The 57,671-nt window shown below is 37.4% G+C and carries 56 protein-coding genes, 6 tRNA genes, 2 pseudogenes and 1 other annotated feature (1 of these 65 running past the window's edge); of the genes and pseudogenes, 57 read left to right on the top strand and 7 right to left on the bottom strand.

Translation table 11 applies throughout. The annotated features are described in order from the left end of the window. The 4 genes from BUB45_RS16760 to BUB45_RS16745 all read right to left on the bottom strand — a co-directional run. A protein-coding gene (locus BUB45_RS16760) for a hypothetical protein (RefSeq protein WP_073012472.1) crosses the window boundary here: on the bottom strand, positions 1–764 show its 5' end (the start). It extends 862 nt beyond the left edge of the window; the window shows 764 of its 1,626 coding nt (coding positions 1–764); its start codon is at positions 762–764; its stop codon lies off the left edge, out of view. Further along, complete coding sequence (locus tag BUB45_RS16755; protein ID WP_073012469.1) at positions 757–1,551, bottom strand: ABC transporter ATP-binding protein; 795 nt, start codon at positions 1,549–1,551, stop codon at positions 757–759. Before BUB45_RS16755 ends, BUB45_RS16760 begins: the two co-directional genes overlap by 8 nt. Before the next feature lie 387 nt (positions 1,552–1,938). After that, positions 1,939–2,397 carry an ImmA/IrrE family metallo-endopeptidase gene (locus BUB45_RS16750; protein WP_073012467.1) on the bottom strand — a complete coding sequence of 153 codons (459 nt, stop codon included), beginning with the start codon at positions 2,395–2,397 and terminating at the stop codon, positions 1,939–1,941. 82 nt (positions 2,398–2,479) lie between these two features. Continuing rightward, positions 2,480–2,875: a helix-turn-helix domain-containing protein gene (locus BUB45_RS16745; RefSeq protein WP_244527758.1), complete on the bottom strand. Its 396-nt coding sequence runs from the start codon at positions 2,873–2,875 to the stop codon at positions 2,480–2,482. Between the two features lie 258 nt (positions 2,876–3,133). On the opposite strand from BUB45_RS16745, the gene BUB45_RS16740 reads away from it, so the two are divergent. The 15 genes from BUB45_RS16740 to BUB45_RS16675 all read left to right on the top strand — a co-directional run bounded on the left by BUB45_RS16740 (position 3,134) and on the right by BUB45_RS16675 (position 15,238). Then, entirely contained in the window at positions 3,134–3,322 is a 189-nt protein-coding gene (locus BUB45_RS16740; protein WP_073012464.1) for a hypothetical protein, read from the top strand. Then, a complete protein-coding gene (locus BUB45_RS16735; RefSeq protein ID WP_073012460.1) occupies positions 3,282–3,698 on the top strand; it encodes a helix-turn-helix domain-containing protein in 417 nt (138 codons plus the stop codon). Before BUB45_RS16740 ends, BUB45_RS16735 begins: the two co-directional genes overlap by 41 nt. Positions 3,699–4,034: 336 nt before the next feature. Next, positions 4,035–4,556, top strand: coding sequence for a phage major tail protein, TP901-1 family (locus BUB45_RS16730; protein ID WP_073012457.1), 522 nt, complete (start codon positions 4,035–4,037; stop codon positions 4,554–4,556). Between the two features lie 426 nt (positions 4,557–4,982). After that, positions 4,983–5,348 carry a tail assembly chaperone gene (locus BUB45_RS16725; protein WP_073012454.1) on the top strand — a complete coding sequence of 122 codons (366 nt, stop codon included), beginning with the start codon at positions 4,983–4,985 and terminating at the stop codon, positions 5,346–5,348. A gap of 77 nt (positions 5,349–5,425) precedes the next feature. Beyond that, the gene (locus tag BUB45_RS16720) at positions 5,426–5,722 is read left to right on the top strand and encodes a hypothetical protein (RefSeq protein ID WP_212590788.1); all 297 of its coding nucleotides are present in this window, start codon (positions 5,426–5,428) and stop codon (positions 5,720–5,722) included. Next, positions 5,703–7,292, top strand: coding sequence for a phage tail protein (locus BUB45_RS16715; protein ID WP_073012448.1), 1,590 nt, complete (start codon positions 5,703–5,705; stop codon positions 7,290–7,292). The genes BUB45_RS16720 and BUB45_RS16715 overlap by 20 nt, the downstream gene beginning before the upstream one ends. 10 nt (positions 7,293–7,302) lie before the next feature. Continuing rightward, positions 7,303–7,848 carry a distal tail protein Dit gene (locus BUB45_RS16710; RefSeq protein ID WP_073012445.1) on the top strand — a complete coding sequence of 182 codons (546 nt, stop codon included), beginning with the start codon at positions 7,303–7,305 and terminating at the stop codon, positions 7,846–7,848. Further along, on the top strand, positions 7,838–8,311 hold the full coding sequence (locus tag BUB45_RS16705; RefSeq protein ID WP_073012442.1) for a coiled-coil domain-containing protein: 474 nt from the start codon (positions 7,838–7,840) through the stop codon (positions 8,309–8,311). Before BUB45_RS16710 ends, BUB45_RS16705 begins: the two co-directional genes overlap by 11 nt. After that, positions 8,311–8,643, top strand: a complete 333-nt coding sequence (locus BUB45_RS16700) for a phage distal tail protein (RefSeq protein ID WP_073012439.1) — start codon at positions 8,311–8,313, stop codon at positions 8,641–8,643. The genes BUB45_RS16705 and BUB45_RS16700 overlap by 1 nt, the downstream gene beginning before the upstream one ends. Before the next feature lie 2 nt (positions 8,644–8,645). Next, on the top strand, positions 8,646–13,073 hold the full coding sequence (locus BUB45_RS16695) for a phage tail spike protein (RefSeq protein ID WP_073012436.1): 4,428 nt from the start codon (positions 8,646–8,648) through the stop codon (positions 13,071–13,073). A gap of 1 nt (position 13,074) precedes the next feature. Further along, a complete protein-coding gene (locus BUB45_RS19985) occupies positions 13,075–13,239 on the top strand; it encodes a hypothetical protein (RefSeq protein ID WP_164085351.1) in 165 nt (54 codons plus the stop codon). Positions 13,240–13,326: 87 nt separating this feature from the next. Beyond that, positions 13,327–13,656: a hypothetical protein gene (locus tag BUB45_RS16690; protein ID WP_073012433.1), complete on the top strand. Its 330-nt coding sequence runs from the start codon at positions 13,327–13,329 to the stop codon at positions 13,654–13,656. Positions 13,657–13,734: 78 nt separating this feature from the next. Continuing rightward, positions 13,735–14,007 (top strand): hypothetical protein, encoded by a 273-nt coding sequence (locus BUB45_RS16685; protein ID WP_073012430.1) that lies wholly within the window; start codon positions 13,735–13,737, stop codon positions 14,005–14,007. Between the two features lie 19 nt (positions 14,008–14,026). Further along, entirely contained in the window at positions 14,027–14,251 is a 225-nt protein-coding gene (locus BUB45_RS16680; RefSeq protein WP_073012427.1) for a phage holin, read from the top strand. Between the two features lie 66 nt (positions 14,252–14,317). Then, positions 14,318–15,238: an N-acetylmuramoyl-L-alanine amidase family protein gene (locus BUB45_RS16675; RefSeq protein ID WP_073012424.1), complete on the top strand. Its 921-nt coding sequence runs from the start codon at positions 14,318–14,320 to the stop codon at positions 15,236–15,238. Positions 15,239–15,312: 74 nt separating this feature from the next. Here the strand turns inward: BUB45_RS16675 and fabI are convergent, their stop codons facing one another. Further along, complete coding sequence (gene fabI, locus BUB45_RS16670) at positions 15,313–16,089, bottom strand: enoyl-ACP reductase FabI (RefSeq protein ID WP_073012421.1); 777 nt, start codon at positions 16,087–16,089, stop codon at positions 15,313–15,315. A 318-nt stretch (positions 16,090–16,407) separates the two neighbouring features. Here fabI and BUB45_RS16665 point away from each other — a divergent pair. The 14 genes from BUB45_RS16665 (at position 16,408) to rocF (ending at position 26,469) form a co-directional block, all read left to right on the top strand. Next, a tRNA-Glu gene (locus BUB45_RS16665) sits at positions 16,408–16,482 on the top strand. A 1-nt stretch (position 16,483) separates the two neighbouring features. Next, a tRNA-Val gene (locus tag BUB45_RS16660) sits at positions 16,484–16,559 on the top strand. Between the two features lie 2 nt (positions 16,560–16,561). Then, a tRNA-Thr gene (locus BUB45_RS16655) sits at positions 16,562–16,637 on the top strand. A 45-nt stretch (positions 16,638–16,682) separates the two neighbouring features. Further along, positions 16,683–16,767 (top strand) — tRNA-Tyr (locus tag BUB45_RS16650). 11 nt (positions 16,768–16,778) lie between these two features. After that, positions 16,779–16,853 (top strand) — tRNA-Gln (locus tag BUB45_RS16645). Positions 16,854–16,938: 85 nt separating this feature from the next. Further along, positions 16,939–17,014: transfer RNA gene (locus tag BUB45_RS16640), tRNA-Lys, on the top strand. 382 nt (positions 17,015–17,396) lie between these two features. Then, positions 17,397–17,987 (top strand): DUF2785 domain-containing protein, encoded by a 591-nt coding sequence (locus BUB45_RS16635; RefSeq protein ID WP_073012418.1) that lies wholly within the window; start codon positions 17,397–17,399, stop codon positions 17,985–17,987. A gap of 1,005 nt (positions 17,988–18,992) precedes the next feature. Beyond that, positions 18,993–20,282 carry a hydroxymethylglutaryl-CoA reductase, degradative gene (locus BUB45_RS16630; RefSeq protein ID WP_073012415.1) on the top strand — a complete coding sequence of 430 codons (1,290 nt, stop codon included), beginning with the start codon at positions 18,993–18,995 and terminating at the stop codon, positions 20,280–20,282. Beyond that, positions 20,279–21,247: a mevalonate kinase gene (gene mvk / locus BUB45_RS16625; protein WP_073012412.1), complete on the top strand. Its 969-nt coding sequence runs from the start codon at positions 20,279–20,281 to the stop codon at positions 21,245–21,247. The genes BUB45_RS16630 and mvk overlap by 4 nt, the downstream gene beginning before the upstream one ends. Before the next feature lie 105 nt (positions 21,248–21,352). After that, the gene (gene mvaD / locus BUB45_RS16620; protein WP_073012409.1) at positions 21,353–22,327 is read left to right on the top strand and encodes a diphosphomevalonate decarboxylase; all 975 of its coding nucleotides are present in this window, start codon (positions 21,353–21,355) and stop codon (positions 22,325–22,327) included. Positions 22,328–22,354: 27 nt separating this feature from the next. Then, positions 22,355–23,464, top strand: coding sequence for a phosphomevalonate kinase (locus tag BUB45_RS16615; RefSeq protein ID WP_073012492.1), 1,110 nt, complete (start codon positions 22,355–22,357; stop codon positions 23,462–23,464). 527 nt (positions 23,465–23,991) lie between these two features. Further along, positions 23,992–24,150 (top strand): PHP domain-containing protein, encoded by a 159-nt coding sequence (locus tag BUB45_RS19980; RefSeq protein ID WP_170861780.1) that lies wholly within the window; start codon positions 23,992–23,994, stop codon positions 24,148–24,150. 230 nt (positions 24,151–24,380) lie between these two features. Next, the gene (gene surE / locus BUB45_RS16610; RefSeq protein WP_073012406.1) at positions 24,381–25,151 is read left to right on the top strand and encodes a 5'/3'-nucleotidase SurE; all 771 of its coding nucleotides are present in this window, start codon (positions 24,381–24,383) and stop codon (positions 25,149–25,151) included. Positions 25,152–25,566: 415 nt separating this feature from the next. Continuing rightward, positions 25,567–26,469, top strand: coding sequence for an arginase (gene rocF, locus BUB45_RS16600; RefSeq protein ID WP_073012400.1), 903 nt, complete (start codon positions 25,567–25,569; stop codon positions 26,467–26,469). A gap of 122 nt (positions 26,470–26,591) precedes the next feature. On the opposite strand, the gene BUB45_RS19415 is transcribed toward rocF, so the two are convergent. Continuing rightward, positions 26,592–26,759: an aspartyl-phosphate phosphatase Spo0E family protein gene (locus BUB45_RS19415; protein ID WP_077706576.1), complete on the bottom strand. Its 168-nt coding sequence runs from the start codon at positions 26,757–26,759 to the stop codon at positions 26,592–26,594. A gap of 146 nt (positions 26,760–26,905) precedes the next feature. Here BUB45_RS19415 and sigW point away from each other — a divergent pair, with 146 nt between their 5' ends. The 27 genes and pseudogenes from sigW (at position 26,906) to BUB45_RS16480 (ending at position 56,124) form a co-directional block, all read left to right on the top strand. Further along, positions 26,906–27,469: an RNA polymerase sigma factor SigW gene (sigW, locus tag BUB45_RS16590; protein ID WP_073012397.1), complete on the top strand. Its 564-nt coding sequence runs from the start codon at positions 26,906–26,908 to the stop codon at positions 27,467–27,469. Between the two features lie 15 nt (positions 27,470–27,484). After that, positions 27,485–28,117 (top strand): anti-sigma-W factor RsiW, encoded by a 633-nt coding sequence (gene rsiW / locus BUB45_RS16585; protein WP_073012394.1) that lies wholly within the window; start codon positions 27,485–27,487, stop codon positions 28,115–28,117. A 437-nt stretch (positions 28,118–28,554) separates the two neighbouring features. Beyond that, a complete protein-coding gene (cdaA, locus tag BUB45_RS16580) occupies positions 28,555–29,376 on the top strand; it encodes a diadenylate cyclase CdaA (RefSeq protein WP_073012391.1) in 822 nt (273 codons plus the stop codon). Further along, positions 29,369–30,610, top strand: a complete 1,242-nt coding sequence (locus tag BUB45_RS16575; protein ID WP_073012388.1) for a CdaR family protein — start codon at positions 29,369–29,371, stop codon at positions 30,608–30,610. The genes cdaA and BUB45_RS16575 overlap by 8 nt, the downstream gene beginning before the upstream one ends. Positions 30,611–30,661: 51 nt before the next feature. Then, positions 30,662–32,008 carry a phosphoglucosamine mutase gene (gene glmM / locus BUB45_RS16570; RefSeq protein ID WP_073012385.1) on the top strand — a complete coding sequence of 449 codons (1,347 nt, stop codon included), beginning with the start codon at positions 30,662–30,664 and terminating at the stop codon, positions 32,006–32,008. 356 nt (positions 32,009–32,364) lie between these two features. Next, on the top strand, positions 32,365–33,054 hold the full coding sequence (locus BUB45_RS16565) for a response regulator transcription factor (RefSeq protein WP_170861779.1): 690 nt from the start codon (positions 32,365–32,367) through the stop codon (positions 33,052–33,054). After that, positions 33,054–34,433, top strand: coding sequence for a sensor histidine kinase (locus BUB45_RS16560; RefSeq protein WP_073012382.1), 1,380 nt, complete (start codon positions 33,054–33,056; stop codon positions 34,431–34,433). Before BUB45_RS16565 ends, BUB45_RS16560 begins: the two co-directional genes overlap by 1 nt. 63 nt (positions 34,434–34,496) lie before the next feature. Further along, positions 34,497–35,534, top strand: a complete 1,038-nt coding sequence (locus tag BUB45_RS16555) for an ABC transporter permease (protein WP_073012379.1) — start codon at positions 34,497–34,499, stop codon at positions 35,532–35,534. Continuing rightward, positions 35,531–36,190, top strand: coding sequence for an ABC transporter ATP-binding protein (locus BUB45_RS16550; protein ID WP_073012376.1), 660 nt, complete (start codon positions 35,531–35,533; stop codon positions 36,188–36,190). The genes BUB45_RS16555 and BUB45_RS16550 overlap by 4 nt, the downstream gene beginning before the upstream one ends. 863 nt (positions 36,191–37,053) lie before the next feature. Next, positions 37,054–38,850, top strand: a complete 1,797-nt coding sequence (locus tag BUB45_RS16545; protein WP_073012374.1) for a S9 family peptidase — start codon at positions 37,054–37,056, stop codon at positions 38,848–38,850. Positions 38,851–39,217: 367 nt separating this feature from the next. Continuing rightward, positions 39,218–39,547 (top strand): PadR family transcriptional regulator, encoded by a 330-nt coding sequence (locus BUB45_RS16540; RefSeq protein WP_170861778.1) that lies wholly within the window; start codon positions 39,218–39,220, stop codon positions 39,545–39,547. After that, positions 39,544–40,677 (top strand): DUF2812 domain-containing protein, encoded by a 1,134-nt coding sequence (locus BUB45_RS16535; RefSeq protein WP_073012369.1) that lies wholly within the window; start codon positions 39,544–39,546, stop codon positions 40,675–40,677. Before BUB45_RS16540 ends, BUB45_RS16535 begins: the two co-directional genes overlap by 4 nt. Positions 40,678–40,983: 306 nt before the next feature. Continuing rightward, positions 40,984–41,529, top strand: a complete 546-nt coding sequence (locus BUB45_RS16530; RefSeq protein WP_073012366.1) for a DUF2812 domain-containing protein — start codon at positions 40,984–40,986, stop codon at positions 41,527–41,529. Between the two features lie 601 nt (positions 41,530–42,130). Then, positions 42,131–43,933 carry a glutamine--fructose-6-phosphate transaminase (isomerizing) gene (gene glmS, locus BUB45_RS16525; RefSeq protein WP_073012363.1) on the top strand — a complete coding sequence of 601 codons (1,803 nt, stop codon included), beginning with the start codon at positions 42,131–42,133 and terminating at the stop codon, positions 43,931–43,933. 1,053 nt (positions 43,934–44,986) lie between these two features. Further along, entirely contained in the window at positions 44,987–45,553 is a 567-nt protein-coding gene (locus BUB45_RS16520) for a PhzF family phenazine biosynthesis protein (protein WP_280157543.1), read from the top strand. After that, positions 45,538–45,762, top strand: a pseudogene (locus tag BUB45_RS20730) (PhzF family phenazine biosynthesis protein); the annotation flags it as partial. The gene BUB45_RS16520 and the pseudogene BUB45_RS20730, both read left to right, overlap by 16 nt. Positions 45,763–46,030: 268 nt before the next feature. Continuing rightward, a pseudogene (locus BUB45_RS20860) lies at positions 46,031–46,153 on the top strand (IS3-like element IS655 family transposase); the annotation flags it as partial. A gap of 219 nt (positions 46,154–46,372) precedes the next feature. Then, positions 46,373–46,696, top strand: a complete 324-nt coding sequence (locus tag BUB45_RS20810) for an IS3 family transposase (RefSeq protein WP_073012361.1) — start codon at positions 46,373–46,375, stop codon at positions 46,694–46,696. A 503-nt stretch (positions 46,697–47,199) separates the two neighbouring features. Then, complete coding sequence (locus BUB45_RS16510; RefSeq protein ID WP_073012358.1) at positions 47,200–47,595, top strand: hypothetical protein; 396 nt, start codon at positions 47,200–47,202, stop codon at positions 47,593–47,595. 235 nt (positions 47,596–47,830) lie between these two features. Then, positions 47,831–49,846 (top strand): S9 family peptidase, encoded by a 2,016-nt coding sequence (locus BUB45_RS16505; protein ID WP_073012355.1) that lies wholly within the window; start codon positions 47,831–47,833, stop codon positions 49,844–49,846. A gap of 44 nt (positions 49,847–49,890) precedes the next feature. Continuing rightward, on the top strand, positions 49,891–50,721 hold the full coding sequence (locus BUB45_RS16500; protein WP_073012352.1) for a GNAT family N-acetyltransferase: 831 nt from the start codon (positions 49,891–49,893) through the stop codon (positions 50,719–50,721). 78 nt (positions 50,722–50,799) lie between these two features. Then, positions 50,800–51,381, top strand: coding sequence for a hypothetical protein (locus tag BUB45_RS16495; RefSeq protein ID WP_084723767.1), 582 nt, complete (start codon positions 50,800–50,802; stop codon positions 51,379–51,381). A gap of 246 nt (positions 51,382–51,627) precedes the next feature. Next, positions 51,628–51,802, top strand: a sequence feature (16S ribosomal RNA rRNA prediction is too short). 81 nt (positions 51,803–51,883) lie between these two features. Next, a complete protein-coding gene (locus tag BUB45_RS16490) occupies positions 51,884–52,201 on the top strand; it encodes an RNHCP domain-containing protein (RefSeq protein WP_073012350.1) in 318 nt (105 codons plus the stop codon). A gap of 413 nt (positions 52,202–52,614) precedes the next feature. Continuing rightward, positions 52,615–53,469: an efflux RND transporter permease subunit gene (locus tag BUB45_RS19660; RefSeq protein WP_139300197.1), complete on the top strand. Its 855-nt coding sequence runs from the start codon at positions 52,615–52,617 to the stop codon at positions 53,467–53,469. Beyond that, positions 53,396–54,775 (top strand): efflux RND transporter permease subunit, encoded by a 1,380-nt coding sequence (locus BUB45_RS19655; RefSeq protein ID WP_212590787.1) that lies wholly within the window; start codon positions 53,396–53,398, stop codon positions 54,773–54,775. Before BUB45_RS19660 ends, BUB45_RS19655 begins: the two co-directional genes overlap by 74 nt. A gap of 138 nt (positions 54,776–54,913) precedes the next feature. Continuing rightward, positions 54,914–55,600, top strand: a complete 687-nt coding sequence (locus BUB45_RS19650; RefSeq protein ID WP_139300195.1) for an efflux RND transporter permease subunit — start codon at positions 54,914–54,916, stop codon at positions 55,598–55,600. A gap of 44 nt (positions 55,601–55,644) precedes the next feature. Further along, on the top strand, positions 55,645–56,124 hold the full coding sequence (locus BUB45_RS16480) for a DUF7878 domain-containing protein (protein ID WP_073012347.1): 480 nt from the start codon (positions 55,645–55,647) through the stop codon (positions 56,122–56,124). A gap of 459 nt (positions 56,125–56,583) precedes the next feature. Here the strand turns inward: BUB45_RS16480 and BUB45_RS16470 are convergent, their stop codons facing one another. After that, positions 56,584–56,862: a DUF1433 domain-containing protein gene (locus BUB45_RS16470; RefSeq protein WP_073012342.1), complete on the bottom strand. Its 279-nt coding sequence runs from the start codon at positions 56,860–56,862 to the stop codon at positions 56,584–56,586. An 87-nt stretch (positions 56,863–56,949) separates the two neighbouring features. Between BUB45_RS16470 and BUB45_RS16465 the strand changes: the two genes are divergently transcribed. Further along, positions 56,950–57,671: YqiA/YcfP family alpha/beta fold hydrolase (locus BUB45_RS16465; RefSeq protein ID WP_280157542.1), on the top strand; the 722-nt coding region annotated here is incomplete at its 3' end.

Here is a 57,671-nt window from a genome sequence, read left to right as displayed (position 1 = left end):
ATAAGTTCAAAAGGTGCACCGAACCACATAGGAGGAATAAAAACATTCCACCAACTGAAATTATAGATATAATTAAAATCAACTATTTCAAAAGCTCGCGCGACAATTTGATAACCGATAACAATACCTACAGACAATAGGATTTGCACATAGTTAATAATATCCTTTAATTTCTCCCCACTAAAATAACGTAAAATAAAAATGTATAGGAGTGCTGTGATAGTCATAATGAACAGGATTAACAATATAATTGCTACTAAAAAAAGCATGAAGTAGGCAATTCCATGAATGCGTAACATAACGACGGCTGGAATGCTAATAAACGCACCTGTTAACATACTCATGTAAATGGCAACATGAGTAATTTTTGCAGCACTAATGGTTCTTGAATCAATTGGTTTCGTATGGAGAATGGTTTTGTCGCGAACATCTAAAAGTACTGCTGAGAAATCTGATACCATGGATGTCATTAAGATGAACATGGAAATGCCGAAGATAAGACTTATTTGGAAAATATAATTATTTCCAAAAAATAGAAAAGGTACGAGTATTAAACCATATAACACATAAATAAGTAGCGATTTTACAAACTGATTGCTATCCTTTTTTTTATTAGATGCATCTGAAGCGAATATTGTTGGTGTTCTGCGCTCATCCATTGTAAGCTTTGTCTCAAGAATTTTACGCATCATAGCATAATCAATTCGCAGTATACGAAAAAATGGTTGGAGCAGATCAAGGGTTTTTAAAGCGAATTTACTCATCATAATCACCGTCTGTTACGATTTGAACAAACTTCTCTGCGGTTTGTTTATGTTCATCAAATCCTGTTATTTGATTGAAAATGCTTTCTAAAGAGCCTTGCTTATTTTGTTTGCGCAATTGTTCAAATGTACCATCTGCGGCAATTTCTCCATCCTTCAGTAGAACAATGCGATTGCTAATCTTTTCTACAACCTCCATAATATGCGAAGAGTAAAAAATGGTTTTTCCTTCTGCAACAAGCTGTTCCAAGATGTCTTTAATGATGATGACACTATTAGCATCAAGCCCATTTAGTGGTTCGTCTAGAAAGATTAGATCAGGGTTATGCAATAGGCTTGAAATAAGTAATACTTTTTGCCGCATTCCTTTAGAAAAAGAAGAAATACGCGTATGTAAAACATCTTCCATGTCAAATTGTTGCATAAGGTTTTTAGCTTTAGCGGCTGCTTTACTTTTATCCATGCCATAAAGCTCACCGATAAATGTCAAATATTCATTAGCTGTTAAATTATCATAGAGCTCTGCATTTTCTGGGACATAACCAATTTTACGTTTGTAGGAGTAACCACTTGTAGCAATATCTACTCCAAAAAGTTCTACCGTCCCGCTATATTCTTCTATTAACCCGAGCATGATTTTAAGTGTAGTACTCTTTCCCGCACCGTTAGGCCCAATGTAGCCAATGATTTGTCCAGCATATACATCGAGATTAATGTTATTTAATACGCTTTTACTTCCATAACTCATGGATAAATTTTGTAATGATAAAACCTTTTCTTGACACATTAATATCTTCACCTACCCTTATAAAAATTTTTTACACCTACATTTTTCTGTAATTTAAAGTTGTGAACAGCTTGATAAATAGCTGAAAGGGGTCTTGTGCCAATTATACGATAATACAATCTATTTATCATCTAATAATTTGAAATTATGGGAAGGATAATCAAAATGAAACGTTTACTAAAAAAGGTAAGGATGAAATATATTAATCCTAAATAGGAGAAGCCCGTTTTACTTAGATACTTCATTTTCATAAAAGGTGTTTCGCATTCGAAAGTGCGGTAGCAACATATACAATCGTATGAGACAATAGCAGCAATTTTCATAGGTTATAAAAATCGAGAATTTCTAAAAGAACTTAGTAGGGAGAGCCACCATTTAATTCCGACGTTAAATAGAAGCAAGCTGTTTGCTTTGATACATCTCTAAGCGTTTACAAGCAAAATGGTATTCTACTTGAAAAGTATTTACGATCATGTTAGGTGTTATTTTTGGTTTTAAGCGTTGTAACATAAATGTAGGAACACATAAATGGTAACTAAAATAATTGGCTTGCCATTCTTGTAATTCTGTAAAAAGTGTGGGTAGAAATTCTTGTCGACCAGCATGCCAAAGATAATGAGCAATTTCATGCCCAAATTCCTGCCATTGCTCCTGTGGAGTGCGGTTATAATTTATAAAAATCAGGCATTTCTCATTTACATACACACATTCACTGCTATATTCCCAATAATAGACAGATACATCGAGCGAAGAGGCAATATTTTCGATTGTTAAATCTTTTGGTTTACGAATATGACGTTCCAGAAGAAGCTGCTGAATATAATCTTCTGTTCGAGAAAGATACATCAAATACCCCCTTAACAAAACGAACCTTTGTTCTAAAACGAATAAAAATAAATAGTGTATAGACGTATACACTAATAAACGTTTATTCTTCTTCTTTAAAAGCTTCCCAAATCCGCTTCAAACGTTTAAGATCTTCTTCTTTATTGTTTGGTAATTCTTTATACCATCTTTCTAGGGAAGGGTCATTACGAAAAGCTACAAACGCTTCCTCTTCTGTTAAATTCGGATTATTAGATCTTCCTAGTAAGTAATCAGAAGTAACTTGCAAAGCAGTAGCAAGCTTATCTAACTCGTGGTCTTTTATGGGTCTTTCTCCCGATTCAATCCGATTCATCACACTAACGTTTATGTCTAATTGTTTCGCAAGCTCACGCTGACTCCAACCTTGTCTCTCTCTTAATTGCACAATTCTCTTGCCTACATTCAATGCCAACACCACTTTCATTTTTACACGATAGGAAACAATCATCACTCGCATCGGACGAATTATCTACCATGAAAATAAAATTCTAATTTATGGAAAGTTTTTTTATTTCTAAGGTTTATCGTATAAGAAAGACTAGGTTTTTTCGATAAGCCAATTTTTTCTAATCAATTTCATCATATCATTATTTAAACGAGTTCACAAACAATGATTTCTTAAATAGCAAGATCACAATTTGACATTTCTTTTTTAGAAATGTATGATAGGAACAAATGTTCTTTAGTTAAATTATGGAATGCAAGGAGGGAAGGAATGAAACAGAAAAACATGTCATTTGATGAACAAAATTGTATTCGATGGGTGATAAGTGAATATCGAAAAGACCAAAGGGCAGGTGTTTTAGCTCCAATAATAAGAAGTAGATACGTAGAGGAATTATTTAGCAAGGGGGCTGGTTTTCATGAACAAGGAACAGTTAGAGAGAGCAATAAAAGATTATAGCTGGATGATTAGAGAAATAAAGCGTCAACGAATGATGTTGGAAGAAGATATCGGCTCGAAACTTGTTGCAGCATCAGGAGTGGAAGCTACGTTACCGAGAGCAAAGGGAGCCATAAATGACCCTGTTGGTAAAGAAGTTATACGACGAGATAAAAAGAGCAGTTGGTTAGCTAAATTAGAGAAAAAGGTATTGTTTATTCAAGGAAGATTATCTGCAATAGAGGAACCGAGAGAAATTGCTGTTTTAGAATGTATGCTGGATGGTATGACAATAAGTGCAATTAGTAAACATATGGGTCTTTCCAGAAAACATATCTACAAGATAAAAGAGACGATTGTAGATAGGATGTTACAGTTTACACAGTCTTCCCAGTAGATGACAACATAAAACAATCCATTGTATACTAGGTTTACCGAACATACGATCTAAAAATAATTTATGTGCAATTGATTCGGATGTTTGAATTTAAGGAATTTGTCCGAAATGACGTTAAACTAAATAAAATAGAAGCACGTTTTTCCGCCATTAAGATTTGGCGGGAAGCCACGTTTATCTAAGAAGTCTTCTTCCCCACATGATGAAGGGTATGTAAGGCTTTTTTAGTTTGCTTTAAGGAGGTGTTCGCAAATGGTATAGGAGATAAATAAGTTGTTTCGTTGCAGTCGGTCCATAGCATAAGCAATCAAAAATTATCATTAGGAGGTCATGAAAATGACAGATACACAAAAGAAAATGCAAGCAGGTAAAAACAAGATTTTATTATTCCGTTTATTGGAGAATCAAGGAGAAGAAGCAGCTAAATTAGTATTTCAAACCGAGCATACGTTTAGTTATTCTCGTGAATTAGAAAGAATTATTACGAAAGACGGTTCTCTCATTAATGTCGGAGGATTGGAATCAGAAGTAGCTATTGAAGCTATTCAAGCAATGGATGATCCAGTTGCTAACATGCTTCGACAGTCAGTCATTCATGGACAAAAGCTGGAGTTATGGGAAGTAACTGTAGATGAAGAACTAAAAACAGCTGACAATAAATTTCCAGCTATTTATGCTCAAGGCTATTTAGATTCATGGGAAGATCCAGCTAGTGCAGAAGAAAATGCTGCCATTTCAGCTAACTTCACCGTAGAACTGGAGCCACAATTTGGTGAAGCAACACTCACAGAGGAGCAGCAAGCAGCAGTTCAATATGCATTCCAAGATACAAAAGCGGAAGCTCCTGTTGAGGGTTAATAAATCTTGCTGATCCTATTTATGTCAATGTAATCGATCTTGTATAAAATTTGCATAATGAATTGGTGTAAAAATTATATGATAAATACGTATGTAATGATCGTGGGTAAGAATAAGCTGACGATTTTTTGTACTATATAAATGTTTAGCGTTTTAAGGGTTTATAGTAAGTAAAACTACGGCTTCCACCGTAAGAAATTGGTGACAAGCCACGTCCGGCTCCAGCGCCCAGCAACTAGGCGACTTCACGAAATCGCCTTACGATAAGTCATCATCGGTTCGTTCCTCACCGTGATTCCTTTATCTTAGTTGATTTGTTCCACTCGCTACGTTGCTAAACGGGCGCCCCGAGCCTTTGTTCAAGTAACCAATGAATGCAGCTATATTCATTGGTTACTATATTTAAATTTTGGAGGTTGAAGAGACATGGAATTTACTATTAATGAAAAAGTGTATGAATTGAAATTTGGTATAAAATTTATTCGTGAACTGGACAAAGTGTATGAAGTGGATTATCAAGGGATGAAATTTGGAATGGGTGTGAACATGGCGTTTATGAATTTGCAGCAATGGAATCCAGTTGCTATCCATGCCGTTATTAAAGCAGCTATTTCTTATTTGGATACAACCCCAAGTAACAGTCAAATCGAAAAAGCTATTGAACAGTATGCTTTAGAAAATGACGGGCTTGAGGAATTATTTACAGCGTTAAAGGATGCATTGGGGAAGTCACCAGTCATGAAGGACACGATCAAACAAATGCAAGCAACAACCAATCACAAGAAAGCATAACCTCAAAAGAAGCATATGAGGATATCATTATTAACTGTTTCCGCTTTTTAGCGTTTACAAAACTTAAAGATATTGAAGTGCTCACGTTAGGGGAGTATGCTTTACGAATACGTGCATTTCGATTGCAGCAAGTAGATAAGGAATACAAGATGTATAAGCAAGCATGGATTAATCATCAAGTCACACTAACAAAAGAACAAGGTAAAAAGCAAGTACCTATTTACAAGCGATTTAAAGATTTCTTTGATTATGAAAAACATTTGAAGGAAGTAACCAAGCCTAAGCGGGTGAGTAATAAAATGAAACGTTTAGCAGCGATTGCTAAACAGGTGAATATGGAAAAGGAGGTGCCTTATGGCGGAAGGATCGAATGAGCCGGGTCGGTTTATGCAAAGCTTTATAACACAAGCAGAAGGATTAAATGAAGCCGGAGATGCGTTTAAAACATTGCAAGGGAATGTGGACCCTGTCGTTACGAAGCTGGGAGAAATGCAGGAATCATTAGGGTTTATTCCTGGAATGACAGAAGGAATCGCTCAAGTGCAGGCTGTTCTGAATCCGTTTATGGGGATATTAAGCGGTATGCCTGTCTTGTTTGAGACAATTAATTCCGTGATGACGAACTTTTTACCAACCATGTTGGCATTGAAGGAAGGGGTAATGAGCTTATTTTCTATTTTAGCTGCCAATCCCCTCGCCTTAATTATAACGTTAGTGACTTTACTGGCAGTAGGGTTTGCTTATTTATGGACGAATAGTCAAACGTTTCGAGATATTGTCATGAGTGTGTGGGAATCGATCCGTGCATTTATGATGCCGGTGGTTCAGGAAATTGTCACGTTTGTTATGACACTATGGGGGTCATTGACCACGTGGTGGACGGAAAACCAGGCATTACTTTTACAAATCTTTCAATCTGTCTGGGGAGCAATTAAGACGGTTATTATGACAGTGATGAATATCATAAAGCCATTTTTAATCGCGGCTTGGACACTCATTTCAACACAAATTAAATTAGTCTGGAACATCATAAAAACAACGATAAAAATAGCTATGGAATTAGTGATGGGTATTATTCGAACAGTGATGCAACTAATTACTGGAGATTGGTCTGGGGCGTGGGAAACGATTAAGTCCACGTTTATGAACATCTGGAATATAATGAAGGAATTTGTTTCCACCATGACTAGTACCATTTGGCAAACGATAAAAACAAAATTTACGCAAGTGAAGGAAACCATTGCTTCCTTAATTGGTAGTGCGAAAGATGCTGTTGTACAAGGATTTTTAACGATGGTATCGAGCGCTGTAGAAAAAGCACAGGCGATTGTAACTGCAGTGCGACAAAAATTCCAGGAAGTGTTTCAAGCGATACGATCAAAGCTTACCGAAGCTGTAACAGAAGTAGGGACGCAAATTGGTAAAATGCCTGGAAAGGTAATGGAGTTTGCTAGCAACATGGTGTCAGCAGGAAAAGATTTAATTATGGGCTTGATACAAGGTATTGCAGATAATGCTTCTAAGGTAGGCGATGCTGTGTTAAATGCTGCCAAAGATGCTGTCGGTGGTGTGTTGAAATTTTTAGGCATTAAATCACCATCCCGTTTATTTCGAGATATTGGCGATGATACGATGGCGGGATTTGCTATGGGGATTCAGCAAATGGCAAAAAATGTTGTTACTGCAGCAAGTGCGGTATCGGATCAAGTACAGGATTCCTTTAACCCGCAGTTTACATTACCGCGTATAGCGGGGGAAGTTCGTAGCCTTCATCAAGCAGTGAACGTTCAACCATCGCAACCGTTTTTAAATGAATGGGGTGCACAAAAGCAGCCTGCAGTAGTCCATGTTTCTATTGGCAAGCAGCAATTTAGTGCGTTTGTAGAAGATATTACGAATGCACAATTAAGAAAATCCAATCTAACAAGACAGCAGAGTTGGTAGGAGGTGTAGGATGTATACGTTTGTAGATATAGTAACGAAGGAAGCGGATGATAGTAGCGAACGAGCCTCGCGATTGCAGACGATATTTAATGGAGTTAATTTAGATCATGATTTATCTGATTCATCAGGGAGTTTTACCACATTGGTCATATCTGGGAGAAGCAATCTAGAACAACGAATTTCCACAGTGGACGTACCAGGAATGCACGGGGTGTTAGAAGCAAATGAACCGACATGGAATGCGAAAGAAATTACGGTGAAATATAAGCTAACCGATCAAACAAAAGAAGGGTTTAGAAGGCGGTACAACCAACTAAATAATTTATTGCAAGAATCACAAAAGAAGTTAGCTTTTACCGATGAAGCGGCTTTTTTTTATGCGACTTTATCGGCAAATGATGTTCCAGAAGAAACGGCGAATAGCATAGTAGCTGAGCTCGTGTTTTTATGTTCCGATCCTTTTAAATACGGGGAAACATACAAATCGATTGCGTTGAAAAAATATACGTGGGAAGCATACAAAAATAACAAGTGGGGTGATTTCATTGGCAACTAGTACACCAAATTTGCAATTGGTAAAGCCAGAAATAACAGATAAAATAGATGTTTCTATTGCTAACTTTGCGCAAAATGCAGATAAAATTGATGCAGAAGTAGAACGGCTACAAAATAAGGATGAAGCTTTACAAACGAGTTTAAATGATGTGCATGAACATGTGACAACATTACAAAACAATGTAACAGCGATGGATGCAAAAGTAACAAACCATCAAAAATTGTTAGAGAAACACGGAGAAAGCATTGAACTGAACACGGGAAGTATAACGGAAAATAAAGCAGATATCACAGCGTTAAGCGAAGATATTTTATCGATTCACGAAAGTATTGGCAATAATGCAACGGTTGGACAAGAAAATCAAGCGAATATTTCAGCAATTTTAGATGAAATAGAAGTGATTAAAGAGAGGATCACAGCGCTAGAAGCTCAGCAAGGAACACCGCCTGAGGGTGAAGCATAATGCGCTGGATCGAGATGGCACAAAAAAATGAAGTATATGTGAATGGAACCGTTCCCGCGTCGCCTATGATTACATCTGTTTTAAAAGAAGGAATACCGTATGTAGAATACAGCTTAGCTGATGAAAAATTACGCCTGCACCATCCATTTAAAGTGAATGATGTGGTGACGGTAGATTTTTCAAAAAGAAAGGTATGGATTAATGGGCGGTTACAAATGGAGGCTATTGATCTTGTATATGCAGATTTCTTTCAATTAAGACCAGGGAAAAATGAAATAAAAACAATTCCCGCCATGCAATTAGAAGTAACGTATACGGAAAGGTGGTTGTAGAGATGAAAGAAAGGATTTTCATTTTTAATAAGCATGATGAGCTATTAGCCATCACTAACCACTATGTAGAGGCCATTTTTGAAGAGACGGTTGAAAAGCCCGTCTCTTTTTCGATTACTTTTCCTATGTCCGATAAGGATGCTTCCTATTTCGTAGGTGGAAACCAAGTTGCGTTTAAGGATTTAAGAGGAAACCTTCGTTTATTTACCATTCGTGAAGTGGATGATATCGACGGAGAAGCTCCGGAAAAGGTCATCCAATGTATGCCAGCGATGCAAGAATTAACAGATGTTATTGTGACGGATGGTGAAACGGTAAATGAAACCGCTGAAGCTGTGCTAGGTATTATTTTACAGTATTCCCGCTGGAAAGCCGGTCATGTAGCTGATTTAGGGTTATATGACATCAGCTTTTCCTATCAAAATGCCTACGATTGTTTAGGAAAGCTAACATCACGTTGGGGCGGTGAAATTGTAGATCGCATCGAGGTAGCGGGAAACAAAATAACCGGTCGCTATATTGATATTGTTCAGCGTAAAGGCTCAGATACCGGAAAACGTTTTGAAATGGATAAGGATATAAAGAATTTGACGAGGACGGTTCTATATTATCCGAAAACAGCTTTATATGGTCAAGGGAAATCCTTACAATCCGGTGAGGAAGGCGCTGGGAAAGTGACTTTTCGTGACGTAGAGTGGGTAAAAGAAAAGGGCGATCCCACGGATAAACCAAAGGGGCAAGCGTGGATTGGTGATTCGGTAGCACTGGAAACCCATGGGGTGTTCCATCATGAAACAGGTGAGCTCATGCATCGATTTGGCTTATTTGAAGATAATGACGAGGAAGACCCCGAAAAGCTACTCGTAAAGACATGGGAGGCAGTTCAAACTGAAAAAGCTCCAAAGGTTCAATACGAAATGGATATCATTACATTTTATGGTATAGCAGATTACGAACATGAACACGTATTCTTAGGTGATACAGGCATTGCTAGGGACAAAAATATGAAGCCGATGGTGTTAGTGGAAGCAAGAATTATGTCTTGGAAATATGATATTGGCAACCCGAGAGACGGGAGCCTTGTCTTAGGAAATATATTAGACTTAAATCCGGATGAGCGTGATATGGATTGGGTCATTGATAAAGTAAAAGAGGATAGCGCAAGTTGGGATGCTGGTGGTGGACCAATTACGGATGGAAGATTTCCTGATATTGTTCCTGATACGCCACAAGATGTTTCCGCAACAGGGTTATTTAAAAAGATTATGCTGTCATGGACATTTGAATCCACCTATGCGATAGCAGCTTACGAGATTTATGCAAGTCAAATAAACGGGTTTGTCCCAGATTCTACAAATCTTGTTTTCCGTGGCAAAGTAGGCGCATATAACTTTGATGCTGATACAGACGAAAAATGGTATTTTCGAGTAAGAGCCGTGAACACACATGGAACAGCAAGTGAGTACTCCGAACAGGTTAGTGCTTCAACGGTACAATTACATTTGTCAGATTTAGAGGAAATTGTCCCAGACTTTATCGAATACGGGATTTATAAAGGGGAAGCGTCTCCTAGTCCAAGTGAGTATAAATACTGGTTAAACACAAGTGAAAACCCTAATATTCTCTATCATTGGGATGAAGAAAGCGAATCATGGAAGCCATTAGCACCTAAAAATGCAGCAGATGTAGGCGCCATTTCTATAGCAGATTATCAAGAACAAGTCGGTCAATTGGTTACGGATTTGGCGAATAAAGTAGATGCCGAATGGGTGAATGGTCGGCTAGTTGCCAAAGCGAATAAAGCGGATGTTTATACGGTAGAGCAATTAGATAACAAGTTTGATAATGTGGTATCCAAAACGGTTTACGAATCTGATCAGCAAGGGATTATTACCGACTTGCAAGATCAAGAATCTCGCATTAGTCAAACGGAAACAGATATTACTGCTAAAGTTGGTAATACGCAATATCAACAAGACAAAGACACACTTGAAACGACAATAAATAAAAATAGTGCTGCCATACAGATTAACGCTGAGGGCATAGCGAGCAAGGTCGATAACACTACTTACAACAACGATAAGCATGGTATGATTACCGACATCAAAAGTAATAAATCTAGTATCGAACAACAGGCAGATATGATTAGAAGTAAAGTCGATGCGACGTATGTTAAAGGCGAGCTGGGTAAGATTAAGATTGGTGGAAGGAATTTAATTATAACAAGTAAGTTATATAGTTATAACTCTTATAATACACCATGGGCATACAAAGACGATTCAACGACTATTAGCAGTGAAATAGTTAGAGAAGATGCGTGGACTTTAATGGTAAGTGGCTTTTCCCCAGTTGAAGGTGGCACGTATACACTGAGTGGGTATTTATTCATAGACAACAAACCGGCGTCAAAAAGTTCATTTATTGACGATGAGTATTTTAACACATATGTAACTACCACCGATTTTCATATAAATGATAACACCGGTCAATTTACAGCTGTTATGAAATGGACAAAAACAAATTGGATTATCCACGCATATGAAACAATGAAATTGCCTATTGGAACAAAAATTCAACTTAAAGAACTTAAATTCGAAAAAGGCAACAAAGCCACAGACTGGACACCTGCGCCTGAGGATTTTGAAGCTAAAATCAATAATATTCAGGTTGGTGGTAGGAATTTAGTTAGGAGAAGAGATTACTCAGAAGATGTAAGCTATCAAAAAGTAATCAAAACTGAAGATAATATGTATAGCGAACCTATTTATAAAGGTGTTAAAAAGCTATCTGGCACTCCTCCTATTAGCTTTAAAAATTTCAGTCCAAAAAAGGGAGAGACATATACAGCATCTGTTTACGTAAAACTGGATCGTGAAATTAGTAGCTCAGGCACTCAAGCCCGATTAATTTTCTATGATGTTGTTGATGGCAGAACAATAAATTCTGTTTATGCAATGAGCGATGTGACTGATTGGCAAAGAATAAGCGTAACAGAGACTTTTCATAAAGATTATAAAGATGTTCGTGCGTATTTCTATCTCACTAAACATGAGGGGTATGTAACTTATTTTGCAGCTCCGCAGCTAGAAAAAGGTAACAAGGCAACTGATTGGACGCCGGCGCCGGAAGACACCGATAAAAAAATCGAATCCGTTGAACACTACGCATCGGAAATTGAGCAAACAGCAAAAGGTGTTGAGCAAAATTTTTCGGCAATAAAAACCGACTACGAAAAGTTTAAAAGTACGGCTAACTCCACGTTTAAACAGCAAGCGGACTTGATCGAGGGAAAGGTAACGGAAACTACTTATAACAAAGACATGGATAACATGACCATGCGTGTTAGTACGGCTGAATCAACTATTAAACAACACGCTGACCGTATTGAGTCAAAAGTAAGCAAGAATGGTGTAGTGTCCAGTATTAATCAATCACCTGAGCAAATAAAAATTAATGCGCAACGCGTTTCTATCGATGGTGATTTAGTCGTTAAAAACGGGAAAGTTTATATTAAGGATGGCGTAATTACCAATGACCTTATTGCAAGTAATGCCAAAATAGATTTTGCTAAGATAGCCAACGTAAAAGTAACCAATGCAATGATCTCTAGCTTAAGTGCTGACAAAATAAGTTCAGGTATTATAGATGCAAATAAGGTACTAATACGTGTTAAAAATGGGACACAGGCCATACAGCTTGATGATGCAGGATTCGAGTCAATTGATAATAAAGGAAATGTGCGTATTCATATCGGAGTCCGTGATATAGGAGGAAAAGGGCAATCAGATCCTAGTACAATTCGCTTCTTTGGAGGCAGTGGGAGCAAGTCAGCAGGAATAGGAATGAACGTAAATGATACGTTTGTCATCGGAAGTGCCGCAGACGGCGTAGGAATGGAATTGCGGACGCATTATAAAATGAATACGATTTATTATGCGCGAGAGCACAGGTTCGTGATGAAAAATGAACGAAGTAATGGTTTTCAAAAACATTATTTTAAAATGCGAGGACGTACTACTATAGATGGACATGAGAACCCTTGTCTTGAACCTGATACTAACGCTTGGGGCTATGTAGGAACAGCACATTATCACTTGTGGAAAATCAATGCAGTTCATATTAATGAAACATCGACGCGCAGTCAAAAAAGAAATATTCAAGATTTACCTATTGGTGAATCATATCGTATTCTAGATGCATTAAGAATGCGTAAATATAACTATATTAGAAAGGACCAAGATGGTAAGGTCTGTCATATAGACACCTTCAAAAGCTATGGAGTCGTATCAGATGAAGCACCTGACGAAATTTTAAGTGAAGAGGGAACCGCTGTAAGGCTATATGCAATGATATCCCACAATCTTAACGTTACAAAGGATTTAGTTAGACGAGTTAATGAATTGGAGAAAAATTTAAAAGGGGGAGTGTAAAATGGAACAAGAAGTTAATTTACAATATGTAGTGAATGCATTAAGTAATCAAGTAGCACAGTTGTCACAAGAAAAAGCCTATCACGAGGCGATAATTACTGCACAGCAAGAAGAAATCAATGAGTTAAAGGCAAATACACAGCAGGAAAAGGAAAACGCTGAATAGGCGTTGTTTTTTCGCTTTTAAGGTAAAGTGTTCCTTTTTTGAATTGAGTAAGTGAGAAAATAAATAATTTAAAAGGAGTGTACTACAATGCAACCAATTGAGAGAAGATATAGAAACATTGAAGATTTAACATTTAATGATGCAAAAGAGATTTTAGAGAGTGCAGATTATAAAACTTATAATAATGTATACGATATGGGAGATGAGTTGGAGATTGATGATAAAACATCATATGGTGTTTTGATTCCTGAAACCGCCCCAGAAGAACTATTGGAAGTGATAAAAGAAGAGGAAAGTGAATTTTACTATTTTGATACAGGGTCTATGAATGCAATTGTAGCTAAAGTTACCCAGGTATTATTAAATAGAGTTGAAACATTAGAAAAAGAAGTTACAGAACTTAAAGCCAATAAATAAAAAGAATGGAAAGAAGGTTTTAAAGCATCTCAAACGAGGTGTTTCTTTATATTTACTGCATCATGAAAGGAGGTAATTATGTCTCAATGGTACACAAATAAAGAATTATTTGAGCAAATTGCGGCTATTCAAGGTGAGTTTAAAGATTTGCGACATGAGATGCAAGAGACGCGAAATATGATTAAAAAATATAATGGTCTACGCGAAGAGTTAGGGGTTGTGAAAGAAAAGGTAGAGAGAATGGAAGCAAAAACAGAAGGAAAATTTACGGTGTTGGAAGCTATCCGCCTTTGGGGTGGGTGGCTTTTTGCTTTTATTACACTGCTAATTTTGATTGGACAATATATTTAAACGAAAGGGAGGTAAACATATGGATAAAGGTACGGTGGTTAGAACAATAGCGTTAGCGATAGTTTGGATCAATGCCGTCTTAGTGAATTACAACTTACAGCCTATACCGCTGTTGGAAGAGGAAGTTATTGCATATGGAGTTACATTTATAGTCTCTGTGTGGACATGGTTTAAAAATAATTATATTACGCTTAGGGGAAGGCAACAAAAAGAAGTGCTACAAAGGTCAAACCTTACCAAATAGACAGACGGCTAGTCCAATCGGGCAAGCTGTCTTTTTAATACATTATATTAAAAGGAGGAATTTACAATGGCAAAAATCGCTATTGGTGCTGGGCATGGAATGCATACGCCGGGTAAACGAAGCCCTGCTGGAGAAAGGGAGTGGACATTTAATAATAAAGTTGTGTCTGCGGCTATCAAGTATTTAAATAGGTATGCGAATACCACTGTTATACGGATGGATGATCCTACAGGAGATACAGATGTGCCGTTAACGACAAGAACGAATGTAGCAAATAATGCTAATGCGGATATTTTAATATCCTATCATCACAATGCGAATACCGGGCAATGGGGTTCTTGGACAGGAACAGAGACGTATTACTATCCGGGGTCATCTAGTGGATTAGCTTTAGCAAGAGCTATTCATCCAAGTATTGTCGGGGCGATGGGATTACGTGATCGAGGTATTAAATCAGCGAATTTTCATATGCTTCGGGAGTCTAGCATGCCTGCTATTCTCATTGAAGGTGGATTTATGGATTCTACCATTGATATTGTTAAAATGCGCAATAATACGACGATGGACCTTACTGGAAAAGCTTTAGCAGATGCTATTGCTGCGTATTTGGGATTACAGCCAGAGGGAGGCGGGACTACGTATACGGTTAAAGTTGGAGACACATTATGGGGGATTGCACAGGCACATAGTATGACTGTTAGCGAATTAAAGGCGTTAAACAACCTTACCGATGACAACATTTATCCTGGACAAGTACTAGTCATTAGTGGATCTCCTTCAGGAAGTGCAAGTTTTGTAGAAGTAATTACTGCTAGTTTATGGGTATATAATGCTCCTGACTGGGACGCAAAATACGAAATAGTGCACCAAGGAGAGGTGTTTACGGTAAATGATGAATTATATGTAAATGGATCTAAAATGTATAAGTTAAAGTCTGGGTTATATATTACCGGAAATTCAAACTATGTACGTTATTTTTCTAAGTAGATGGAATAGAGTGGATAGGATATGAAAAGAAGCGGAGAAGAAAACTCCGCTCTTTTCATATTTTTCATTTCCTATTAGCCACCAATAATATGATATCCAGAATCCACATGGAGGACTTCTCCAGTTACGCCGCGTGATAGCTCGCTCATAAAAAATAATGTTGCGTCTCCCACTTGATCTTGGTCTACATTTCTTCGTAGAGGTGCTTTTTCTTCAATAAGCCCTTGTTTTTCATTAAATCCGGAAACCCCTTTGGCGGATAATGTGCGGATAGGACCAGCAGAAACTGCGTTGACACGAATATCATATTTGCCCATGTCTTCAGCAAGATAACGGACGCTTGCTTCAAGGGAAGCTTTGGCGACGCCCATGATATTGTAATTTTGAATGACTCTTTCTGCACCGAGATAGGTTTGTGTGACGATGCTGCCACCTTCTGTCATGAGCTCTTTAGCAGCTTTTGTAACAGCAACTAATGAAAAAGCGCTAATTTCATGTGCTAATAGAAATCCTTCTCTGGACGTATTTGCGTATTCTCCCTTTAACTCATCACGATTGGCAAAAGCTACAGAGTGCACAACACCGTGAATGACTCCTACCTTGTCTTTAATAGTAGCAAATGCATTTGTAATACTTTCATCACTTGCAACATCACATTCGACAATCCATTTAGCTTCAATGTTATGCTTTTCGAGCAATTTTGTTAGCTTACCGTAAGATCTATCTTGACGGTATGTGAAAATTAAATTTGCACCGGCTTTATGTAATGAAGTCGTTACACCCCAAGCGATGCTTCGTTCGCTGGCAACGCCCATGATGACAATATTTTTACCTTCTACTAAGTTACTCATTAACGTACCTCCAATATCCTTTTTAATCGAGCATGAAAGTGCCTCAAGTTTATCATAAGGAATTATTTTCACAAAGAAAATAGTACATGGCACTTAAATGCTTCATTACATGTATTTTAATGCTTTTATTATAACCTAATCCTCGTTTTGAAAGAAACCGTTAGCCATGCGCGTTATTTTGACAAGATAAAAGCTGATTTGACAAGGTTTAAAAAAGAAATTAAAAAAAATTACATTTTCCCTTTACAAATGATATAGAACTAGGTATAATAAAATTCGTCAGTTTCGAAAAGGGAACTGCTAAGATGAAAACATCCTGGCCCGTTGGTCAAGCGGTTAAGACACCGCCCTTTCACGGCGGTAACACGGGTTCGAATCCCGTACGGGTCACCATGGAGGATTAGCTCAGCTGGGAGAGCACTTGCCTTACAAGCAAGGGGTCGCAGGTTCGAGCCCTGCATCCTCCACCATTGCCGGCCTAGCTCAATTGGTAGAGCAACTGACTTGTAATCAGTAGGTTGGGGGTTCAAGTCCTCTGGCCGGCACCACTTTTAAAAAAATGAATAAAGATTATTGTATGTGTTCATACTACTGGAGGGGTAGCGAAGTGGCTAAACGCGGCGGACTGTAAATCCGCTCCCTCAGGGTTCGGGAGTTCGAATCTCTCCCCCTCCACCATTTAAAATTGTTGGGCCATAGCCAAGCGGTAAGGCATCGGGTTTTGATCCCGTGTACCCCAGGTTCGAATCCTGGTGGCCCAGCCATTTTTTATTTTAAGGGACTTTTCCAACCTATATATAATAGAGCAATTGGCTAGAATGGACATTATAATTGGAATGCATTGAATACGAGCCATTAGCTCAGTTGGTAGAGCATCTGACTTTTAATCAGAGGGTCGGAGGTTCGAATCCTCCATGGCTCACCAATATTTTAAATCAACATATTTCTACATAATTACAAACAAGGTTGCGACATGTTAGTGACCTTGTTTTTTTAATATAAAAAACCCCTCTATTATTATCTGCTACATATAGCTATGTCAACAATTTAAATTAGGGATGGGAAAAATAACAGCAAATATTGTATATGCGTGGTGATAGAGTGGGTACATACCTTCATAGAATGCAGGATTTTTTGAATATAGATACGTATCATTTCTCAGATGATCAATTAGATTCTTTACTAGAAGAAATGCTTGAGACATACTGATCCTGAAATACGAGACGATCTTATTTACAATAGTTTCGTTAAATTGATATTGAAAGATTACGTAACGAAAGAGCAAATAATATATTTTACAAAAGTGCATGAGTGAACAGTATCTGTTTTTTAATATAGAAGATAAAACGATAGGAGATAGCGTGTTTACGCGCTCATTCTCAGCGCTTGTAATAGCTACAATTTTATATAAGGATGCAACAACTAGAAACTTATCTAGTGAGCTCGTATTGTACGCCATTCATGTAGGTATAGAATACTTGTTATTAGAACAGGACTATCGTGGTTATGTTGAAGAAAAGGGGTGGGCACATAGCATTGCGCATGGTAGTGATCTGCTGGCTACTTGTGTATTACATCCTGAATTTGATGCGAGCCAAACGAAAGCATGTCTTCACGCAATAAGGAAATTTGTTTTGGTTGAGTATCCTTATATTGATGAAGAAGACGAACGTCTTATTCAAGTTATGGAAGCTTTAATTAAAAAAGGTATGAAAGATATAAAATTACGCAATTGGATTGCAGATTTAGAAGTAGAACTCCATCTCCCTCATGAAAGATACCGTATTGAATGGAATGTAAAACGTTTTTGTTATTCCTTATACATAACTCTGTTACAACATAGAGAATTTTCAGCATCTAGGCAAGCCATTTTAGATAAATACCAGCAAAATAATTAAAAATACATAGAATCGATGGGCAAAAGCATAGCTAGTAATAAGGCGTTGTTATATTTAAAGGTAAGAAAGTATAAAATTTGATGCTATGGCGTAACCAAATAACCGAATGAGCCCCGCTCAGCTCCATCGCCCAGCAACTAGGCGACTTCACGAATCGCCTTACGATAAGTCATCATCGTTTTGTACTAAATAGGAAGGCCGACTAAAGATGTGCTTGCTGGAGGGCGCCGGCATACTCCTGTTGCAGGAGCATGATTCCTAAAACGTTCGTTGATTCGTTCCAGTCGCTACGTTGCCACGGGCGCCCCGAGCCTTTGTTCTTTATATGCTGTTGTTCATAGTTGCTATTATACAACGGTTAGTTTTACTTTAAATTCATAACAATACTGTGGTATTATGTGTTTGTTTACACTACAACCAATCAAATTTATAATATAATGTACAAAATCATGATATACTTTTTATAGAAATGCATATCTATAAAAACGTGTTCATATGTTTTAGGCTCTACGTACGTTATTCTTCATAACAATGAGCTGTTAAAAGCATATATAAATGTTGGTCGTCCTAGAAAATAGAGACGCTCTGGACAAGGGTATATACATGCTTCATTGCCCATCCTTTTTTAGCGGATAATTGCATATGGATTTTATATAATAGAAATACTATTTATTAAGCGTAGAGCATGATTGGCGAGAGGGCATAAAGATGGTAAAATATTTGAGGGCATGCTAATAGCTTATTTAGCGGCTGACGTAATACCCAATTCTAATTAAAAGGATTGGAGAAATGAAAATTGTAATTTCTTCAAACGTTTGTTTGAATTTATGTACAAGATGGTTGTTAAAAACTTAAGCATATAGTTCCTTTTTTCTTCTGTTACATTATTAGGAGAATAAAGTATTTACGTTAATCATTGCTTAGTAGTAAGCAAGTTTTCCTAACCTGACCACATTAAAATTAAGATATGATGTTGTGTATATTATTATAAAAGGATGATCGGCGATGCAGACTTCCAGAATTCCTGGTTTCTATAAGCAAACAGTTACAAAGCGAAGAGAATTGCTAAAAAACGTGGAGGCGTTTACGGAAGAAGCTTTTCATGTCCTTTCTTCACCAGAACCGCTTCCGCTTGATACAGCTGATAACATGATCGAAAATGTTATTGGAACTTTTCCCCTTCCTTTAGGAACAGGATTGAACTTTCTTATAAATGGGAAAGAATATATAGTGCCGATGGTTATTGAGGAACCATCTGTTGTAGCATCTGCTAGTCATATTGCTAAGATTGTACGTGAAGCAGGAGGCTTTACTACGGAAGCTACGGAAAGAGTAATGATTGGACAAATTCAAGTAATTGGGTGTACAGATTTTCATAAAGCAAAAGCTGCTCTCCTTCACGCGGAAGACGCATTAATTGAACAGGCTAATGCGTCTTATCCAAGCATTGTGAAACGTGGTGGTGGCGCAAAAGAAATCGGTGTACGGATACTTAATAAAGACAGTATGTCAAATTACCAGCAAATGCTCGTTCTTCACTTGTACATTAATACATGTGATGCTATGGGAGCGAATATTATTAATACAATGGTTGAATCGCTTGCTCCGACTGTAGAAGAATTGACTGGTGGGAAGGTGTATTTGCGTATATTGTCGAATTTAGCCGATCGATGCTTAGCTTGTGCTACCTGTACAATCCCGCCTCATTTGTTGAAAACAGGAGACTTCTCTGGCGAAGAAGTAAGAGACGGCGTCATTCACGCATACGAATTTGCTGCGTCTGATCCGTATCGTGCAGTGACACATAACAAAGGAATTATGAACGGAATTGATCCGGTTGTTATTGCAACAGGAAATGACTGGCGTGCGGTTGAAGCAGGTGCGCATGCATATGCAGCTCGTGATGGACAGTATACGTCAATGACAACGTGGTCTGTTGATGCAGAGGGAAATCTTGTAGGTGAATTGGAGCTGCCGATGTCTGTTGGGATCGTTGGGGGTTCTATCAATGTTCACCCAATGGCACAGGCTGCGTTAGATATATTACATGTATCGTCTGCCCAAGAGCTATCACAGGTAATTGTTGCAGTCGGTCTCGCACAGAATTTAGGCGCATTAAAAGCGTTAGCTACCGATGGTATACAAAAAGGCCACATGGCTTTACATTCTCGTTCTGTTGCCATAGCAGCAGGAGCTACTGGGGAGTTGATTGATATCGTGTCGAAAAAATTAGTAGAAATAAACGAAATCCGTGTTGGCAAAGCTAAAGAACTGGTGGAAGAGTATATAAAATGAGTGCAGAAAAAGTAACAACCACAGAAAAAACAGCTATCGGTGTAGCTTATAGTAAACTAATTTTAATTGGAGAGCATGCAGTTGTACACGGACAACCGGCTATTGCTATTCCATTTCCATTGGTAGGTGTAGAGACTGCCGTTGAACATTTCCCAGGACCGGTCAAGATTGATACAACTTTCTATCATGGCTCTATTGCTGATGCTCCAGAATCATTAGAGGGTATTGTAAAATGCATTGAAGGTACGATGGAGTATTTAAATATAGCTTGTGAGGATATGATTATACGCATTACATCAACGATCCCACCTGGTAAGGGGTTAGGTTCCAGTGCTTCTGTGGCGATATCCGTAGTCCGCTCCTTATTTGCTTATTTTGATGAGGATTATACAGATGAAGAATTACTGCAACTGGCGAATATAGCGGAGACGTTTGCACATGGAGCTCCGTCAGGGATTGATACATTGACGATCACATCTCAGTCCCCTGTCTGGTATGAAAAGGAACACCCGATTGATTTTATTCACTTAAGTGAGGACTTTCATTTTGTTGTAGCGGATTCTGGTCGTGTAGGAGATACGCGTCTAGCAGTGGAGTCCGTAGCAAATTTATTAAAAACCGCGCCAAGACGAATTCAGCGTAAACTAGAACGAATCGGAAAACTGACGCATGATGCAAAACAGGCTTTGGAGAAAAAAGGAAAGCATATTTTAGGGCATATGCTAAATGAAGCGCAAAAAGAATTGGAAGCTTTAGGTGTTAGCGACACTGGGTTGAATCGTTTAATCGATTTTGCCAGACAAGAAGGCGCGCTCGGAGCTAAGTTAACCGGCGGAGGTAATGGCGGCTGCATCATTGCCCTTGCCCAAAATGAAGTTCATTCCAGACAATTAGCGGAGAAATTGAGAAAATTCGGCGCACATGCAGTATGGCCATTTGTGTTGAAAGAGAGCCAAGATCATTAAGCTCCACTGTAGGAAAATATTTATCGTATCGGCGTTTTATCACCATAAAAACTTTGGCGATAGTCAAGTTTTTCTAAGAAGAGCTTAAACAGAAGGGGAATGACCATGAAAGCAACTGCAAAGGCGCATACAAATATTGCCCTTATTAAATATTGGGGAAAGCGAAATGAAGCGATTATCTTACCTACGAATAATAGCTTGTCACTTACTTTAGATGGCTATTATACTACAACGACAGTGGAATTTGATGAATCGCTTTCCCAAGATCAATTCATGTTAGATGAGCAAATCGCATCTGGAGAGCAGTACAGTCGGGTAACGGCATTTCTTGATATTATAAGACAAATGGCAGGTAAACAGCTATTTGCTAATGTAACATCGGTGAATGAAGTGCCAACTGCTGCCGGTTTTGCCTCCTCTGCTTCTGGGTTTGCTGCGTTAGCAGCCGCTGGATCGAAAGCCATAGGTTTACATTTATCCGAGAAAGAGCTCTCTAGATTAACTCGTCGAGGCTCCGGGTCAGCTTGTAGATCTATTTATGGTGGTTTTGCAGAGTGGGAAATGGGGATGCGTGAAGACGGAGAAGATTCTTACGCTATACCTATTGCTCCAGCAAATTATTGGGATATTCGTGTAGCGGCTGTGGTGTTATCTGCGACGAAAAAAAGTGTTTCTAGTCGTGCAGGAATGCGTAGAACAGTTGAGACATCGCCATTTTTTCAAGGCTGGCTGGATAGTATTTCCTATGATTTAGCGGAAATAAAACAAGGAATTAAAGCTCGTGATTTTCAAAAAGTCGGTGAAATTGCTGAGGCAAACTGTATGAAGATGCATGCGACGACGTTAGGTGCAAAACCCCCATTTACATATTGGCATGACACGACGCTAGTAGTGATGCAAAAAGTTTGGGAAATGCGCTCACAAGGTATACCTGTTTATTTTACGATTGATGCTGGTCCTAATGTAAAGGTGCTTTATTTACCTGAGCATGAAGCATATATTGAACAAACATTGCGAGAATTACAAGGTGTCACTGATATTCGTTTGAGTAAATCAGGTCAAGGGATTACGTATATATAGGGGCTGAATCTATTGCCACAATCATCTATGATAATTAAAACCCCTGGAAAGTTAATGGTTGCGGGGGAGTTTGCTGTACTACAGCCGTATCAACAATTAGTTGTAATGGCTGTAGATCGTTTTGTTTATGCAACGATAAAAGATAGTGCAACAAACAGTTTACATTTAATGGATTTCCAATTACAACATATAGGTTGGGAATATAACGGGGATAAAGTTGAACTTGACTCTAAAGATAAAAGAACGACATTTGTTCAAGCATCTATGACAACAGCATGTAACTATTTAAATGAACAGCATATTGCGATACCCCCTTTTGAATTAACGATCAAAAGCGAACTTGATGATGAATCAGGGGTGAAATATGGCTTAGGATCAAGCGCTGCTGTATCTACATCTGTTATTTCCGCTATTTTAAATAAGTTTATGCCTAAGAAACCAGAAGCAAAGCTCATTTATCAATTAGCAGCGATTGCTCATGTTGTAACGCAAGGTAACGGTTCGGGAGCCGATGTCGCTGCTTCTTCTTATGGTGGTTTCCTAAACTATTCCTCATTTCAGGCGGAATGGCTTCGTCAAGCGTACGAGGAATCACAAACATTAACGGAGCTCATTCATCGAGATTGGAAGTATGCTTCTTTGGAGCCTATTTCATTGCCGGACTCTGTTCATGTTTGTATCGGTTGGACAGGAAAACCAGCTTCTACCAAAAAGCTGGTGGAGCAAATTTTAAAGTTAAAGACAACCAATTCTAAACAATTTACTAGCTTTATTAGGCATAGTGAGCAGGCGATTGCGAATGTATTGGCAGGAATGAAGCAAAACAACCCGCAGTTATTGCTTCAAGGGATAAAAGAAAATCGTCACGCGCTAGCGACTGTTGGAAGGGATGCAAATGTAGCTATTGAAACGCCGTTATTAACGACACTCTGTGATATAGCGGAACAATTTGGAGGTTCAGGGAAGCCTTCTGGAGCTGGTGGAGGCGATTGTGGCATTGCTTTTATGCCTTCTAAACAAGCTGCGGAGGATGTTTTCGTAGCTTGGGAAAAAGCAGGGATAAAGCCACTCGCGTTACATCCCTATCCGCATGGAGCAATGGTCAGTGACATCGAACATATAAATGAAATGAAATGATAAAAGCGCATGGATGTTGCACGTGGACAACACCATGCGCTTTTTGTGTTCGTATTTTATTCCTATATAGGAATAAAACCCACTTAGAATCAGTGAGGTTCGCATGAGTTACATGTGTTTTCTTCATGCATCGTCCTTCTTTACTTTCCTACAATAGGGCATACTTTGTCATGTTTACAACCTCATTTTAAAATTTACATTCAAAGCGTAAAAAAATAGCGTGATATTAATTTTTTGTAAAAGATTTACATTCATTTAATAGTAAAAATCTCCAATATAGAATAAAGGTAAAAAATCTAGCAGGCATGCCTTTGTGGAGGAATCCCATTATTTAGGAGGTATCATGGGATGTTAACGTTTGTTTACACAAATGTAGTTGTTATTTAATTTTGTCTTTAATCTTCCTTCATAATTGTTAACTATACTTAAAGTAGGCATTAAACGAGGTAGGAAGTTAGATAAAGACAGAGCTACATATACATTCCACCTTTTCAGATGGTGCTTTAACTCCAAAAGGGGTGCGGATTTTGTCGATAACAGATCATGACGCCATCGGTGCGTATCGTACTGCTTTTACTGAAGAAAAGCATGTAGGAATATCGTTGTTGATCCCAGGAATAGAGCTTAATACGGATGGTATCGACAGTGAATTGCATATTTTAGGTTATTGCTTCGATCACATCTAAAATGACCGAGCACATCTATTGAAGGACAAAACTGCGTATTAAATGGGCTGCGAAAATCGTTTCTCAATTAAACGATGTAGGATATGCGATCCCCTTAGCAGATGTTATTTTAGTAAGCTTGATAATCCGATTGTGTTAGAAGGTATGGGTAGAACAATGGAATTAGCATTTTGAAAACAACATATAGCGTATTTGAATCATTATCACTGGCTTGAAAGGAAGATAGATGTTTGAACATATTAATTACAAATGATGATGGCATTTTTGCACCAGGTGTGAAGGCGTTAGCTGAGTTGCTTTCCCATTTCGGTAAGGTAATCGTAATTTGTCCAGAAACGGAAAAGAGTGCCTATAGTCATAAAATCACATTACGTCAACCATTAAATTTAAAAAAAGTAGACTTGTCCTCTACGGCAGAAACCTATGCCGTCAATGGATCGCCCGCAGATTGTGTAAAAATTGGGATGGATGTGTTAGAAGGTGAGCCAGATATCGTATTTTATGGTATTAATATTGGTCCTAACGTCGGTAGGGATTTATATTATTCAGGAACAATTGCCGCTGCACAAGAAGCGATGTTATATCAAGCGCCTTTAATATCTGTATCGTTAGAGACATTTGATAGCAGAAAAATAAAATTCGACATCGTTAAACAATTATCTTATCAAGTCCTAGAAGTGATTATTCAAAATAAGCTTCCAAAAAATTTGATGTTAAATGTTAATCTTCCTTATACAACGAAAGAGTTGTGTAAAGGAGTGCGCGTTGTGCCCATGGATTTAACCGTCTCTCGATATAACTTTACGGGGTTAAATGACCCACATGGTCAAATATATTACTGGTTAAAAGACAATTACCATGAATTAGAGCTTAATGAAGGTACCGATTATGATCTGTTGCGGCAAGGGTTTATTACCATTTCCCCTATAGAGTTAGTACACACAAAGAAAAGAAGAATTGATCAACTTACTCGGTGGTTTCAGTATTTTAAGGAAAGGTAACTTGGAAAGATTGGGGAATAGCAAAGGCGATAAAAAGGGAACAAATGTATATTTTAAGGCCAGAGTAAAGGAGTTATCGCCGGGTACAATTAAAACAAAGCAATTTCAAGGAAAAGAATATCATTATTCCATTGAAGTAAGTGGGCAGTCATTATTCTCATGCTCGAATAAGAGAACAATATCATGTAGGTGAGGAAGTGGTACTTGTAGCAATTGTTTCAGAGGGGAGTTGACATTAATAAAGGTAACGTAAGTGAAAAAAGAGTTTTATACGCTATAATAGCAACGGGCAGCCATGTACAATGTGGTTGCTCGTTGTTTTTTATAAGAATTTTGCATATATATGCAATTTTTTGTTGAGTTGAGTCATAACCTTTCGTTTGTCTACAATAAAGGAGAAGGGAGGCATTTTTTCATGAAATCAACGATATCAATTATTGGGGTTCCGATGGATTTGGGGCAGAGCAGACGTGGGGTAGATATGGGGCCGAGTGCAATGCGTTATGCTGGAGCGGTGCAAAGGTTAGAAGCATTGGGGTATACGTTACATGATTATGGTGACATTGGTATTACTCGACCTGACAAACAAGCAGCCAGACAAAGTTATCAACTAAAGAATTTACCTCAAGTAGTTGAAGCAAATGAAAAATTAGCAACGATGGTTGATCAAACAATAGAAAAAGGGCATTTTCCGTTAGTTTTTGGGGGTGACCATAGCATTGCTATTGGAAGTTTAGCTGGGATTGCTAAACATTATGAACAGCTTGGAGTTATTTGGTATGATGCGCATGGGGATTTGAATACGACGGAGACATCTCCATCAGGTAACATTCATGGAATGCCACTTGCTGTAAGCTTAGGCTTCGGTCATGAAGAATTAACGTCGATTGCAGGGTACTCACCTAAGGTAAAGCCGGAAAACATTGTTATTATTGGAGCTCGTTCCCTTGATCCTGGCGAGAGAGAGTTAATACGCGAGAAGGGAATACATGTTTATACTATGCATGAAGTAGATCGAATAGGCATGTCGAACGTCATCGAGAAAGCGGTTGCTTATTTAAGCCCTCGTACTGATGGGGTGCATGTAAGTGTAGACTTAGATGGTCTTGATCCGTCTGAGGCGCCAGGAGTAGGTACACCAGTTATTGGTGGTATGACTTATCGCGAAAGCCATTTAGCTATGGAAATGTTAGCAGAGGCAGGAATCATTACGTCCGCCGAATTTGTGGAAGTCAACCCAATCTTAGATGAGAAAAATAAAACGGCAGCACTTGCTGTCGGTTTAATGGGATCATTATTTGGTGAAAAATTAAAGTGAAGTTTGTAAAAATATGTTAAAATAAAAAGACATGATTTTTCATGTCTTTTTTACCCTATAGTCTCTCTTTTTAAATTTCATAATCGTACGAAGAAGTGTTATTTTTTTGTAGTCGTGTTTTGTTAATTTTTCCTGTTGTAGTTCGTTGTTGTTACATATTCCAAGATTAATGCATCTAATTCAATACTTGAGTTAATTACTGCTTCAGAGGTCAATGCATGCGAGTTACTGAGAGAGAGCATTTTTTCTCTTTTCATTTCAATTCTTTCCAATAATTTAGAATTACTCACAAATCTATCCTCCTATCTAGTATAATGGTAGGATAGTAGTCGGAAATTTGCAATCATAAATATTTACATTTTATTATTTTTTTTTGAAACCTATTGATCGGTTAAATCGTAACAATATTACCGCATAGTAAAGCGGAGGTACCAATATGGATGAAATGATTAAAGATAGAATTAAACAAGTGAAAAAAGGAGATCAATCCGCTTTTGAAGATGTGGTCTCATTCTTTCAAAATAGGATCTACCAGCACTGTTTTCGCATGCTTGGTAATGCACACGAGGCGGAAGATATAGCGCAAGAGGCTTTTATTCGTGCATATGTCAATATCCATTCTTTTGATGATCAAAGGAAATTTTCGACGTGGTTATATCGAATTGCAACGAATTTAACGATAGACCGTATTCGTAAACGAAAACCAGATCATTATCTAGATGCAGAGGTAAAAGGAACGGAAGGATTGAATATGTATTCCCAGATAGCTGATAAGGGGAGACTACCAGAAGAAGAAGTCGAAGGAATTGAGCTTAAACGCTATATTCATTACGAAATTTCACAGCTTCCTCCGAAGTATCGCAGTATCATAATGTTGCGGTATATTGAAGAATTTTCCCTTCAGGAAATTAGTGAAATTCTGGATATTCCACTTGGGACTGTAAAAACCCGTATTCATCGTGGAAGGGAAACCTTAAGGAAAAAGCTTCGTCACGTGTAAAGGAGTGTGACTCACTTGAATTGTAATAAAGAAGCAGTAGAATTGATGCATTGTTATTTAGATGGAGATATTACAAAAGAGCAGGAGCAGGCGCTCAGTGCGCATTTGGAGAATTGCGAGGCGTGTCAAAAACATTTTCACGAATTGAAACGTACGATTACACTTTTGCAAAGCACAGAACAAATAAAAGCCCCTGCTAATTTCACTGCAAATGTGATGAATAACCTTCCGACAGAGCGGAAGCGATTTAAATATAGAAGATGGTTTAAATCCCATCCAATTTTAACTGCGGCAGCGATATTTTTTATTTTTATGATTAGCGGTATGTTTTCAGTATGGAATCAAGATAATCAGTTAAGTGTCTCTAAACAGGATAATTTAGTTATTCAAGGGGATACGGTAATTGTACCTGCTGATGTGACGGTTGAAGGGGACTTAGTCGTAAAAAATGGCGACCTCATTATTAACGGGACGATTGATGGAAATGTTACGTTAATTAATGGTGAGCTCATTGAAGAACCGATAGAAGGTGATGGCTTGATGGCTTCTGTTGGTGAAATCAATGGAGAGATAGAACATGTAGATCAAATGTTTGAGTGGGTGTGGTATTCCATTAAGGAATTGTTCGAAAATATCTTCTCATTTTAATAGGATGATGAACCTGAAAACGGAAAACCGAATTCAGGTTTTTTATTGTACGATAAGTATAGTAAATGATGGCTTTTTCCGCCATATAGACTCGGGTTATCCATAGACATGTTTTTCTAAAAGTGTCCTGATAAAATCTTACATCTTATTGGATCTTTTATGTTACAATAGGAATGCTATATAGTCTTATTTTTCACTATAAGAAAAGTGTAAAATGTAACGTGTATAGCAGAAGGAAATTACACCTTTTTTATATTAAAACTTCGCTAATAGAATCGAGTTTTACACTATAGGAAAGCATAAAGGTGTCTAGGGTTTATATTATAAGACTTGGCGACAAGCCAAGTTTTTCTAACAAAATTAGATGAAATGAAGCATTATATTATATGCTTGAATATAACGTGCAATAAGAAATTACTGTAGAGGATGTGTACATCATGCTTGATGGGGGATTTGACCTAATACAGCTCCTTAGGATAGGCGTAGATATCGCTCTCGTCTGGTATGTTTTATATAAATTAATCATGCTGATAAGAGGTACGAAGGCTATTCAACTTCTTAAAGGGATTGCAGTGGTACTAGCAGTGTGGTTGTTAAGCATTGTCTTGGACTTACAAACAGTGCGCTGGATTACAAGCCAGGCGATTGACTGGGGTCTTATCGTGGTTATTATTTTATTCCAACCAGAGTTGCGTAGGGCATTGGAACAATTAGGGCGCGGTAATATTTTTGGACGAAGTGCCCGCTCGGAAGAAGAAATTATTGAAAAGAATATTGATGCCATTATCCAATCCTGTAATTACATGGCTAAACGTCGGATTGGTGCGTTGATCACCATTGAGCGTGAAACAGGAATAGGAGACTATGCGGAAACAGGTATTCCCATTAATGGAAAACTAACACATCAACTGTTAACAAATATATTTACACCAAACACGCCATTGCATGATGGTGCTGTTATTTTAAAAGGTGACGAAATCATTGCTGCAGCATGCTACTTGCCTTTGTCGGAAAGTCCTTTTATTTCCAAAGAGTTAGGAACAAGGCACCGTGCTGCAATGGGCATTAGTGAGGTTACAGATGCGCTAACCATTGTAGTATCCGAAGAAACGGGTGATATATCTTGCACGAAAAATGGCGAGCTACATAGAGAGCTAAGTCAGGAAAGCCTAAGAGATTTATTACACAAGAACCTATCATTAAGTTTGAAAGCCCCTGAAAAAAAGTCAAAAAAAGGGAGGGCAAACAAAAATGGATAGTTGGTTTCGAAGTAAGTGGTTTGTCCGTGTCGTTTCATTAGCGTTTGCCGTTTTCTTTTATATCTTTGTAACGGTGGATCAAAATAGCGTACCAAATAATGGTGAATCCACATTTCCTGCTGGAGATGAGACGCAAAATTTAGAAACTCTGGATGAAGTTCCGGTTAATATAGATATTGATAGTGAAAAGTATGTAGTTAGTGGTGTTCCAGAGTTTGTTTCTGTCACGTTAGAAGGGTCAGCGGCTGTTTTACAACCAACCCTACGTAATCGGAATTTTGATGTGTGGGTAGATTTACAAGGGTTAGAGGCTGGTGAACATACCGTAGAGCTTCAACATGATATTTCTGATAAACTAGATGTATTTATTGAGCCAAAGCGAGTAGATGTGGTGATTGAAGAGAAATCAACTCAAGAATTTCAAGTGAAAGTTGACTTTATAAATACAGATTCAATGGCAGATGGGTATGAGCTTGGTGATTTTGAAGTAAGTCCGCAGAAGGTAACGATTACGAGTGCCAAAAGCGTCATTGAAAAAATTGGTATTGTCAAAGCTTATGTCGATGTAAGTGGCTTAGATGAAGCGATTGATAATCGAGAAGTTCCAGTCAATGTATACGATAGTCAAGGTAATGAATTGAGTGTGAATGTAGAGCCAGAAAATGTCGTGATTTCGGCAAACATTACTAATCCAAGTAAAAAAGTACCGGTTAGCGTCCAGACAACTGGTGAACCTCCTAAGGGGTATGCATTATCCACGATTTCTGCTAATGTAGATGAAGTGGAAGTGTTTGCGAGAAGCAGTATACTAAAAGATTTAGAAAAGGTTTCTACGGAGGAAATTGATTTAGCGGACATTAAGAAATCAGGTACAATAGAAACAAACTTAGCATTACCTGATGGTGCAACTGTTTCTAATGGAAAGAAGGTTGAAGTTACTGTTGAATTGGAACAGACAAAGGTGTTAGAGGGAGTACCAATTGAAATAGAAGGATTACAAGATGATCTGGAAGTGGCATTTAAAGATCCAACTAATCCAGAGATGAAATTAACCGTTACAGGAAAACAATCAGATATAGCAGAGTTAAATCGGGAAGACTTTCGAGTGTTTATTGATGTTAAAGATTTAGAACCAGGTACACATGACGTTTCTATTAATGTGGAATCACCAGATGGCTTGTCGGTTGAACCAGAATTTGAGCAAGCATCCATAGAAATTAATGAAACTTCGTGATTAGCTTTTTATTTAAGAATTGGTGGAATTGATAAAAAGGAGAGAAATTACATGGGAAAATATTTTGGAACAGATGGTGTACGAGGAGTGGCAAATAAAGATCTTACACCAGAGTTAGCTTTTAAGCTTGGACGAGCTGGAGGTTACGTGTTAACGAAAGAAACACCACGTGCCAAAATCGTAATAGGACGCGATACCCGTGTATCTGGTCATATGCTTGAAGGAGCACTTGTAGCTGGATTGCTATCTATTGGAGCAGAAGTAATGCGTTTAGGTGTTATTTCCACGCCAGGAGTTGCTTATTTGACAAAAGCAACTAGTTCACAAGCAGGTGTTATGATTTCGGCATCTCATAATCCTGTAGAAGATAATGGGATTAAATTCTTTGGACCAGATGGATTTAAATTGACGGATGATCAGGAATTAGAAATTGAAGCCATTTTGGATGGTGAGGATGAACTCCCTAGACCAATTGGTGCAGAAGTAGGGACGGTTAATGATTATTTTGAAGGTGGACAAAAGTATCTTTCTTATTTGAAAGATACGGTTGATAATGAATTTGATGGATTAAAAATTGCTTTTGACTGTGCACATGGTGCTACTTCAGCCCTTGCTACGCACTTATTCGCTGATTTAGAAGCAGATATCTATTCTATCGGTTCTTCCCCAGATGGACTAAATATTAATGATGGAGTAGGATCGACTCATCCAGAAAAGTTGCAGGAATTTGTCCTTGAAAAAGGTGCAGATGTTGGTTTAGCTTTTGACGGTGACGGTGATCGTTTAATTGCTGTAGATGAACGAGGGAAACTTGTTGACGGCGATCAAATCATGTTTATTTGTGGGAAGTACATGAATGAAAAGGGCGTGCTTCGTCATAGTACCGTTGTGTCTACAGTAATGAGCAATATTGGTTTTTATAAAGCATTAGAGGCAAATGGAATGCGTAGCGACAAAACAAAAGTTGGTGACCGTTACGTGATGGCTGAAATGCGCCAAGGCGGTTACAATCTTGGTGGAGAACAGTCAGGGCATATTATTTTCCTAGACTATAATACAACCGGAGATGGAATGTTATCCGCACTACAATTGGTCAATGTTATGAAAGAGACAGGCAAGCCTTTGTCAGAACTTGCCGATGAAATGAAAATTTATCCACAAGTACTAAAAAATGTTCGTGTAACAGATAAGGATAAAGCAATGCATCATCCAGACATAAAGCAAGCAATTGATGCGGTGGAGCAGGAGCTAGGTACACAAGGTCGCGTGCTCGTTCGTCCTTCAGGTACAGAACCACTTGTTCGTGTCATGGTTGAATCCCCAACTAAGGAAGAATGTGATTTATATGTGAAGCGAATTGTCGATGTGATTGAAAAGCTACTTGGAAGAGATGAATAATAAAAAGGTATAAGAAAAGCTAGGACATAACGCAGAGAACGAATGCAAAACGAAGCCTATTTGGTAGAACACTTTGCGAGTAGCGTTTGTTGAGGAACAGGCACGGAATCGAAGTGATGTGCTATAGCGATGGTTAGCATTTTTTATACAAAAAGCCGAACAATGATCATGCAATTGTTCGGCTTTTTTTTCTGGATTATAGAAAAAGAAAATGTTTATTACCGTGAAATTTAGCGAAAAGCTAAGTTCTTCATCATTGGCTGAGGTCATCGCTTATTTATACTATAATTAAATGGTTCAATTTAGTTATAGATGGAGAATTAGATGCAAAATATATGTTGGTAGGGGTGAAAAACTTGATTACGGTATTAGTTGTAGATGATGATGCGCATATTCGAGAACTATTACGATTGTATTTACAAAAGGAAGGTTATCAAATGGTGGAAGCGGAGGATGGGGAAGAAGCATTATCCATCATGGAACAAACAAATGTACAAGCAGCTATTGTCGACATTATGATGCCTAAGCTGGACGGATTTGATCTATGTAAACATATGCGTACATTTTATAATATTCCAGTACTTATGTTGACGGCAAAAGGAGAGCTTGCAGATAAGGAAAAAGCTTATCGTGCTGGAACAGATGATTATATTGTGAAACCGTTTGAGCCGAAAGAAGTGCTTTTTCGCTTAAAGGCATTGCTCAGGAGATTTCAAATGATCCATGATGAAAAGATTCAAATTGGCACGATGTGTATTAATCGTAAAAATTATGAAGTACAAGTAAGTGGAAAAACGATTATTCTGCCTTTAAAAGAGTTTGAGCTATTAGCACAATTAGCTAGTTATCCTAATCAAATATTTACGAGAGAGCAATTAATTGAGCATGTGTGGGGGTTAGGATATGAAGGAAATGATCGTACAGTAGATGTACATATTAAACGGTTAAGGAAACGGTTTTCTCATTGTCAAAGCGATTTTACGATCCAAACGGTGCGAGGGGTTGGATATAAGCTAGAAACGCTAAAGGCGGGAGGACAGTCTTAATGCGAACATTATATTTTCGTATTATAGTAACCACTTTCGTTATTATGATTGCCAGTTCTATTATTGCTTTTATTGTGAGTAATGGATATTACCAATATGTTTTAAAGCCAAAAAACGACGCCAAAGTTACGGAAATTGCGCTTAATATTGTTGATTTATATAGAAATAGTGAGCAGCCACTAGATGATTATTTGTCCGAAATAACGGATTTAGGTTATTCATTTTATGTAACTGATCCGCATGGAAATGATCGATCCTTTGGGAAGCCCTTTGATGAAGAGCAAACCTCGAAGAAAGTTGTAGATTACGTATTGGCTGGCGGAGTCTATCATGGGATAAAAAACTATCCGTGGCGTTTATTTGTAACAGGTTTTTTTGATCATACGCTGGCAAATACCATTGGTGTTTCTATTGAAAGCAATGAGGGATCGGAATATGCACTATTTGTGCGCCCCAATTCTGCGCAACAATTTGGAGAAATGCGGCTTTTCTTTGCTGTGCTTATTGTTTTAATCTTATTGCTTAGTTTTCTATTTATTTTGTTTAGTACACGATGGATAGTGAAACCAATTCAATTACTAAAGGCAGCAACAAGAAAAATAGCCGCCGGAAATTATCATATTAAGCTATCTGTTCATCGAAAAGATGAAATTGGTCGTTTAGCCAAAGACTTTTCCATCATGAGTCAGAGTCTACAGCAAACGGAAGAAAAAAGACAAGCTTTTGTGTCCAGTGTGTCTCATGAAATTCAATCTCCACTTACCTCGATTCAAGGATTTTCTCAAGCGCTGCAAGAAGAAGCATTAACGGAGGATGCGAGACGTTATTACTTATCCATTATAGAGAAAGAAAGTAAACGACTATCTGCTTTAAGTAGGCAATTGCTAACGCTATCCCAGCTAGACCAAACGGAGGGGGAGTTGGAATTTACAACGTTTCATGTTAATGAACAATGGAAAGATATTATATCCACATTGGAATGGCAATGGAGACAAAAACATATCACGATACAATTTGATAACCAAGATACATGGATGAAAGGTGAGCCAAAGCTCCTTTATCAAGTATGGATGAATGTGCTGACGAATGCGATTCGTTACACGCCAGATGGCGGAGATGTTTTCATCCATGTACAAAAGCGAAAAGCGGACGTGCAAGTGGTGGTGTCGGATACTGGGATTGGCATTGCTGAGGAAGATCTGCGTCAAATCTTTGACCGTTTTTATAAAGTGGATAAGGCTCGAACGAGGAAAGAAGGAGGTACGGGTCTCGGATTAGCGATTGCCAAGAAGATTGTGGAGTTGCACAAGGGGACAATTATGGTGGATAGCGAACTCGGTCAAGGGACGAAGGTAGTCGTCATCCTACCACAAGTGTAACGATTCGTTCATCCTCTGTTCATATATAGGAGCTATACTATGGTCAGAACGGGAGGGAACAACATGTTTCTGGCCATTAGAGAACTCTTATTTGCCAAAACAAAATATATTTTAATCGGCTTAATTACAACGTTAACGGTAAGTCTTATTTTTATTGTATCTGGTTTAGCTGAAGGCTTATCTGCAGATAATGCATCTTCTATTCAAGGTTTAGCAGCCGACTCCCTTGTCTTAGAAGCGGAAGCAGAAGGCGAGTTAGGCAGCTCATTTATTCCAATGCAAAAAGCAAAGGAAATAATAAATGATCAAGAACAGGAGGCTAATACGCTCTCTATCCAAATGATGAATGCAACAGTCGGTGGTGGAGACAAGCAAATTAGCCTAGCGTTATTTGCAACAGAACGTGATGGTATGTTAATTCCAGAAGTAACGGAAGGGAGGTCTCCTAAGCAAGAAAATGAAGTGCTAGCGGATGAAAGTCTAAAGCAGGATGGCATTCAATTAGGTGATGAATTACAGTTGGGTGAGGAAACGACCTATGTCGTAGCTGGGTTTACAACAGAGCAACGTTATAGCCATACACCAGTTGTGTTTGTTAAAAGCGATGATTTGGAACAAGTGAATGCGGTAGCGGTAAAAGGGGAATCAGTATCAGAGGGTGCTTATTCCACTATTCCTAAAATGGATGCTCTTCATGGTATTCCAAGTTATTCACAAGAACAAGCTTCCCTTAACATGATGATTATTTTTTTGTATGTCATTACTGCGTTTGTGCTAGCCGTGTTTTTCTATGTAATGACGTTACAAAAACGAGACCAATTCGGTGTTTTAAAAGCGCTTGGTGCGAATAATACATATTTAATTTCGGGATTAATCATCCAGGTTATTCTTCTTTCTATCGTTAGCGTAGGGATTGCTACAGCGATTAGCTTTGGAATCGGCGCATTATTCCCAGCTGATATGCCATTTATTTTGAACATGGCAACAATTGTACAACCAGCGATTATTATTATCGTGGTATCTGTGTTAGGGGCAGTCGTATCGCTTTATCAAGTGATCCAGATTGATCCACTAGAAGCGATTGAGGGGGTGGCAACATGACGTTAGTATTAGAGCATGTCCATAAAGTATATCAAGATGGACCAAAAGAGTATGTTGCTTTAAATGATGCTTCTTTACAAGTGCAGGCTGGAGAATTTGTAGCAGTCGTTGGTCCTTCAGGATCAGGAAAAAGTACGCTGTTATCTATTGCAGGCGCATTATTATCACCTACTAGCGGCAAAGTTTTACTGGATGGGGAAAATATTGTAACGCTATCTAAGAAAGAAGTAACGAAGCGCAGGTTGGAAAAAATCGGGTTTATTTTTCAAGCCGCTCATTTACTTCCATATTTAAAAGTGAAGGATCAATTAAATGTTATGTCTGTCCTTGCTCATAAATCGAAGCAGCAAAAAACAGACATACTTGCTCATCTTGGTTTAGAGCACCGTATTCATCATTATCCGAATGATCTTTCTGGTGGGGAAAGGCAGCGAGTAGCTATTGCTAGAGCATTAGTGAATAATCCGCAGCTTATATTGGCAGACGAGCCGACAGCAAGCCTCGACTCTAGTCGCGGGCAGGAAGTCGTCAAGCTACTCGCTAATGAGGTGAAAGAGGGCAATAAAGCGGGTGTAATGGTAACGCATGATGAGCGCGTTTTAGGCTATGCTGACAGAATCATTACTATTCGCGATGGAAAAGTGGAATTGGGTTAACGACTAGGGGCACTGTCTTTTATTTCGTTACTCAGGTATGAAATTGCAACCCTGTTCATAAATCATTAAAGAAAACCCATCCCGTTGCATGATATGCTCCCACTATGGTAGACAGAGAAATAATAAAAACTCTTTACTACGATATTGGGGGCATTTTCTATGTCTAAAAGAAGAAGTAAACATACGTTAGATGAAAGAATCGAGGCGGCATTACGTGTGATTTACCTAAAAAGTGTGTTTATGTAAATTAATTAAAGGTCATACTGCCTACTATTACTAGTACGATCATAAAAGCAGGACTACCAATAAATGCTACATCAAATTTATCTTTCTCGTTATCATTTCTATTTCTTCCCCTAAAATCGTCCCCTTCTAATTAGCACATACAGATTCATTAAATTGTAATATACATTTAAACGTATCGAGTACATGAATTTATAGTTTATTATGCCAAACGATGGTGTTTTTCGCTAAAGTTAGTGAACATCCGATCTTTTCTTACTTCCTGGATTGTAACATGAAACGTATAAAAACTTGACATAGATTAATTTTGAAACTAGTCTAAAAATAATAGCATTTTCAGCAGGATCATAGAGACATAGATTAATGAAGGTGGAAATAAAGTGCTTCCACTATGTAATAATTCAAAGTGCAATTTCTTTTCAATTGCTTTTACGTCATGCTCATAAGTCATAAGTTAGGGGAGGCCTTTTGTGGTACAGAAAATTAGAAGATTCTAAGATACATAGCATAAGCAAAACTACCGTTTTCTCCATAAAGGAAAGGCGTTAAGCCAAGGTTTTCTAGCCTTATTCTCATTTGCATTCTACTAAGTCTAACTTAAATGAAGGGAAGAAAATAAAATGATACCATTTCCGAAGCCTACTGTGGAACAGTTCTTTCGCACGTTTGCCATCACTAATTTTACTGTAACTCCTAATGAAAAAAGGGTCCTATTCAGCTCCAATTTAAATGGAAAAATGAACGTATGGGCAATGGACTTGCCAAATACGTTCCCATATTTATTTGCTCATCGCGAAGAATCGTGTAGCTTTCTAAAATGTGATCCGGAAAATCGTTATGTGTTAGCAGGGTTTGATCAGGATGGTGATGAAAATCATCACATTTATGCTATACCATCAGAAGGAGGGCTGCCACAGCCGCTTGTTACTGGAGACTCGGAAGAAAAGTACTTTTTTGCGCACTTGAGTGATGACGGTGAGCGTATTTATTATATGACATCGGAAGGAAATGCATCGTTTTTAAATACGCGTGTTCGCCATTTGCAGGAGGGAAAAGATACTTTGCTTCATGTGGGCGAAGTAGGCCCAACTTTTTTAGAAGCTGTTTCTGAAGAAGAAAAGGCGTTTGTTTTTACACAGACGTATGCCAACACATATGTTATAGGATTTGTAAAAGTGGGCACAGAACAGATCCCGTTAACTCCTGACACGGAGAACGTGCATGTTGTCATGGATCCAGTATTTGTAGACGAAACGACGATTTTCTTTTTAACGGATTATGAGGATGAATATACGTATTTAGCCAAGTTCGATGTGAATAGCAGAACATTTGCTAAAGTTATAGCCGTTGAAGAAGAAAGTGTTAATTTCCTAAAATGGAACAAGGAAAAACAATGCTTTTATTTCGTAACAGAAAAAGGGGTGACGGATAAGCTATATCAATATGATCTTACAGAAAAAAAGCTGCTTACGATAGATGCGCCAACGGACACGATCGATCAATTGGTAGTAGCGAAGTCAGGCAATCTTTATGTGTTAGGTAGAACGGCGACATCACCGGCGAATATTTATCGGTACACATACGAAGATGGAAATTGGACGATGCTAACGAATAATCGTGTTCTCGGTGTTGCCAGTGAGGAAATGGTTGTGCCTGAGGTTGTGACGTACCGGTCCTATGATGGAATGGAAATCGAAGCATTATTATTTAAAGCTCACGCCCACTATGATAATGGCTATACTATTTTTTGGCCGCATGGTGGACCGCAAGCGGCAGAACGAAAAGAATTCCGTTCCATGTTTCAAGCATTGCTAAATCGTGGTTATTCGATATTTGCCCCTAATTTCCGAGGAAGTACTGGATACGGAGCGTCATTTGTAAAAATGGTCGAACAAGACTGGGGAGAAGGACCGCGTCTTGATTGTTTGGAAGGAATAAAGTGGTTATTTGATAACGACATTACTACGAAAGAAAAATTATTTTTAGTTGGTGGAAGCTACGGTGGTTATATGGCGCTACTATTGCATGGTCGCCATCCTGAGTACTTTAAAGCTGTTGTAGATATTTTTGGACCGTCTGACTTATTTACGTTTGTAAACTCGGTGCCTCCGCATTGGAAACCAATGATGGATCGTTGGCTTGGCGATCCAGAACGAGATAAAGAACGATTCATTACGGATTCCCCTGTTACGTACTTAGAAGGTATGACAAAGCCAATGCTCGTCATCCAAGGTGCGAAAGATCCTCGAGTCGTAAAAGCAGAATCGGACCAAATTGTCGCTAAATTGAAGGAAAAAGGTCGTGATGTTGACTATCTTGTACTTGAAGATGAAGGACATGGCTTTTCTAAAAAAGAGAACGAAATGAAAGTGTATCAACGTATGCTTGACTTTTTAGATCAGCACAGAGATAGCTAGCATGAAGGGGAATTTTAATCAGAGTGGGTCTTCGCTTTATGGTTTTATCCCCTGACTGACGTCTTCTAATGATGAAAATGGGCGTCTTACACTACCTTATATTTGGAATACACGAAGAGCGTAGATGGGAATCTGCGCTTTTTTGTGATTTAAACGATGGAAATAAATATGGGGTAGTGAATAGTCTAAAGGCGTAAAAACATTGAAGAGCTTGTGTATCTAATTAAGAAATTACCCTAAAAAGAAACATTCACGCAGGGTGCTTAGAGGGATCTAAGCACCCGTTTCTGAGATATAATCACTATTGACAATTATGTCACATTGCGATACAGTCGAGGTGCGACATAGTTGGTAGAAGGTGAACGATGTGAAACGTGATAAATTAAGAAAAGCTTATGTTCCGATGACAGAAACGGCTTTTTATATACTGTTATCATTGCTTGAGCCGAGGCATGGGTATGGAATTATGAAGCATGTGGAGGAACTGACAAAGGGAAGAATTCAACTCGGTTCTGGTACGGTCTACGGTACGCTGACAAAAATGCAGCGAGATGAGTTAATTCATGTATATTCGACGAAAGAGCGAAAAAAGATGTACCAAATTACAGTGGATGGTCAGCACATTCTAAAAATAGAAATGCATCGGTTGAGCGAATTACATAGTAATGCGATGAAGTATGGGGGTGATTTGCTATGATAGGATTTTTTCGTCCGTTTTGGAGCTACAATATACTGGCAATGGAAAGCTGGTTAAAGACCATGAGTGAACAGGGGTTTCAGCTCGCCGATTTCAACTCACGAACACGACGGTTTTATTTTGTAAAAGCATTTCATAGCCAGCCCTCTATGTATCGCATTTCTTACGCTAAACAAAACGTCCTGCCACCTGCTTTAATAAAAGATGGTTGGCAAAAGGTAGTCCACAAAGGAAAATGGCATATTTTACAACATGAACAAAGTAATGAAATTGCCACATATCCTGAGCGAGAAGGTGTAATACGACGAAATAAACGGTTGATGTATCTGTTTACTACACTACTCATCTATTTTAGTTTTGCTTTGTTACCGCTTGTTTTTATGTTTATGCTATTTATCGCTACGGGTGAATTTAATGTTTCGATAGTAGGAAATCCATTTGCAGTGATAATCGGTATGATGGTACCTGTATTACTTTCGGTATACGCTTGTTATTCCCTCGTTAAGTTAAATAAAGCAAATAAGCAATTACTGTTTGGAAAAGAGAAAGGCATTTATAAATGGAGACGGAAATCATATAAAAAGCAAGCAAACTTCTCCAGAGGAAAATTGGCGTGGAAGTATGCGCCTGATAGATTAGAAGCGTGGTTAGAAAATATGGCGTTAGCCGGAAACGAGCTTATTGCTGTAAGTAGATTTGGGGCAAGGTTTTACTTTCGACGAACCAAGCCGAAACATATTCGCTATTGTGTTGATTATCAAAATCATTTAGATGATGCTTATTTTGATTTACATCGCCAGGCAGGGTGGACGTTGTTATATTCTCAAACAGGGTTTTTGGATAAATGGTCCATCTGGGCAAAAGTATACGAACAAGGGGAGGCCGTTCCGCAACTGTATTACGATGAAGGTCATAAATTAAAACACGCAAGAAGAGTTACAATGACACATTTAGCATTTTTAATACCCGCTATTTTAGTATATGTCTATATATTTAGGGATTTCGCTTTATATAATGGGGATACATTTAAATTACTAGTTTTTGGAATTATCATTATTCAGTTTACTGCTTTTTTTATACAGTCTAGCTTGTATTACAAACGAATGAAGAAAAAAGTGGAAAGATATTAAAAGTTTAGATAGAAACAAAGATGTGTTCCTTTAGATGGTGAAATATCAGTCAGGAAATTGGCTGATATTTTTTGCATTTTAAAAGCAGTATGGATGGTATTTTACTAGCCGCGGTTAATTGGGGAAATGCATCTTATCTACAAGGGTAATTTTTGACACAAAACGTGTATCACGTAAATAAGTTGTTGGAAGATACAAGCTGGCAAGTTTAAGAGGAGATAACAGTACTTAAATCGCCACTTAAAAAAGCATATGTTTAAACGAAGGTAGTTAATTTCCGTACAATATGCAAGGAGGTCATGAAGAGTGAAAACAGTGTGGAAGCCATTTTGGAGTTATGATGTAAAAAAGACAGAAAAATGGCTTCAGGCAAAAGCTTTGCAAGGAGAGCGATTGGTGGAAATAAAGCCTCTTTACCGTTTGTTTCTCTTCGAAGCAAGCAACCAACCTCAGGCGATTCACTATCATATTGCTTATCATAAACAGCAAAACCATAAGCTGCCTCTATTATTACAGCAAAGTGGATGGGGAGAATGTTGTCAACGAGGACGTTGGTATATTTTTACTAATCAACAGAAAACAAAAGACATCCATAATTATCCTGTCCGTCGAGAAATTATTAAGCGCAATCGCAATATATTCTATTTTTTTACTGCATTAACCATGTACGTGCTTCTTACCTTGCTACTGTTTGTTATTATGAGTGGAATTATTGTATTTCACCATGGGAACACCCTTACTTTTTCCCCTGTTTTTGTATGGCACACACTCCTTGTAATTAGTATTGGTTTAGCTATTATTGGCATATTTTCCACTATACGCCTCTACCAATCCAATAAACATTTTTGGTAAGCCATCATTATAGTATACATTATGATGGATGAAATATTGATAACGATGACAAAATAATGTTTGTCTCGTTTTTTTCAATTTACTCCTGTTTTTTCACGTTTGAATATTTTTTTCATACTATATTTATAATCAAATCATTGTTTTATCTATTGTCAGCGATCAGGCTTCTCTATACAGCTTTAATAAAAAAATGATTGACTAAAAATACAAATCAAGGTTAAAATGTGGTGAACCCTTTTTGTACTAGAAAAGTATAAAAGTTTAAAGGTTTAGCGATAAGCTAGGTTTTCTTAGTTGATTCAAATATAGAAAGGAGCATTAAAGTAAAACCGATTTTCTAAAGCGCCAGGACTATGCAATCGAACGCGAGAAAGCATAGTTGACGAGGTTGGAGGTTATCGAATGTTCGGCGGGTGCCTCCCGATTGTACATCTCAATTGTTACGCTCTTCCTTAAAACAACGAGGTAACTTGTTGGCCAAAGGGAAATGGCAAGGTGTTACAAAAACAATCACGAGAAAGGGGCAGTACAACGGCCCCTATAAAGTATATTTTATTTGGATCGTTTGTCCTGCCCCTTTTTTACAAGGAGGACTACAACGATGTGTGGAATTGTAGGATATATCGGACAGGATGATACGAAAGAAGTTTTACTAAATGGTCTTGAAAAGCTTGAATACAGAGGTTATGATTCAGCAGGTATTGCAACTTTAAATGACACAGGTGTTCAAGTTGTGAAAGTAAAAGGTCGAATTGCAAAATTAAGAGAAAGCATAGATAGCTCATTACGTGCAACGATGGGAATCGGTCATACGCGCTGGGCGACTCATGGTGTGCCAAGCGAAGAGAATGCACACCCGCATCAAAGCGCGTCTGGCAGATTTACCCTTGTTCATAATGGCGTTATTGAAAATTACCAAGAATTAAAAGAGAACTATCTTGGGAACGTGCATTTTGTTAGTGAAACAGATACAGAAGTCATTGTGCAACTGATTGAAAAGCTGTTCGCCGAAACAAACAATACAGCAGCAGCTTTTCGTAAAGCAATGCGTCTATTAAAGGGGTCCTATGCGATCGGTATGATCGATCATGAAAACAAAGATACGCTGTATGTTGCTAAAAATAAGAGTCCTTTACTAGTTGGATTAGGTAACGGATTTAATGTTGTTGCAAGTGACGCCATGGCAACATTAAAAGCAACGGATCAGTATGTCGAAATTCATGATCAGGAAGTAGTGCTCGTTCATCGTGAATATATTGAAATTCATGATCTTGATGGAAATTCCATTATGCGTGAACCATATACAGCTCAAATTGATGCCAATGATATTGAAAAAGGGACGTACCCTCACTTCATGTTAAAGGAAATCGATGAGCAGCCGTTTGTTATGCGTAAAATTATTCGCGAATATCAAACAGAAAATAATGAACTTAAACTAGATCAGAACATTCGTCAGGCTATGAACAGCTGTGATCGTATTTATATTATTGCAGCAGGAACAAGTTATCATGCTGGGTTAGTTGGAAAGGAATTTATCGAAAAACTTGCCAACGTTCCAGTCGAAGTTCATATTGCCAGTGAATTTTCATATAACATGCCATTATTGTCAGAAAAACCGTTGTTTATTTTCATCTCCCAAAGTGGAGAAACAGCAGACAGTCGTGCTGTATTAGTAAAAATTAAAGAAATGGGACATCCAGCATTAACGATTACGAATGTGCCTGGATCCACCCTTTCTCGTGAAGCAGATTATACGTTAAACTTATATGCAGGTCCAGAAATTGCGGTAGCTTCTACCAAAGCTTATACAGCGCAAATTGCCGTATTGGCTATATTAGCAGTCGACACTGCAAAAACAAAGGGATTACCGTTGGATTTTGATCCAATGCAGGAGCTAGCGATCGTTGCTAATGCAATGGAAGTGCTAACCGATCAAAAAGAAGCGATAGAAGATTTGGCACGGAAGTATTTGCATACAGCTCGCAACGCATTTTTTATCGGTCGTAGTGTAGATTACCACGTGTGCTTAGAAGCAGCTCTTAAGCTAAAAGAAATCTCCTATATCCAGGCAGAAGGCTTTGCTGGTGGAGAATTAAAGCATGGAACGATTGCTTTAATTGAAGAAGGAACTCCAGTTATTGCAATAGCCACTCAGGAAAATGTGAATTACTCCATTCGCGGCAATGTGCAGGAAGTAGTAGCACGTGGAGCGAATGATATGGTTATTAGTATGAAGGGCCTAGAGCGAGATACGGATGCATTTGTCATCCCGCATGTTCATGAATTGCTCACACCACTTGTTAGTGTTGTGCCATTACAACTATTGTCTTATTACGCTGCATTACATCGTGATTGCGATGTTGATAAGCCGCGTAACTTGGCGAAAAGTGTGACTGTGGAGTAGGGGAAGTTGGGATTTGAAGTGATGTTATCTCCCTGCTAAATTCTTCTTCCCCACGCTAAAAAGTCGGTATCCACTGTTAAATAGTTGGTATATTAGAGGGGAGAGTGTGGAGGAAAAAAGAGCAGGCGAATTTGTACTCAATCATTTTTCAATCGTAAAATTAATTATATTTCAGGCTGGATCCAATAGTGGTCCAGTTTTTTTCTATGTTTCCAATAACCCACCAATCCTTTGTCCAATAAGGGTTTCAATAGCCTTTTCAATTTCTAAATCCGTAGGATTTCCAATCTCTATTCAGTTTGTTTCCTAAATGTAACACCATCCTACAATTGCTATATTTCCTTTCTTTTCTCTTGATTCTTCTCTCTGTTCGGTACGAACTCTTTAACATTGTCCGAATATTCGATACAACCCAGAGCGGAGAAAAGAGGATGAAAATGGGCGTTTGGGGGAAGAACTTAATAACATAGTGGAGGGAAGAAAAAGTCGATATAAGAGGGCTGACTCGTTGGCAGATAAGGGGTTGAGGGGGATTTGTGGTGGATTCCAACTAAGTAACAGGGAGATAGATGTCTAGTCACAAAAAAGTTAGCCCCTCTTTTAGATGAATAAATACAGCCGTATTGGTAATAATTAAAATACTCCTTGTAGAACTATCATTACTATATTTCTACAAGGAGTATTAAAACGAATTAGTCTATCCAGCATTAATTATCTTTAAGCTTAAGAAGGATGTTTGTTATAATTTCGGGCTTTAGTTAAAAAATTCCACTCAACTAAGCTCTCTATATAACGGACTTTTTTATTTAGGCTTTTAAGATAATTAGTGTTTTTTAATACAAATTTTTAGGAGGATTAGAATGACCAAGCGAAAAACAGGAGGGCAACGAAGAAAGAATAGAAATGTGGACTTTGGAAGGTAGAGGGAAAGGTCTCGTCTTGGGAGAGATTATAAGTCTTGGTTAACAATACAAGATTTTAAAGTTGATAAATAAGCAAAGTCATAGATAATGTGCATAGTTAATAAAATCATTGCCTAGGAGAATAAAAAATATGAAATTGAAAGTATATACAGTAAATTCATTTGCTAAAACATTAGAAGGAGGTAATCCAGCCGGAGTTGTGATTGAGGCGGATTCTTTATCAGATGAAAGTATGAAAAAGATAGCAGGAGCAATTGGTTTTAGTGAGACAGCCTTTGTCATGAAGTCAGAATCAGCACATTTTAAAGTAAGGTTTTTTACCCCTGAAGAGGAGGTAGAACTTTGTGGACACGCTACCATCGCAACATTTTATGTACTTTTAAGGAAGGGTTTAATTAATCCTGGAGTATTTCTTCAAGAAACGAAGGCAGGAATTTTAAGTGTGGAGGTAAGGGAGGATTCAACTATTATGATGGAACAAAACACTCCAAGTTTTTATGAGATCATAAATAAAAAGGAAATAGCTGATTCCTTGAACATTACTGAAAATGAAATGATAGATATACTCCCGGTGCAAATCGTTTCAACGGGCCTCAGGGATATACTTATTCCTGTCAAAAATATCGACATATTAAATTCAGTTAAACCAAATTTTGAAGAAGTATCACGAATTAGCAGTAAATATATAATACTATAGGATATCATGTTTTTACATTTGAATCTCTCTTTGGCTCCAATGCTTACTGCAGGAATTTTGCACCATTATATGGTATATATGAGGAGTCAGCTACTGGTACCTCCAATGGTGCCCTTGCATGTTATCTATACAAGTACGGAAACACCAAAAAGAGGTGTGATCACCAATTTGTGATGGAACAAGGTTATTCAATGAGAAATCCTTCAGAGATAATTGTGGAATTAATAGTTGAAGGACTAGAAGTAATTGGAGTCAAAGTTGGTGGAAAGGTATTGAATTTATCGGAATTTGAAGTGGAAATATAAATTCTGGCATATACAATTGGAAAAATATAAATAAAATTTTAAGTCCTGCCTTTTCAATTACTGCACTTTCACAATAACTTCTAATTTAGAGACCTTTCCAGCCCTCCAACATGCAGTTTACATATATTCACTAAAGTCTAACTGATGGGAGTTGATTTGAGTAGAAAGTGTTCAGTTAACTCCATCCGCATTGGTTAAATGGATAAGACAACATAGTCAGACTGGCTCTTTTAAAGAAAAAGATATTCGTCCACCAGAAGAAAATGAGATTCTAAAACTTCGCAAAGAAAACCAGTAATTACGAATGGAAAATGATATTTGCACCTAAAGGTATAAATGCGACTAAGCATATAAAATGCTAAGTCTTACTAAAACCCAAGCAACGCTGATTATCGGACGAAAGTAACTGTTATAAAGCAAAACACACATTAATACTATATCTGCGATGTGCACCATTCTCGACGTTTCCCGCAGTGGATACTACTACGAGCTACAACGAAAAGAAAGCAATAGAGTGAAGGAAGAAAAAGAATTAACTATATTGATTAAAGATATTTTTCATCAAAGCCGTAGGGCGTATGGATCACGTAAAATCAAAGTGGTGCTCAGACAACACAAGGCAAGCAAGTATCCAGACGCCGCATTGCACGTATTATGCCGTGAGAATGGCCTTGTTTCTAAATACAATGCAAAACGAGCGTACAAGCCTTCATCGAAGCAGATGTGTTTTGCTTTGAATGAAGGTTTCAAAGGATTCAAAGCTTGCTTTTTTGTAGACTATTATGGTTCTTTCATTAAAAGTAGCAACAGAAAGCGTTACTTTGGGGTTATATTTTGATATAGCAAAACTTAGTCCAGATTTTAAAAAATCTAAATCCATACTCCTTCCAGTAAAATCTGCAGCTAATGCTTCATCAACGATTTGATTATCGAATTCTTTCTCACGATCCGTGTGAAAAATAACGACCTCTTGTAGGTTTGCTAAATACTAGCTAAAGCCTTCATCAGAAATCGATAATCTTTTGCTCCTGCACTATATCCAATGATTTATCGATTAAAAAGGTCGACAAATAGGCAGACGTAGTTCCATTTTCCAGCTACATCTACATATGTCAAGTGGCTTGCAAGCACATGAAGTGGTGCAGATGGGTTGAAATTACGATTTAATACATTGGCAATTTCGGTTTTATTGCAGATACAAATGTTAGTCGTTTTGAATTTTTGAAGATGAAATATGAATGCTAGAAGCAAACAGCTAAAAGTAGTTTTGGTTTCAGGGCTTAACGGGCACTCTTATGGAAGAGTCCATGTCATGTCTTATCTTTTAGGAGGTTGAAATAAGTGAACAGTTACCCAAATGAAACGAAAATGATCATTCCCAAAGGGTGTGATAATGCCCCAAGGAAACAAATAGTCATTGATTTTACAGTAGCTATATTAAAGCATCAAATTGAAATCATTAAGGAATATGCAGATGAATCTATAATACTGTATCAGTTAAAAGATAATAAAAAAATAGAAGGTCAATGTTCATTAATCACCATTTTGCAGAATGAAAATAAAAGCATCATTGATTGTCTCGAAATTTACCAAGTGATAACTCATGGGAAATATGCTTCCATAAATGGTGTGATTTCATTAGCAAATGGTGTAAAAATTGATTTCTGTGATGTATATATGTTTCGTAATGCTGCAAAATCTGCAAAGGTAAAAGAAATAAGATCATATAAAATATAGCTTTTAAATTAAAAGAACTTAAATTTTTTGAAAAATGTTGCGGTGAAATCCCCCTTTGGATATGATTTTCTAAAGGGGTGTTTTGTGTCGAAAAGAAAAAGAACAACTAAAATGAAGAAATATTGTTGGTCAAGGCATTACAGTAGGGGAAGTTGAACACCTTATATGGGTTCAGCATAGGGCAGAGGTGATTATAAGATTATTAAATTACCATATTTTACAAAAGGGGGTATTATTGAAATTGAATGAAAAAGCATATCTAAATATAGAAGAGATTATTTCCTTACCAACCTTATTGGATACGAACATCAGTGATAATGGCAAAAATGTAGCATTTGTAAAGAGGACGGCTAACTGGCAAGACAATACTTATAGGAATCATGTATGGATATATGAAAAAGAAAAGGGGATTCGTTATCCGTTAACACCTAGAGATATAGATAGTACATCTCCATCTTGGTCGCCGGATTGTAGGTATATCGCATATCTTAGTCCAGTTGGTGACAAGGGTATTAAGAAAAATCAGATCTTTATTAAGTCCATAGATCATGATAGTGGTGTTCAAATTACGGATGAGGAAGAAGGAGTAAGTAAATTCAAATGGGATGTCAATAGTAAGGGTTTTTATTATATCGCACAGTCAAAAGAATCTGAGATGATAAAGAAACGTAAAAAACTTTATGGGAATTTTCAACATATAGGTAAGGAATACCAGAATAATTGTTTATACTACATTAAAATAGAAAAACTGATACACAACTATAAATTTGGACGTATAGAAAAAAATGATAGTGCCAGTGAGGATAAAGATGAACAGGAAACTAGTGCTGTTTATCAGCTAACGGATGAAATGGATTTCCATATCCATGAATTTGATATCTCAAATGATGGAGAAAAGGCTGTAATGATGGCTACACCAAGCCCAAACATGGAAAATTATATTAATGGAGATCTATACATACTAGACATTAAATTTGGCGAGCTGCAAAAGATGAATATAGATAAACTGTTGGGAGGGAGTGTTTGCTTTTCTCCTGAAGGTAACAAAATATGCTACTCAGCAAGCATCAGGGAGAGAGATTATTATAAGACCCATATTCAAGACAGTACATTAGAAATATATGACATTTATCATAGGGAGTTAATTCAACCTTTAAAAGATTTTGATAGTACGGTTATTCCAATACAATGGACAGCTAAAGGAATTTTCATTCGATGGCAGAACAAAACCAATTATCTTATTGGGTTGTTATCTGAGGATGGAACGATGGAATTGTTAAGTGAAAAGGCAGATAGCTTTATATTGGATGCTTCTATAACAAGTGACGGAAATCATATATCCTATAATAAGGCTATAACAAATGAAACCTTTGAAATTTATTTAGATGATAAAAAAATAACCAATGAAAATAGCTTTTTCAAAGAAAAGCTTAAAAGTAACAGGGAAATAATCTCATGGCAAAATAGTGACGGGCAGGAGATAGAGGGTGTTTTATCGACCCCGGTGGAGTTTAAAAGAAATAAAAAATATCCCTTATTAGTGGTAATCCATGGTGGTCCGGCTTGGGCATCCTTTCCCATATTCTCAGACTGTTTTAATGAGAAGTATCCTATTAAACAGTTTATTGAAAAAGGCTTTATCGTTTTAGAACCAAATTACAGGGGAAGTTCTGGTTATGGTAATGAATTTTTAAGAGCAAACTATAAAAAATTGGGAACTGCTTACTACGATGATGTTATATCTGAAGTGGATAAACTAGTTGACGAAGGTATTGCAGATAAAGATAGAGTAGGGGCTATGGGATGGAGCAACGGCGGATATATAGCAGCTTTTTGTTCCACATTTAGTAGTAGATTTAAAGCGATTTCAGTTGGGGGTGGAATTACGAATTGGCGTACTCACTATGTAAATACAGATATGCCTTATTTTATTAGGATGCATTTAGGAAATAATCCATGGAATGACCCAGAGATATATGCTAAAACCTCACCAATGACATATATTAAATCAGCTTGTACGCCTACCTTAATCCAACATGGCGAAAAGGATGCAAGAGTTCCAACTCCAAATGCATTTGAGGTTTATCAAGGATTAAAGGATATGGAAGTTGATACAGAATTAGTCATATTCAAAGGAATGGCATATAGTTCTGACCAACCAGAAATGAATGTAGCTATTATGAAGCAGAATTTGATGTGGTTTTCACACTATATTCTTGGAGAGAGCAGGAAAGACTTTAGGGTTTTATAAAGCGGTTTCTTAAAATTGAGAGTTGAGAGGTTGGGGGATGTCTTATGATATCGGAATTGGATAAAGCTTCATTTAAAAAGTGTAGAAAGTTGATAAATGAACAAGGGCAATTAGAAGCAATTGCAATTGTGGAAAATATAAATCCTGGTCGTATTTTTGTAGATGATGTTAATGACCCTGCATCTGGGGTTATTTGGTTAGGAAATAATGATGGATTCATTTTTTTCGGAAACGAGCAAAATGAAGCATTTAATCACGAACTAAACAACTTTATCAACCATGTCATTATACCAGAGGCAAAGAAAGTCCAATTAAAATGGTTTGAAGGTATTGGGAATCATGAAAAGTGGAATCAAGTTATGGAAAAGACGTTCGAACATCGTAAGTTGGGAAAGTGGAATCAGAAGGTTTATAGTTTACAGCAAGGAGATTATAAGGGCAATAGTAAACCTGAGGTTGAACAAGCATATAAGGTTGCAAACATGTGTGATTTTCTATTTGAAAATGATAATAACGCTATAAAAAACACCGCTTTTTTACAGAGGAAAATATTAGAATATTGGGATTCTGTGGAAAGTTTTTTGCGTAATGGTATGGGTTATTGTATGGTTTATCAAAATGAAATCGTAAGTGTTTGTTTCTCGGGGTTTGTCGCGGGCAATGTCCACTGCATAGATATTGAAACATTAAAAGCGCATCAGGGGAAAAAGTTGGCTCAAAGAATTGCCCATCATTTTGTGGAAGATTGCATGGAGAATAATTTGGTTCCATATTGGGATTGTATGGAAGTGAATAAACCTTCTGTTGCAGTTGCGGAAAATATCGGTTTACGAAATATATTTAATTATGTAGGGTATGATTTTTCCCTTGAATAACATGCAATGGTTCATTGAAGAAATATTATACCAAGCTACAAACGGGGGGAGCTTCTATGAAAGGAAGGTTAGACCAAAATGATGCGAAAAAGAGGAGAAATCCATAGTTATAAATATTTTATAGCTTTTACAGCAATTCTTATTCTTTTATTTTCAGGGTGTAGCTCACCCATGCAGATTAGCAATAGTGATTTAGAAAAATATAACGTGAAAAAGAAAGTAGACGAAAATAGTCAAGGTGACTTTGTTTTTCGGCTCGTCAGTGAAAAGCAAGAGTATGAAGCAAGGGATAATGTGAAAGTATATGGCGAAATAACTTATGTAGGCGATAAAAATGAGGTTGATATTCATCATTCATCATCTGCTATGCTTTTTCCAATGGAAGAAAAGATACGTGGGTTTGACATTGGATTTACTGTAAACGAAATCGCCATGACAACGACTCTTAAACAAGGAAAACCTTACAGAGAAGAATACAGGAAAAGTGGAAACTATGTGGAAGATGGTTCCAGTGATTACTTGGATTATATGGAAAAATTTTCTGAAATGGATAGTTTTCCTCCAGGATACTATGTTGTCCATGGTGAGACAGATTTTTCCTTAGAGGATCAAGAAAGAGTAAATATAAAAGCGACAATAGACTTTAAAGTTGTTGAATAGTTATACTGATTTTTCGTACGCTCCAATTATGATTCGTTCACTTAGGGGTGAAGAAAATCTCCACTGATTAGAAATGCACTTTATTAAAAGTTAAATCGCTTTGAGGAAAGGTTTTTTGAACGAAGGACGGTTATATTATGCGAACTTTGATATAATAATATAAACTTTTGTAACTTTAAGGAGTGATTCATATTTTATTATTCTCTTTTAACCTTTATGCTTTCTAGGGGACGATGCCAATGCCAGTGATGAATAATGACACGTACTAGTGGGATGTGGCGTTATAGCCGCATCACAGTGGTTGGTACAAATATATAAAGTCAACCGAGGTTCGAATCAAGGGATGGAATATGCCTTTGTGAAGCTGGAACTAGAAGTAATCGTTTAAAAAATAAAACGGTGAATAGGTCTCTCTTATTCAAAGCCTGGAACTGCTACACGCAGAAAAACAAACGGAACCCTTTTCTCCATAGGTGAAAAAATTCATCTTGGAGGAAAGCCAATGACTAGAAAACGAGAGAATACCTCTTTTCAATGTGAAAAATGTGGTGCTGAAGTTATACGATTAACAAATGGTAGTTATCGGAATCATTGCCCTTACTGTTTATATTCCAAACATTTGGACAATACCCCTGGTGATCGTTTAAGTGAATGTAAGGGGCTAATGAAACCAATAGCCTTAGACTACTCTGCGAAAAAAGGACATCAGATATTACATCAATGTGTAAAATGCAAGAAAACACAAAAGAACAAGGCAGCAACAGATACCGTACAAGAAGATAATATTATTCAACTTATGTATCAGTTACAACTAAAATAAAGCTACAAAAGAGAGAGCGTTCTAATGCTAGTTATTAGAACGCTTTTTATTTGTTTATTTTAGGAAAGCTACCAAGCTACATAGTGTAGTTAGCTGTATCTCATGAACCTCTTAATATTATAATTTGGATTCCCTTCAATCCATAGTCTCCTTATGCAAAAAAGCGATATAACAAAAACTTTGATGGCAAAAGTGAATAGCTAACAATAAATAATTCCTTTCATAAAAAAAGAGCAATATGGTCTTGAAAGTGACGTAGCGGCACTCTATATAATGTATGTAGCCTATAGAAAGGGAGGGTAAATGAAGAAAAAAGAGCAATGGACAGCTTGTATAGCGCCAGCGAACATGAATACGATTTTGGATGATGTTACGGTTCATTAAATTTACATATCTTAGCGAGGGAGAATGTTATGAGATTACTAAAGTTTGTTATCAAAAGGAAAGTTTTCATTACTTTGTTGGTAATTTTCATTATCTTTTTGGGAAGTTATGCTTTCTTGAATTTAGACAGGGAATTGACTCCCGTAGTTGATTTAAATGGCGCTTCCATTGAAGTTGATGCAGGGGATTTAACTGCAGTAGACGTGGAAAATGACATTACCACACCACTTGAACAAGCATTACAGAAAGTTGATGGAATTAGTAACATGGAATCGACAACATATATGGGGGGAAGCTTCATCCAGACTTATTTTAAAGATGATTATGATAAGGATTTGGTGAGAGAACTAGAAACAGTAGTGCATTCATTTAAAAATAATTCCACGGCAATAAAAAAGGTGGATGTTAGCAGGCACGGCTCCGGCACAAAATACGGATTCATTTTAGATATTTCTGGTGGAGACATGTCTGAGATGTCGAAATTCGCGTTAAATGTATTAAAACCTCGTGTGGAACAACTGCCAGAAGTGCAGGATGTGACATTTTCAGGGATAAAAGATGATCGTATTAATATTGCTTTTGAGCGAGAAAAGTTACTAGAACAAGGAGTTAAAGTTACCCATGCAGTAGATATAATGAAGCAAATGAATCGTAAATCAACGGTAGGAAAATTATTCGATGACGATGCAACTTTTTTACGTTGGAATACAAAATTAACCAATGTTGACGATATAAAAAATATTCAAATCCCTTCACCATCTGGAAATGTATTGCTTGATGATATTGCGAAGGTTTCCATGAATGATGCTCATGATAACACGACAAACGTATGGAAAAACGGACAGAAAGATTTTAATTTTAGTGCAAATTGGCGGGGCACCTGAAACAACGCAAATAGAATTGGCTGAATCCGTCAGACATGCATTAGATGACATTCGTGATGATGATCTAGTCAACGGTTTCACTATGAATGAAATAGTGGCGCATGGGGATTTTGTAAACGATTCTATGTATAGTGTAACTAAAAATATAGCCATTGGTGGAATAATCGCGGTTCTTGTTTTACTGTTGTTTTTACGAAATTTCCGCGCTACCGTTATTATTGGTGTATCTATACCCACCTCTATCTTATTGACCATGGTTTCTATGTGGATAGGTGGATATAGCTTGAATATGTTAACGCTTGTAGGGCTAGGACTGGGAATTGGAATGATGGTAGATTCCTCCATTGTTGTCCTTGAATCCATATATAAGAAAAAAGAACAAGGATTGGCTGGCTATGAAGCAGCTATACAAGGAACGAGTGAAGTAGCAAATGCAATTATTGCCTCCGTTTTAACAACCATTGCTGTATTCCTTCCAATAGGATTAATCGGTGGGGAAACTGGAAAATTCATGATTATTTTTTCCGTGGTGGTTGCTATTACGTTAATTAGTTCTGTATTTATTGCTTTTACTTTTATCCCAGCACTTGCAGAGAGATTTATGAACATGCGCAAACAAAAGGAAAAGAGACGAGAAAGCGGCGGATTAGGGTTATACCGTAACATGTTGACGTGGATAATTGCTAAAAAAGCAAGGAGCTTTTTCATTATTGCCTTATTTTTGCTTGCGTTTGTATCTTCTCTATTTCTTGTCCCGAAAATTCCTATGAATATCATGCCTGATGTATTCAACAGGTATACAGAAATTAGCGTTGCCTTAGAAAATGGTACTACCGATGATGAAAAACAAGTCATAGCTAAGTCGATCCATCAAAAACTAAAACCGATGAAAGATGTGAAGGCAAATTATATAATAGATCAAGGAAATACACTCACTTCCGTTATTAAAATGACAAGTGGGGATGAAATTTATTATAATCAAAAGGAAGTAACGGACAATATATTGAAGGGGTTGCGAAGTCTTCAAGGAAAACATCCAATTAGAAGTGTTCACAGAGCTATTTCGGGTTCAAGTGGCTATCCTGTGCAAATAACGATTAGGGGAGAGGATTTTGATAAGTTAAAAACTATTGCCAAAGACATGGTTACTAAAACCGAAACGATTGATGGTGTTGTTGAAGCAAGTCATTCCATGGAAGCTACTTCTACGATGCAAGAAATCTTATTGAATGAAGATGAGTTGGAGAAATACGGCATTAACAAATTAGAAATGAAAAAGTTGGCTAGAACAATTCTTGCTAGGTGATATCATCGGGGAAATTGATGGTGAATATGGTAGAAAAATCCCTATGCATGTGTCTTGGAATGATGTGAAGGGAACCAAAGAATCATTATTAAATCTCGATGCTCCCGGACACAGTGATAAGAAATTGTCAGCTTTTTTATGGAGTTGCAGGAAGTAAATGTACCAAAAGAGATTTATCATATAAACGGGGAACGCTCTATATCTATATTTGCTGATATCGATGGTAGAGACTTAGGAGCAGTGAATCGAGATGTTCAAAACATGGTGGAGAGTTATAATATAGATGCTGGGTATTCCGTTTCTTTAGGTGGTGAACTAGAAGAACAACAAGATTTAATGAAAGATACCTTTTTGGTACTAGCTATTGCCGTATTTTTAGTTTACTTGGTAATGGCTGTACAATTTAATCATTTTGGCCAGCCCCTCATTGTTATGTCTACCATTCCCGTTACCATTATTGGGGTAATACTTGGAATGTTTATGACACAAATGGAACTAAACATCATGTCAGCGATGGGATTAATTATGTTAGTGGGAATAGTTCTTAACAATGCTATCCTGTTAATTCACCGAATAAATCAACTCCTATCAGCAGGGCATTCTCTCCAAGATTCCATTATAAATGCAGGGCAAGACCGGATTCGTCCTATTTTCATGACAACACTTACTACGGTTGGTGGTATGATTCCGTTAGCAATGGCGTCAGGAATGTCAGCCGACTATCAAGCTCCTTTGGCAACGGTAATTATATCAGGGCTCTTATTTTCTACTTTTATTACTTTATTTTTAATACCAGCTATCTATCGTTTATTTTCGAGAACGTAATATAAAGATTCAAAATGATGGTTAAATGAAAGGGGTCTGGATAAATGGAAATTACGGATAATAAAATCCATTTTGAATACCATTTTGTAAGTGATAAAGGAATCATCTCAAATAAAGATAGAAGTGATGTTCCAGCTATTTTAGCAGTAGATGCTATGTTTTCCATAAAAATGAATCACATTTTATACTTTGAGGCAGAACTTCCGATCCTAGAATTTTATAAGTCTTTGTATACATGGAAAGAAAGAATAACGAAGGACTATATACCTGAATTTCATTATTATTCAATTGAACACGATGAGGAAGAAGGTGCAATACTTTCAGTGCTTCCTTTCTCTAATAAAGCTAGATTGGAATCTATTTGGGCAGAAGCGGACATTGATAATGTACTTGATTTACATTATATTGTTCATGAATTATTAACTCTGGAGAGCCGTTTGGGCAATGATATAGAGAAGTATTATAATATAAGGTTAAAGTATTTTATGAAGCATATACCGTATAGTCTAACTAGTATGCAGTAGCGTAGCATAATTGCGAAGATAGGTGTTAACAACCTTGTTTGCATATCCCTTTTTGGGATCCGTCTTTCATTATGTTAAACCACCTACTTTGAAATAATCTAACTGAATTTCTAATTAGATGGTATTAAAATAAAATGACAGATGACCCGTTTTCTATTCCTATGTATAGATGGAAATAGAAACAAAAGGATAATAAAAAAGCAGCTTCTTCAATTGGGTGAAGCTGCTTTTGCTTTTGTTTAGCTTAACTTCGTCTAATTTATCCCTTGCTAGAAAGTAAGTTTTTGGTGGACTGCGTTTTGTTAGAATTATAATTGTTGCTTCCATTTTAAATGTGTTTTCATAATGCTTAAATTGTTTTCTTCTTGTTTATGTTGTTGTAATCGTTTTATTTTTATAATTTTTATATAACTGCAAAAAAGCTTTAACGACAAATCCAGAGATATATGGACATCCAAACTAATAGTCGCATGTTTTTTCTCTACACTCATCTTTCAAATCAGGAAAACCGTCTCCTTCTCCTATACTTCCGATTGTAAAGTCATTGTTAATTCCAATGTTGAAGTAAGCCTTTTCATTAACTTTTCCTTCGAGTACTAAACTACCCATAGGTGATGAGTGCTCCTTTTTGAATTCCACTTTTTCTATATTTTCATAATTATTTTCAAGGTAACTAATTACCACCTTTTTTGATTTTTCGATGGTGTTATCATCAAAATTAGAATTATTCGACTTCACATTGCACCCTCCTAATAGTACAATAATTGTAATGAATATTAAAATTTTTCTTTTCAAACAACCACCTCTTTTTTTAGGAGTGAACGTATGATGAAAAAACTGGGAGATTATGAAGCAGCAAAATTATCAGAACGTACATACTATAATAATATTAGTAAGATTAGAATAGATGCAAACAACGGTGAAAAAAACACTTGGATCCCAATCGAAACTATTAAAGACTCCGATACAGGTTTACATGGATATGTGCTCCAAAACGATGATACAGATGAAATCGTTATCAGTTTTAGGGGGACGGAACTTCCTAAAACAGCTGTCACCAAAGTGAAAGAAAAATACTTAGCGACACCCTCTCAAGATGCTAGATTGGCTGGTGCCGGGGGTGGAGCAGAATTGAAAAATGGGTATATTGTTTATAACCAAAAAGACGTAGACTATTCTGAAACCCTAAAAGATGTGGAAGAAGACATCCAAGGAATTGTCCTTGGTGATTCCGATTATACCAAAAAAGATTATAGAAAAACACCTTATTTAGGAACACCTTCTCAACATGCTGCTTTATTAACTGGTAAAGCGAAGTTTGACTCCAAAGATAAAACCCTCACATATGACACCAAAAATCAATTTACAGCAGCTGAACAAGTGGTAGAAAAATACGTGAAGAAGCACGGATCGGACAACATCGTTTTTACAGGCCATTCTCTTGGCGGAGGTCTGGCTCAATATTATGCTGTTCAACATGATGCCAATGCGGTTACTTTTGCCGCAGCAGATGTGTTTCATTTATTATCCAAAGAAGACCAGGAACG

The sequence above is a fragment of the Virgibacillus chiguensis genome, assembly GCF_900129865.1.
Lineage (GTDB): Bacteria > Bacillota > Bacilli > Bacillales > Amphibacillaceae > Virgibacillus > Virgibacillus chiguensis.
This window is presented reverse-complemented; position numbering and strand designations above follow the sequence as displayed.

Excerpts from the sequence above, each read along its gene's own strand:
- BUB45_RS16755 (WP_073012469.1), bottom strand. The coding sequence starts at position 1,551 with ATGTGTCAAGAAAAGGTTTTATCATTACAAAATTTATCCATGAGTTAT.
- BUB45_RS16750 (WP_073012467.1), bottom strand. The coding sequence starts at position 2,397 with ATGTATCTTTCTCGAACAGAAGATTATATTCAGCAGCTTCTTCTGGAA.
- BUB45_RS16745 (WP_244527758.1), bottom strand. The coding sequence starts at position 2,875 with ATGCGAGTGATGATTGTTTCCTATCGTGTAAAAATGAAAGTGGTGTTG.
- BUB45_RS16740 (WP_073012464.1), top strand. The coding sequence starts at position 3,134 with ATGAAACAGAAAAACATGTCATTTGATGAACAAAATTGTATTCGATGG.
- BUB45_RS16735 (WP_073012460.1), top strand. The coding sequence starts at position 3,282 with ATGAACAAGGAACAGTTAGAGAGAGCAATAAAAGATTATAGCTGGATG.
- BUB45_RS16730 (WP_073012457.1), top strand. The coding sequence starts at position 4,035 with ATGACAGATACACAAAAGAAAATGCAAGCAGGTAAAAACAAGATTTTA.
- BUB45_RS16725 (WP_073012454.1), top strand. The coding sequence starts at position 4,983 with ATGGAATTTACTATTAATGAAAAAGTGTATGAATTGAAATTTGGTATA.
- BUB45_RS16715 (WP_073012448.1), top strand. The coding sequence starts at position 5,703 with ATGGCGGAAGGATCGAATGAGCCGGGTCGGTTTATGCAAAGCTTTATA.
- BUB45_RS16710 (WP_073012445.1), top strand. The coding sequence starts at position 7,303 with ATGTATACGTTTGTAGATATAGTAACGAAGGAAGCGGATGATAGTAGC.
- BUB45_RS16700 (WP_073012439.1), top strand. The coding sequence starts at position 8,311 with ATGCGCTGGATCGAGATGGCACAAAAAAATGAAGTATATGTGAATGGA.
- BUB45_RS16695 (WP_073012436.1), top strand. The coding sequence starts at position 8,646 with ATGAAAGAAAGGATTTTCATTTTTAATAAGCATGATGAGCTATTAGCC.
- BUB45_RS19985 (WP_164085351.1), top strand. The coding sequence starts at position 13,075 with ATGGAACAAGAAGTTAATTTACAATATGTAGTGAATGCATTAAGTAAT.
- BUB45_RS16690 (WP_073012433.1), top strand. The coding sequence starts at position 13,327 with ATGCAACCAATTGAGAGAAGATATAGAAACATTGAAGATTTAACATTT.
- BUB45_RS16685 (WP_073012430.1), top strand. The coding sequence starts at position 13,735 with ATGTCTCAATGGTACACAAATAAAGAATTATTTGAGCAAATTGCGGCT.
- BUB45_RS16680 (WP_073012427.1), top strand. The coding sequence starts at position 14,027 with ATGGATAAAGGTACGGTGGTTAGAACAATAGCGTTAGCGATAGTTTGG.
- BUB45_RS16675 (WP_073012424.1), top strand. The coding sequence starts at position 14,318 with ATGGCAAAAATCGCTATTGGTGCTGGGCATGGAATGCATACGCCGGGT.
- fabI (WP_073012421.1), bottom strand. The coding sequence starts at position 16,089 with ATGAGTAACTTAGTAGAAGGTAAAAATATTGTCATCATGGGCGTTGCC.
- BUB45_RS16635 (WP_073012418.1), top strand. The coding sequence starts at position 17,397 with ATGAGTGAACAGTATCTGTTTTTTAATATAGAAGATAAAACGATAGGA.
- BUB45_RS16630 (WP_073012415.1), top strand. The coding sequence starts at position 18,993 with ATGCAGACTTCCAGAATTCCTGGTTTCTATAAGCAAACAGTTACAAAG.
- mvk (WP_073012412.1), top strand. The coding sequence starts at position 20,279 with ATGAGTGCAGAAAAAGTAACAACCACAGAAAAAACAGCTATCGGTGTA.
- mvaD (WP_073012409.1), top strand. The coding sequence starts at position 21,353 with ATGAAAGCAACTGCAAAGGCGCATACAAATATTGCCCTTATTAAATAT.
- BUB45_RS16615 (WP_073012492.1), top strand. The coding sequence starts at position 22,355 with ATGATAATTAAAACCCCTGGAAAGTTAATGGTTGCGGGGGAGTTTGCT.
- rocF (WP_073012400.1), top strand. The coding sequence starts at position 25,567 with ATGAAATCAACGATATCAATTATTGGGGTTCCGATGGATTTGGGGCAG.
- sigW (WP_073012397.1), top strand. The coding sequence starts at position 26,906 with ATGGATGAAATGATTAAAGATAGAATTAAACAAGTGAAAAAAGGAGAT.
- cdaA (WP_073012391.1), top strand. The coding sequence starts at position 28,555 with ATGCTTGATGGGGGATTTGACCTAATACAGCTCCTTAGGATAGGCGTA.
- BUB45_RS16575 (WP_073012388.1), top strand. The coding sequence starts at position 29,369 with ATGGATAGTTGGTTTCGAAGTAAGTGGTTTGTCCGTGTCGTTTCATTA.
- glmM (WP_073012385.1), top strand. The coding sequence starts at position 30,662 with ATGGGAAAATATTTTGGAACAGATGGTGTACGAGGAGTGGCAAATAAA.
- BUB45_RS16560 (WP_073012382.1), top strand. The coding sequence starts at position 33,054 with ATGCGAACATTATATTTTCGTATTATAGTAACCACTTTCGTTATTATG.
- BUB45_RS16555 (WP_073012379.1), top strand. The coding sequence starts at position 34,497 with ATGTTTCTGGCCATTAGAGAACTCTTATTTGCCAAAACAAAATATATT.
- BUB45_RS16550 (WP_073012376.1), top strand. The coding sequence starts at position 35,531 with ATGACGTTAGTATTAGAGCATGTCCATAAAGTATATCAAGATGGACCA.
- BUB45_RS16545 (WP_073012374.1), top strand. The coding sequence starts at position 37,054 with ATGATACCATTTCCGAAGCCTACTGTGGAACAGTTCTTTCGCACGTTT.
- BUB45_RS16535 (WP_073012369.1), top strand. The coding sequence starts at position 39,544 with ATGATAGGATTTTTTCGTCCGTTTTGGAGCTACAATATACTGGCAATG.
- glmS (WP_073012363.1), top strand. The coding sequence starts at position 42,131 with ATGTGTGGAATTGTAGGATATATCGGACAGGATGATACGAAAGAAGTT.
- BUB45_RS16520 (WP_280157543.1), top strand. The coding sequence starts at position 44,987 with ATGAAATTGAAAGTATATACAGTAAATTCATTTGCTAAAACATTAGAA.
- BUB45_RS16500 (WP_073012352.1), top strand. The coding sequence starts at position 49,891 with ATGATATCGGAATTGGATAAAGCTTCATTTAAAAAGTGTAGAAAGTTG.
- BUB45_RS16495 (WP_084723767.1), top strand. The coding sequence starts at position 50,800 with ATGATGCGAAAAAGAGGAGAAATCCATAGTTATAAATATTTTATAGCT.
- BUB45_RS16490 (WP_073012350.1), top strand. The coding sequence starts at position 51,884 with ATGACTAGAAAACGAGAGAATACCTCTTTTCAATGTGAAAAATGTGGT.
- BUB45_RS19660 (WP_139300197.1), top strand. The coding sequence starts at position 52,615 with ATGAGATTACTAAAGTTTGTTATCAAAAGGAAAGTTTTCATTACTTTG.
- BUB45_RS19655 (WP_212590787.1), top strand. The coding sequence starts at position 53,396 with ATGATAACACGACAAACGTATGGAAAAACGGACAGAAAGATTTTAATT.
- BUB45_RS19650 (WP_139300195.1), top strand. The coding sequence starts at position 54,914 with ATGGAGTTGCAGGAAGTAAATGTACCAAAAGAGATTTATCATATAAAC.
- BUB45_RS16480 (WP_073012347.1), top strand. The coding sequence starts at position 55,645 with ATGGAAATTACGGATAATAAAATCCATTTTGAATACCATTTTGTAAGT.